This is a genomic window from Saprospira grandis DSM 2844 (assembly GCF_000275825.1).
Taxonomy (GTDB): domain Bacteria; phylum Bacteroidota; class Bacteroidia; order Chitinophagales; family Saprospiraceae; genus Saprospira; species Saprospira grandis_A.
In genome coordinates, this window is sequence record NZ_JH719942.1 from 3,912,948 (window position 1) to 3,956,137 (window position 43,190).

Genomic DNA, 43,190 nt, shown 5'->3' on the forward strand with positions numbered 1-43,190 from the left:
TTTTGGGGCCTGCCGCCTTCGGCGGCCGGGCCCTTGCCGGGCTCGCAGGTCTGCTCGGCCCTGCGCCAGCAAGCTGGCTGGGTCTGGCCTGCGGCCACCCTTTCAGGCCCCTAGGCCGGCGGGCCTTCGGCCCTTTTACTGTAGGTTGAAACCTACAGCCATACAACAACCCCATTCTACATCTATAGTGCAGAGAGGATTAAAATCCTCTCCCGCTTTGAACAAGGGTTATTTTTTCTTCCGTAGTTTGATTTTGTTTTTTTCTCCCCCATAAATTTCATCAGCAAACAAGGGCTTTAGCCCGCCAGTTTGCCCAGTCTACAAGCATGGGCTTCAGCCTATGGGCCCAAAACCGCCCAACCGCCGAAGAAAACAGCCAAAAGAAAAAGACTGTTGAGCGGCCACAACAAGCCCTTTAGGGCGCAGTTCGACGACCAAGGGGAGTAACCGTAGCGCCGCAAGGCGAAGCCGCAGCGGAGGCCCCAAAAAAAACGCCTACTCCTTATAGCAGGAATAGGCATTTTGTATAGAAAGCTGAGGCTAGCGCTTAGTGTCCTCCACCTGTGGGGGCGGCATGGCTAGCGGTATCAATAAGGTAAGGTTCTACGAAGGGGTGCATGATCAAGAAAACGATGGCTCCGGCAAAGAAACCCAAAAGGGCCAACCAGGCAATTTTCTTCATATACCACATAAAGTCGATTTTTTCCATACCCATAGCGGCCACACCAGCGGCAGAACCAATGATGAGCATAGATCCTCCGGTACCGGCAGAATAGGCCAAGAAATGCCAGAGTTTGTGGTCCATCACATACTCTTCGGTAGAGTACATCCCCATAGCGGCGGCCACCAAAGGCACATTATCAATTAGGGCAGAACCGAGGCCCAAAATAGCCACTACAAGGTCCAAACCAACTACACCGGGTAGGTATTCTTTTTCAGAAGGGAAGACGCCGTTCATGGCTTCGGCCAAATCCTTAAGTACATTGAGGGACTCTAGAGAGGCTACGGCCATCAAGATACCGAGGAAGAAAAGGATACTAGACATCTCGATACGAGAAAGGGCGTGGTGAGCAGAGTATTTCTACTTATCTTCAAATTCTTCATCGGGGTGAAGGTACTCTGAGATCAACCAAACAATCCCCAAAGAAAGCATCATGCCCACATAGGGAGGAAGATGCGTTACCGTTTTGAAAATAGGGACGAAAACCAGACCGGCCAAACCAGCAATAAGCATAGTGTCGGCCCCTTTGATTTTTGGGTTTTTCTCTCCCGCATGATTGTCAGAAGTATCGGCAGGGGTGATGTTTCCTTTCATATAAGGCATAGCCGCCATCACGGCTGTAGGAATAATTGCACAGGCAATAGAAGGGAGCAAAAGTGCCAAGACCAAACCAGAAACCGAAATACGGTCACCAATCCAGAGCATAGTGGTGGTTACATCTCCAATTGGCGACCAAGCACCGCCCGCATTGGCAGCAATAACGCCCAAACTGATGAAATAAATGCGCTCTTCTTTAACGGGCACCAATTTGCGAAGCAAAGACACCACTACAATCGTACAAGCGAGGTTGTCTAGGGTTGCAGAAAGGAAAAAGGCCAAAGGCATCACCATCCAAAGCATCGTCGATTTTTTGGTCGTCTTGATGCGATCGGTAATCGCTCCAAAACCACCATGCAAGTCAATTAGCTCTACAATTGTCATGGCGCCGATCAGGAAGATGAGAATTTCGGCAGTTTTACCAATATGATGAAGCAGAATATTATCGAGGGCCGCTTCATGTCCATGATGATCAAAAACCTCGAGATGGCCCAAAGAAACGAAAGCCCAACAGAGGGCCGCCATAATAAGAGCAGGTACCGTTTTATCTAGCTTGAGCGGATGCTCAAACACAATGGCCACATAACCAATGATAAAACTTAAGATAACGGAAAAGAGCATAATTTAATTTATTAGGAATAGTAAGTGAAAATGCATTCGTATCCGCTAAAAATAGTGATTTTGATTTGATTGGGGCATTGGGGGCCAAGTTTTTTTTGGCAATATAATTTAATGCCCACACAAAAGTTTGTTTGTCAGTTGTTTAGAGCGGGTCTAAAAGCTAAAGCCCTCTTAAGGTTTCCTTAAGAGAGCCGGTTCTGACAGCTTAGTCCGCCGCCGATTATTTCTTTTCAATGGCCTCAAAGGAAGCCAAAATCCCTTTGATCAGGGCCGAGCTAAAGCCCGAATGCTCCATTTCATTGAGGCCCACAATGGTGCAGCCTCTGGGCGTAGTGACCTTATCAATTTCTTCTTCCGGGTGTTTGCCGCCTTGCAAAAGGAGCTCGGCTGCCCCCTTGGTGGTTTGGGTAACAATCTTTTTGGCCGTTTGGGCATCAAAGCCCAGCTGAATGCCGCCCTGCACCATGGCGCGAATAAAACGAAGCACATAGGCAACTCCACAAGCCCCCAAAATAGTGGCGGCTTCCATCAGTTCTTCTTCTATCCAAATCGCTACGCCAATGGCTTCAAAAATGCGGCCCACCGATTTTTGCTGCTGCAAACTACAGTTTTTTTGGGCCAAACAACTAAGCGATTCGCTCACATCGGCTGCCGTATTGGGCATGGCCCGCACTAGCGGCTGCTCTTCGGGCAGATGTTGGCCCAAACGCTCCAAACTTAGGCCGGTGGCCAAAGAAACCACCATCTGCTGCGGCCCTAAGTTGGGGGCAATTTCGGCCAATACCTTGGGCATAACATAGGGCTTTAGGCCCAAAATGATAATATCAGCCCCCCGAATGGCCTCCAAATTATCCGAAAAGGTCTGTACGCCTAGCTCAGCCAAGGGCTGTAGGGCCCAAAGCGAACGCCGACTGGCCCGAATCTGCTGGGGCGCCTGCCCACTGGCCAATAATCCCTTAATAATGGCACTGCCCAAGTTTCCACAACCCACTAAAGCAATTGTTTGCATAATGAAAATTTAAATGTATGCTGATCCAGTAAAATAAAGTCCTTTACCTTATATATGATGTTTTTTTGGGGCTTGCCCGCCCTGCGGCCGGGCCGGGCTGTGTCGCAGCTCGCAGGTCTGCTCGGCCCTTCGCTTTTTTCGCTTTGCTCAAAAAGCTCGGTCTGGCCTTCGGCCACTGCTATCCATCCCTAAGCCTGCGGCCCTTCGGGCCTGCAAAACGCAGCCGGCTAGCTTTTGGCCCAATATCCGAAGCTAGTTAATTTATGCCAAGGCTTGGCATAAAAAGCAGAAAAACCGAAAATCAATTTTTTTGTTGTAAATTGGCGAAACAGACATTTCTCCGAGAGCAACGCTCTCTTCAAACTATTGGACCAAAAGGACAGCCCAAAATTGGTCCCCAAAATCTCTTTATTTAATTTATGGATTACATGAACAGCTCAGCCAATGAGGCCTTGGCTCTTATTCAGGAGTCTGCCCGCAACTTTGCCGAAAAACATATTCGCCCCGACATGATGGATTGGGATGAACGCCAGTATTTTCCCAAAGACCTTTTCCAGAAAATGGGAGAACAAGGGTTTATGGGCGTTTTGGTGCCCGAAGAATATGGCGGAACAGGCCTAGGCTACCAAGAGTATATTACCGTGATCGAGGAAGTATCTCAGGTCTGTAGCTCTATCGGCTTGTCTTTGGCAGCCCACAACTCTTTAGGAACCAACCATATTTTGATGTTTGGCAATGAGGAGCAAAAGAAAAAGTATTTACCCAAGTTGGCCAGTGGCGAACATGTTGCTTTTTGGGGACTTACCGAGGCCAATACGGGCTCTGATGCTATGCGTATGCAATGTACAGCAGAAAAAGATGGCGATTATTATATCATTAACGGGACCAAAAACTGGATTACTCACGGCATCAGTGGCGATGTTGGGGTGGTGCTTGTCCGTACAGGCGACCTACTCGATAGCCGCGGCATTAGTGCTTTTGTTATTGAGCGCAATATGCAAGGCTTTTCTGCTGGTAAGAAGGAGAATAAGCTTGGTATGCGCGCCTCTGAAACTGCCGAATTGGTCTTTGAAAATTGCCGAGTACACAAGAGTCAGTTGCTAGGCAATGAGGGCGAAGGCTTTATCCAAGCCATGAAAATTCTAGATGGTGGCCGCATTTCTATTGCTGCCCTTTCTCTAGGTATTGCTAAAGGCGCTTATAAGGCGGCCCTAAAGTACTCTAAAGAAAGAGAGCAGTTTGGCAAAGCCATTTCTAAGTTCCAGGCCATTGCCTTCAAACTTGCCGATATGGCCACAGAAATTGAAGCCGCCGAATTGCTTACGCGCAAGGCGGGTTATCTTAAAGATAATCATTTGCCTGTGACCAAAATCTCGGCTATGGCTAAATATATGGCCTCTGAGGTTTGTGTAAAAGTAGCCACCGATAGTATTCAGGTACATGGCGGTTATGGCTATACTAAAGACTTCCCCGTAGAGAAGTTTTTCCGAGATTCTAAACTCTGTACTATTGGAGAAGGCACCTCTGAAATTCAGAAGTTAGTTATTTCTCGCTCTTTACTAAAAGACTAGTCTACTATATAAGCTGCTCTTTTATGGGCCAAGAAAGGAGACCGATTTATCGGTCTCCTTTTTTTTGCCTGCCGAAGCCGAATGCCCAGCCCAAGCTCTGCGGTGGAGCCGGCTGAGGGATAGATAGCAGTGGCCCGAAGGGCCAGACCCAGCTTTTTGAGCAAAGCGAAAAAAGCGCAGGGCCGAGCAGGCTTGCGAGCTGCGACATAGCCCGACCCGCCCGCAGGGCGGGGCAGCCCCAAAAAAATAAAAAAATAAGCGACCTTAAACCCTTGGCGAGAGCTTGCGTCTGAGGTACAAATCTTATCCTCAAAAAATGAATTTTATGAAAAACCTACTGATGTTAATTGGCTTTGGATTGATTGCTTTGAATGTTCAGGCACAAGACCAAAAAGAAAAAAAAGAGCGTTTGTCTCCAGAAGAGCGTTTTGAAAAAGTAGATGCCAACCAAGATGGGCAGATTTCTCAGGCAGAGGCCAAAGGTCGCCTCAAGAAGAATTTTGACAAAATTGATAGCGACCAAAATGGCTTTATTACTCTAGAAGAACTAAAGAATAAACCTAAGGGGAAGGGCAAAGGCAAAGGCAAGCGTTTTGAGAAGCTAGATGCTGACCAAGACGGGCAGATTTCTGAGGCGGAAGCCAAAGGCCCCATCAAAAAGAATTTTGCAACAATTGACAGCAACCAAGACGGCTTCATTAGCAAAGAGGAGTTGAAGGCGGCTCCAAAATCGGCCAAAAGAAAAGCACGGAAAAAAAATAAAAACTAGAATAGGGTAAAAAGGGATTTTTGTTTTCTATTTAGATCAAGAGGAGCTTCGGCGCCTCTTTTTTTATGTCTGTGCGACAGATAGTAGGAGGGGGGGGAAAGAGAAAGATAAAAAGGCGCAAAGGGAAAACGTTCCCTTTGCGCCTAAGTTGTTGGTTATAAGTAATTTATTGCTCGATAGCTTTGAGTCCAGGCAATTCATTTCCTTGCAAATACTCTAGGGTAGCGCCGCCGCCAGTAGACAGATGGCTCACGGCATGGGCTTTACCCAATTTTTTGAGTGCGGCCACGGAATCTCCGCCACCGACCAAAGAAAATGCGCCTTTTTGAGTTGCTTCTACAACAGCTTGGCCGAGCTTTTTGGTCCCTTCGGCAAAGGCGGCAAACTCAAAAACGCCCATGGGGCCATTCCATAAGATGGAGGCGGCCTGTTGAATTTCGGAGATAAAGGCGGTTTGGGCCTTTGGTCCAATATCTAGGCCCATCCAACCAGTGGGAATATTTTTATTATCGGCCAATTTTTTTTCTGCCGTAGCCGAAAACTCATTAGCGATATAAGAATCTTCGGGGAGAAGTACTTTAATGCCCTTTTGGGCTGCTTTTTCTAGGAATTTTTTGGCCAAATCTAGCTTGTCGTCTTCTACCAAAGAAGCGCCAATTTCTGCGCCTTGTGCTTTGAGCAGGGTATAGGCCATACCGCCACCAATGAGTAGAACATCTACCTTTTCCACTAATTTTTCGAGCAGTAAAATTTTATCAGAGACTTTGGCGCCGCCAACGATGGCCAGATAGGGGCGTTTGGGTTCATGCAATAACTTATTGGCCTGTTCTACTTCTTTTTGCATCAGCAGGCCGATGGCTTTGGCTTGGGGCAGAAAGAAATCGGCCACAACAGCGGTAGAGGCATGGGCGCGGTGGGCGGTACCAAAGGCATCATTGATATAAACATCGGCTAGGGCGGCCAATTCTGCGGCAAAGGCTTTATCGCCTTTTTTTTCTTCTTTATAGAAGCGAGTATTTTCTAGGAGTAGAATTTGGCCATTTTGTAAATTGGCGGCGGCGGCTTGCACCTCTGGGCCAATACAATCTTGCTGGAAAAAAACGGTTTGGTCTAAAAGTTCGGATAGGCGTTGGGCGATAGGGGCCAAAGAAAAACGTTGTCGATCGATATTGCCATTGGGCAGGCGTTTTTTATCTGGTCGGCCCAAATGCGAGCAAAGAATCAGGCGGCCCCCTTTTTTTATCAAATACTTGATGGTGGGTAGGGCGGCTAAAATTCTAGAGTCGTCGCTAATATTTTGCTCGCCATCTAGGGGACAATTAAGGTCTAGGCGAACTAAAATGCGTTTATTGGATAAAGAAAGGTCGCTAAGCTTCAAAGCAAAAAGATTTTGGTCAAAAAAAAGGCGGCCTTTAAGGCCGCCACAATATTAAGATTTTTTGGCTAAAAAGAGAGCAGTTTCGGCCAATCGGTTGGCATAGCCTGATTCATTATCGTACCAAGCCACTAGGCGAACTAGGGGACCTTGTTGGTTGGTCAGTGGGGCATCGAAGATGCAAGAGTGGGGATTGCCAACAATATCGGAAGAGACCAAAGGGGCTTCGCTATAGGCCAGAATGCCTTTAAAGTCGCCTTGGGCGGCGGCTTTATAGACGGCATTGATTTCCTCGATACTAGCGTTACTTTTGGGCAAAATGGTGAGGTCGATCAGAGAGCCGGTGGGTACGGGTACTCGCATAGCGGCGGCAGAAATTTTTCCTTTTAGCTCGGGCAAAACCAATTGGACCGCATTGGCGGCGCCGGTGCTGGTGGGCACAATATTGAGGGCGGCGGCACGGGCGCGGCGGAGGTCGGAGTGGGGCGCATCCTGTAGATTTTGGTCTGCGGTATAGGCGTGGACCGTTTCCATGATGGCATGTTCGATGCCCCAGCTATCATTAAATATTTTGAGGATAGGGGCTAGGCAATTGGTGGTACAAGAGGCATTAGAGTAAACTAGTTGGTTGCTAATGACTTCATTTTGGTTGATTCCTTGTACGATAGTGGGAATGCCTTCACTTTTGGCGGGAGCGGAGAGCAGGACCTTTTTGGCTCCGGCTTGTATATGTTGTAGGGCTTTCTCTCGGGTTCTGAAGATGCCGGTACATTCTAGGACCATATCGATCTCTAGGGATGTCCAGGGGAGGGCCTTGGGGTTGCGTTCGGCTAGAATTTGGATCTTCTGCCCATTGATGAGGAGCTGGTCCTCTTCCAACTGAACTGTACCTTGATACGTTCCTTGGCTAGAATCATATTGGAAAAGGTGAGCTAGGCTGCTGGCTGGGGCGAGATCATTGATAGCTACAATTTGAATTTCAGGCATTTGGAGTAGGCGGCGGCAGGCTAGGCGGCCAATGCGGCCAAAGCCATTGATGGCTAAGCGTATTTTGTTCATATTGATTTTTACTTTGTTGTGAGCAAATTTTCTGCATCTTGCATTGAAGCAAGAAAGATAAGTTAGAAAAAAAGTTTAGCTAGAGAAAGTTTTTTTGCGGAATATTTTATTGGTCCAGTTGAGAAGGCGGCGCAGCCGCCGCCGGGGAGCGCAGCGACCGGCTGAGGGATGGATAGCAGTGGCCGCAGGCCAGACCCAGTTTTTGAGCGTAGCGAAAAAACGCAGGGCCGAGCGAGCAGCGAGCTGCGACACAGCCCGACCCGCCCAAAGGGCGGGGCAGCCCCAAAAAAAGCGGATAAAATGGGACTAAATTTATAGACAGTAGTATTTAAAGAACTTCTTTATTAGCTTTGCGGACTTGGAGCGAATGCGTTCAATTAAAACTAGAAGAAACATCCATGATGGAAGAAAACAACTTGGCGGCGGCCAAAAAGCAGGAGTTAGCGTTTAGCCTTTTGGAGGTTATTGGTAGTCTTTGGCGTTGGAAAAAGGGGCTAATTATTTTTGTCATTTCGGCTATGGTCTTAACGGCTGTGGTCAGTTTGATGATTCCGAATTATTATAAGGCGCAGGTCACGATTATGCCGGCCAATGAGGAGAAAGATTTGTTTGGTTCTCAGACGAAGAACAATGGTTTGTATGGGGATGAGGATGCGGTGGATCGTTCGATTATTTTTGCCAATTCCTCGCCTTTGGTGGCTTTTATGGTGGATAGTTTTAAGTTGGCGGAGCGTTATGCGATTAATGCGGCTACGCCTAAGGGGGAGTATAAGGTGGCCCAGCGTTTTCGGAAATTGTATCAGGTGAAAAAGAATGAATTTTCGGGGATTGAGATCAGTTTGGAGGATCGGGATGCGGCCAAGGCGGCGGAGATGCTTGGGGCGGTTTTGGCCAAATTGGAGGCGATACACAAGCGGGCGACGGGGCCGAGCAAGCGGCAGTTGTTGGGGACCTATGAGCAGGCCTTGAAGGATAAGCGGGAAGAGCTGCGTCGGATTTCGGATAGCTTGTATATATTGCGTGCGCGATATAAGATTTATGATGTGAAGCGGCAGGGCGAACTTTTGGCTTCTGCCTTGGTAAAAACGCAGGCCAAATTGGCTGAGGGCGAGGCGAAAATGCAGGCCTTTAAGTTGGTGGGGCGTAAAGACTCGGTGGCGGTTATTTCGGCGCAGATTGCGGGTTATCGAGAGCAGCTCAAGCAATTGAATGAGGAATCGGATACCATACAATCGGCCATTAACCTAAAGGCCTATAATGAGGGGCGGGAGCGAATTTTGGCCTATGAAAACGAAGTTGAAAACCTAACCGATGACATTGGGGAGATTCGTTCGGAGTTTGCCAAATTTAAGGCGCAGGCGGCTAGTCAGGCCAGCTCTATTATTGTTTTGGAGGAGGTAGAGGTTCCTAAAGTGAAGTCTTATCCTCGTCGCTCTTTATTTGTATTGGGGGCGGGCGTTTTGGCCCTAATTATTGGGGTGATGGCTGTTTTGGTCTTAGAACTCAACCGAAAAATTGACTGGAAAGAAGTGCTCAATGCCTAAATTTAGCTTAGATTTTACGATTCATCCGCGTTTGCAGCCCATTAAGCAGCAGCTTTTTTGGGCCTTGGCGGCTTTAAGTCTGCTCGCTATCTTGGCCAGTTTACTTTTGGAGGAGCTGGTCTTTTTGGCCCTGCCCTTTGGGGTTTTGTTGGCCTATCAGGCCTTGGTAGATTATCGGGTCATTTACTATTTGTTGTTTACCACTTTGCCGCTTTCTACGGAGGTGTTTTTTAGTGATAGCTTGGCTACCGATTTACCCACCGAGCCGCTGATTGTGGGGGTGCTTTTACTTTATATTCTCTTGGTTTTGACCAAGCCCAAAACGATTTCGGGGGCTTTTTGGCTGCATCCGCTTAGCCTGCTGCTCATTTTGCATTTTGCCTGGACCGCCTTTAGCTGTTTGCTCTCTGATAGCTTTACAATTTCGCTAAAGTTTACCCTCGCCAAGCTGTGGTATATTGGTTGTTTTTATTTTATGACCGGGCATTTGATTCGCAAAGAGAAGCAGTTGCATCATTTGTGGTGGTGGGTGATAGTTCCCTTGGCTTTTGCTAGCTTTAAGGTGGTGGCGCATCATGCTTTGCTCGATTTTGGCTTTAAGGAGATTAACCGAGCGACCAGCCCGTTTTTCCGAAACCATGTAAACTATGCGGCGGTGCTGACCTTCTTTTTGCCCATTCTCTACTTTTTTGGGCGCAACCTGAAAAAATGGTCTTGGGGGCAGCTCTTTATTGGGGCCTCTTTTTGCCTCTTCTTTTTTGGTATGCTAACGGCCTACACCCGGGCGGCCTATGTTTCTTTGGTCCTTGCTGTTGTGGCCTATTTTATTATCCAGTTCAAATTGATGCGTTGGGCGCTTTTGGGGGCGAGTTTGGCCGTGCTTTTGGCTTTTGGCTACCTCATTAAGGACAATAATTTTATGGAATTGGCTCCTTCAGAACGGACCATCTCGCATAAAGAATTTGGCGATATTGTAGCCGCTACTTACAAACTAGAAGATGTATCGACTTCGGAGCGCTATTACCGTTGGGTAGCCGGTGCAAGGATGTCGACAGAGGCCCCTTGGGTCGGTTTTGGCCCAGGTACTTTTTATACTTACTACAAGCAATATAGCCTCAATCGGTTTCAGACCTATGTGTCGGATAATCCCGAACGCTCAGGGATTCACAACTACTTTTTGATGTTGTTGGTGGAACAGGGCTATTTGGGTATGTTGCTCTTCATTTTTTTCTTATTCTATGGCCTTATTTTAGGCGAAAAGGTCTATCATCAAAGTCAAGATGCTCGACAAAAGCGAGCGACTATGGGCCTAATGATGATGCTCGTGATTATCTCGGCCTTTTTGCTGATGAACGACCTCATTGAAACGGATAAGGTGGGTAGCTTTTTCTTTTTTGCCATGGCCATTTTGGTCAATTTTGACCTCCGTAACCGCCGGCTGCTAAATTCCCCCAAAGATGTCTCTCAATAGTTTTTTACGCTCTTTCAAACTAACTTATCAGCTGAGTAATATCCTGAACCGCTCTAAGTTGGAGTATTTGCGCCCCTTATACAAAAAGTACGGCATCAAAAAGGCACCATATGCCCCTATTTCCTATGCCGATTTTAAGGATTTACCACAGGATGATCTCCCTTTTTGGGACCGCCATTCTTTGGCCCAAGCAGCCGATGAAAATGCCGATTTTCAGGCTTTTTCGCCCCTGATTCGGGAGGGTGTTCGCTCTTGGTCCGAAAAAGGCTATGCCATTATTCCAGGCTATTTTGCCCAAGAGGCCGAGGCTGTCAATCAGGAAATTGAGCAGTTATTGGCCCAGAAAAAAATTGCTTTTCGCTATGGCAACAAGCTGATGTTTGTCTGGAAAAAATCGCCTTTGATTGCCAGTTTGGGCCAAAAGCCAGAGCTTATCCGCCTGCTTTCTTTTTTGTTGGGCCGGCCTGTAGAGCTCTTCCAATCGATCAACTTTTTGCAGGGCAGCGAGCAGCGGGCGCATTCCGATTTGATCCATATGACCACTCATCCGCTGCATAACCTGATTGCTGTTTGGATTGCCCTAGAAGATATTAAAATTCCGCAAGGGGCTCTATTTTACTACCCCGGCAGCCATAAATTGCCCTTTGTCTCTAAGCTTGATTTTGAGCATGGGGGCAGCGCTTTTCGCCTCGGCAAAAATGCCTACAAAGCCTATGAGGATAAAATTGAGGCCCAAATCAGTGCAAAACAACTGAAAAAAGAATATTTTGAGGCAAAAAAGGGGGACATCCTAATTTGGCATGCCAATTTATTGCATGGGGGCAGCCCCATTGCCTCGGCCGAGCTTAGCCGCAAAAGCATGGTTTTTCATTATTACGCAAAAGACGTCATTCGCTATCATGAAATTAGTGAGCGACCAAGTTTAATGCAGTAATTTTGGGGCCTCCCGCCTTTGGCGGGCGCTACGTTTCGGGGCTCGCAGGTCTGCTCGGCCCTTCGCCGCTTTCAGCGGCTCGGTCTGGCCTTTGGCCCCCCCTGCACATCGCTAGGCCAAAAAAGCGGGCCAAGGCCCGGAGCGCAGGCGGCCAAGCCGCCTGCCCAGAAAAACTAGATTTTGGCCCAAAATCTGAAGCAGCAGCCCTTTTTCCATGAGTTCATAAAAAGAAGTAAATGTATCAAGCACTTATTGCCCAAGAAAAGAAATTAGCCGTTATTGGTTTAGGTTATGTGGGCTTGCCCATCGCCTTGGCCTTTGCCAAAAAACTATCGGTTATTGGTTTTGACATCAATGCCGAAAGAGTGGCCCAAATGCAGCAGCAGCAAGACCCCTCTAAGGAGTTGGATGCCCAAGCTTTTGAAGGAGCCGATATTGTCTTTAGCCATGAGCTAGAGGATTTGCGCCAAGCCCATTTTTATGTGGTGGCCGTGCCTACTCCTATTGATAGCCATCGTAGCCCCAATCTTCATCCTTTGCTCTCGGCCTCCAAAACGGTGGGCCAAGTATTAAAGAAAGGAGACTACGTCGTTTTTGAGTCTACCGTTTATCCTGGTTGCACCGAAGAAGATTGTATCCCTATCCTAGAAGCCAAATCGGGCCTAAAGGCGGGCCTAGATTTTAAAGTGGGCTATTCGCCCGAGCGCATTAACCCCGGAGACAAGGAGCGCACCATCGAGAAGATTATTAAGGTGGTTTCTGGAAATGATGAAGAGGCCCTAGAAAATATTGCCCAAACCTATGAGCTCATTATTGAGGCAGGGGTGCATCGGGCCAGCAGCATCAAGGTAGCCGAGGCCGCCAAGGTTATTGAAAACACCCAGCGCGACCTCAACATTGCTTTGATGAATGAGTTGTCTATCATTTTTGATAAAATGGATATCAATACCTATGAGGTTTTGAAAGCCGCGGGGACCAAATGGAACTTCCTCAATTTTTATCCGGGCCTAGTGGGCGGCCACTGTATTGGGGTAGACCCTTATTACTTGACCTATAAAGCGCAGCAGCTCAATTATAACCCCCAAGTAATTTTGAGTGGCCGCCGCATCAATGATAATATGGCCGAATATGTGGCCAAAAAGGCCTTGCAATTTATTTTGCAGACCGATACGCATCCCAAATCGGCCAAGGTGTTGGTGAAGGGCATTACTTTTAAGGAAAATGTAGCGGATATTCGCAACTCTAAAGTAGCGGATTTGATTTTGGCCCTAAAAGATTATGCCTTGCAAGTAGAGGTGGTTGACCCCTATGCCGCAGCCGATGAGGTGGCCCATGAATACGGCATCGAATTGGCCCAAGAGGTCGGAACAGACTACGATGTTGTCATTGTGGCTGTAGCCCATGAGGAATACAAGCAGCTAGATGCCGTTTATTTTCGTTCTATAAGCAAAGGGGGCGCGCCTATTTTGGACCTCAAAAACCTATATGCGAATTGGGCTGAAGATTTGCCTGTTCGCTGGACACTTTAGGCTAATTAGGACCATAAAGTTGGATAGAAAACCCATAGAAGAGTGCTTCTTTTATGGGTTTTCTTTATTTTGGACCTAGATCTATTTCGTTTCAAATTTCGTATTAGAAAAGGGCTATCAGGCTCTACAGGGCGCGAAGCGCCCGCAGGCTGAGGGATGGAAAGCAGTGGCCCGAAGGGCCAGACCCAGGCGGCGAAGCCGCCGCAGGGCCGAGCAGACCTGCGAGCTGCGACACAGCCCGACCCGACCAAAGGGAGGGGCAGCCCCCAAAAAAACATAGAAAACATAAGCTTATGCGACAGGTATACCTATTTATATTTCTTTTGACGGTGCTTTTGCCTTTGCAGGCTCAGGTTGATTTGGGGGCAGACCAGCCGCTTTGTCCTGCTAGTAGTTTGACCTTAGATGCGGGCAATTCGGGCAGTAGTTATTTGTGGAATACCGGAGCGACAACGCAGAGCATTGTCGTGAATAACCCGGGCATTTATTGGGTGGATGTAGATGCGGGTTCGGGTCCTGTTCGAGATAGCATAGAGCTTTTGGCCGTGGCGCCTTTGTCGGGACCAACATATTTGCAAGATACTACAGCTTGTGTGGGGAGTCCATTATTATTTTTGGGAGATCCTTTGGCGGCCTATCAGTTTTGGTCTAGCCCTTTAGGAGGAATTTTGGGCGAGGGAGATAGTTTGTCTATGCCCTTACAGCAAGAGGACAGTTTGTATTGGAATGCCTATGCGAGCAGTTTGCAATATAGCCGAGGGGAGCAGCAAAGAGGAACTACTTCACAGGCGGGATTTTATGCAACAGGCAGTTATCGGGGGATCCGTTTTGATGCCAAGGAGGCCTTTGTTTTGCAATCGGTAGAAGTAGAATTTAATGGAAGTTATACGGGCCAAGTTAGCTTATTGGATGCTTCTGGGCAGAGTTTGGCTAGCTATGCGATACAGACCGTTGGGGCTGGCGTATTTGTTTTGCCCTTAAACTTTTCGGTACCGCAGGCCAATGGCTTAGAGTTGCGCTTGACGGGTAGTGGAGGGCAGCCCTATATGGAATATCCCTACTCGAATTGGGGGAATCATGATTATGAAGAATTAAGTTTATTGGCGGGAACGCCCTACTCGACCGTTTATAGTTGTTTTTATAATTGGCAGATAGAGCGTTTTGCTTGTTTGGAGCAGCAAGGGGTTGTTTTGGGTAGTTTGTATACGCCTAGTACCAACTTTCCGGAAGATACCCTAAGTTGTGGCAGTTCTGTTTTCTTGGATGCGACGAATGCAGGGCCAACAATTTATAACTGGAGCAATGGAGCGACTACGGCTAGTATTTTAGTGGGGAGTACACAGCAAGTTAGTTTGAGTATGACCGATAGCAGCGGAAGCTGTAGTTTTACGGATAGTATTTATGTAGAGGTGTTGCAACCACAGGGGATATTTACCAACTTTACAGATAGTACGGCTTGTTTGGGCCAGCCTCTACTCTTGGAAGCTTATAATGCTGCTAATACTACCTTTTGGCGTAGGCAGGCTGATGATAGTCTATTGGCCTTGGGCAGTAGTTATAGCTTGACCGTAAGCGGGGCCGATAGTGTTTATGCACAAAGTTTTGGTGGCTATGAAATCTTGAGTCGGGGAGAAGCGCAGCGAGGAACGACTTCACAGGCCAACTTTTACAACCTAGGCAACTATCGGGGCATTGTCTTTAATGCCTTGACTGATTTTTATTTGGAGTCGGTAGAACTAGACTTTAATGCGGGTTTTCAGGGCGAGCTACAATTGCGCTCGTCTTCGGGGCAGGTTTTGGCCAGTCATCCTTTTAGTGCAGCCAATGCGGGTAGTTATACTATTTTGCTCAATTTTACGGTGCCTGCGGGCAATGGGCTAGAATTGCGTTTAGTAGGGGCAGGGGGACAGCTCTATATGGAATTCCCTTATAGCAATTGGTCCAATTTACAGTATCCAGAACTAGAATTTGTAACAGGAACTCCTTATGGGACTGTTTATGCAGGCTTTTACAACTGGAAAATTCGGGACTTCAAATGTGAAGAGCGGGCTTTGGTTCATTGGGACGCGGCTTATACACCCATAGTTGATTTTCCGACAGATACCATTAGCTGTGGGGCCGATGTTTTATTGGATGCGAGCAATGCGGGGCCAACAATTTACAGCTGGAGCGATGGCAGCCAACAACCGCAGCTTTTGGTTAGTAATAGTGGTCCTTATGCCATTGACTTAGTAGATAGCACCGGCGCTTGTGCTAGCCGAGACAGTATCTATGTCAATATTGTTGCTCCTTTGGGGGCCAGCAGCTCTATAAACGACAGCAGCATTTGTGTGGGGCAAGAAATAAGCTTTTTGGCTCAATCAGCAGGCAGCCATCGTTTTTGGAGAGACTTTAACGGACAGCTTTTAGCCACTACAGATAGTCTATCTTTGCTGGTACAACAAACAGATAGCTTTTACTTGCAAGCTTTTGGCGCTTATACGTTGAACACTAGAGGTGAAACACAAAGAAATACAACTACGCAGGCGGGTTATTATAATGTGGGCAATTATCGGGGGCTTCGTTTTAATGCCTTGACCGACTTCTACTTAGAGTCTGTAGAAATAGATCTTAATGCTCCTTTTAGTGGTAGCGTACAGCTACTAGATGCCTCGGGGCAAATTTTGGCTACAGCCACCGTTAATGCCACAGCTGCGGGAACCCTAGAACAACCCCTTAACTTTGTGGTTCCAGCGGCCAATGATTTAGAGTTGCGTTTAGTGGGAACTGGCGGGCAGGTCTTTGTCGAATTCCCCTACTCTAATTGGTCTAGTTTGCAGTATGCCGACTTGGAAATACAAGGAGGAACTCCTTTTTCTACAGTTTATAACTGCTTCTATAATTGGCAGCTTAGAGACTACTTCTGTGAAGAACGGGATACAGTAAATATTGAAGCCTTAGCCACCCCAACTTTTGATTTTCCTCAAGATAGTTTGGTTTGTGGACAGCAAATTACCTTAGATATGAGCTACCTTTCTGCGGCTAGCTATAACTGGAGTAATGGTAGCAATTCGCCAACTATTCAGCTCACACAATCTCAAAATATAGAACTGTCAGCGACTATAGGAAGTTGTAGTTACCAAGATAGTATGCAGCTCTATATTGTAGATACCGTTGCTTTCCAATTGAATGATACGGTTTCTTGTGGTGGCGACTTAACCTTAGCCGCCGATGGAGATAGCTCGGGCATTTACCTTTGGTGGGATGCCGCTCAAGCTGGGCAGTTTTTGCATGAAGGACAAAACTATACTACAACTTTGTACGATAGTAGCCAGTTTTTTGTAGAAGCCTATGCCAAGTTTCCAGAGATGCTCATAGCAGGTTTTATACAGAATAATAATACCACCCAAGGCGATTATTTTATCTTGCCTTCTGACCGTAGAGGAATTCGTTTTGATGTGACTGAGGATGTTTACCTAGAAACAGTTGATTTTTATGCCAATGGTCTAGTTAATGGCCGAGTACTAATTTTGGACTCTAATGGTCAACATATTTATGAGCAGTTTTATAACTTCAATCATTTTGGCGCGCTTACCATTGATATAAACGTATTTTTGAGACAGGGGACCGGCTACCAAATCCTTTTTGAAAAATATACAGGTACAGGCGCACTTTATGCAGATTACCCTACTAGCTTTCCATTAGATTATGGCACTATTCAAATGCAAGAAGGTGTTCCTTTTGAACAGGTCTATTACTATTTCTATAACTGGAAACTGAGCGAACTGAGCTGCCCTGGCCAAAGACAAGCTATGAATGTAGATGTCCTTCCAACAATTAACACCAACTGGGGGAGAGACTCTACAGCCTGCGGAAATAGCCTAACCCTAGATCTTAGCTACCCTAATGCTAGTTATCTATGGTCTGACGGAAGTGTGACCCCAACAATTACACTTAGTCAAAGTGATACGGTTTGGGTCCAAGCACAAATAGGAAGCTGTACCACCGAAGATACCTTGATTATTTATCTAACCAACCCCCCTAGCTTTAATCAGTTGCCCAATGACACCACAGTCTGTGCCTCTGGAATCGATATTTTTGCAAGCAGTACAGGCTATACCCAAATTTGGTATGCCGATTCTATCGGACAGCAAATTTTGGGCTACGGTGATAGCTTGCACCTAACCGTTACAGATAGTCAAACAGTTTGGCTAGAGGGAGTAGACTTTATGCATTCTTCTCAATTTTATGGATGGCAAGAGTTCCCTACCCTAAATGGCTCTTATGAAGAAATTGGCAACTCCTTCTATCCCGAAAGAGGACTCTTCTTTGACGCCCAAGAACCCCTGCTGCTCGATCAGTTTTCCGTTTTTGCAGACTCTAGCGCAGAAGTCGAAATTGTACTGCTAGATCGTTTTGGCTATAGCCTGTATCGCCAAAATTATAATTTGCAGTTAGGAGAAAATATAATCAGCCCCCAATGGTTTGTACCTCAAGCTAATGGTTATCGACTAACTATCCGGATGATTTGGGGGAAAGGTATTTATACCATAAATAGTTTCTCTTACCCGCTAACTACCAATGCCTTAACTATTCAATCTGGATACCCACTAGCTTTAGGAACTTCTTACCCCGCCTTCTTCCGATGGGAAATTAGCCGCCTAGCTTGTGCCACTAACCGTATCCCCGTTCAAGTTAATGTGCCCGAAAAACCAATCATTAGCATGCCTTCTGATACCGCTATCTGTGGATCTGCCAATAACTTAGCACTTACTGCCACAACAACGAACCCCAATTATCAATACCAATGGAGTATGGGCGATACAAGCAATCAAGTTCAGCTTAACCAAGCCGGTAGCTATAGCGTTACCGTGACCAATATGGGCCTTTGCGAAAGCCGAAAAAGCTTTGACCTGCAGCTGCTTTCGCCCCCCTTGCCTTATTTTGCCAGCGATAGTAGTATCTGTAGCTCTAGAACACTAGATATGTTGGCTCCGCCCAACAATGGAATCCTACAATGGCAAAATAGTCAGTCGGTGGCCTTCTTAGGGGCTCCATATACCGCCTATATAGATAGTAGCCAAAGCTTTATTATCCAAAATCAAGCAAAAGCCTATACCAGATTAGGCGAACAAATGGCCCCCAATCCACAAAACCTTAACCAATATCAACCCTTTATCTTACCAAATACCTTTAATACTTTTCAAGCTGCTTTACTCGACTCTGTAGCCGTCTATGCCGCTACAGCCCCAACTACGGTCGAACTGCTCCTCCGTGATGCAAATAATCAGGAAATAGCCCGGAAAAGCTTTACTATTCAACAGGCACAAACTAAGGTGTTCCTAGCCGCAAATTTCTTTATTCCTGCCGGTAATGACTATCGCCTAGAATTAGTTGGCTTAAGTACCGACTTCTTGATCCAAGAAGATTTAAATTATCCTATTAGCTCTAGTGCCCATGTGGCAGAGTTGAACGGGACAACTTTACCCAGCCTAAGCTATAGCCCTTTCTTCGATTGGCATTTTGGCTATGGCATGACAAGCTGTGCCGCAAACCAAACCGATAGCTTTAGCGTAAATGTACGCCTGCCTTCTGTTTTAGCCGATAGCTTGTTTAGCTGCGATACCGCAGTACTCGATGCTAGCTTTGCTCAAGCCCAATCTTATCACTGGAATACCGGCGATACAACAGCAAGCATTATCGCCGATACAACAGGCCTTTATTATTTGAGTATGGATGCTGGAAATGGCTGCCAAACTAATGACTCTATCTTCTTTCAGCTACCAGAACCTCTCGAATTACCCGCCAATGGTCCTCTTTGTACCGATGAACTTAGTAGTAATTATAGTGACCATATGGCCCAAAGCTTTAGCTGGTCTACTGGCGATACAACGAGCCAGATTATTCCCCCAAGCCCCGGAAATTATAGCCTGAGTTTGATCGATAACTTTGGTTGCCAGCTCTCTGATTCTATCTTTATTAGCCAGTTGGCTAACCAACCCTATGTGAATTTAGGCTCTCTATTGCCTATCTGCGATAACCGCTTACTCGATGCAGGTTTTGGTAATCAAGGCTATAGCTATAGTTGGTCTACTGGCGATACCAGCCAAACCGTCCTCGCTAGTTCTGCCGGCGTCTATGAAGTCACGGTAACCGCCCCAACAGGCTGTAGCGGACAAGATTCGGTCATCTTATATCAAGATAGCCTGCCTACCGCCAACTTTAGCTATACGGTCAGCGGTACTTCAGTGAGCTTTAGCAATTTGTCGGTCAATCAAACAAGCCAAGTTTGGTATTTTGGCGATAGTACCGCCACCAGCTTTGGCAGCCCCTTCCATTTTTACCCAGATACAGGCTGCTATGAGGTTCGCCTCTATGCCTACAACGACTGCGGTTCGGATACAATTATTCAGGCTTTGCCTGTGGGGGTAGATCCCGCAACTTGCCAGCTCGGCACGGCAACGCTTCCCCTAGCCCAAGTTTATCAAGAACTGCAGCTTTTTCCCAATCCCTCTTCAGGACAGCTAAATGTGCAGCTCAAAGCCACTCCCTTATCAAATGGCGAACTCCGGATTTATAATTTATCTGGACAGTTGCTAAAACAGGCCAATTGGCCCGCAGGGCAACAGCAACAGCAGCTGACACTAGAAGATTGGCCCAATGGCCTTTACTTACTAGAGCTTCATCTGCAAGGCGAAAGCTGGCGAAAACGATTTGTCTTAAGACACTAAATGAAGAAAGCCTCCAACTATTTTAGCTGGGGGCTTTTTTATGCTTTTTTGGGGCCTGCCGCCTTCGGCGGCCGGGCCCTTGCCGGGCTCGCAGGTCTGCTCGGCCCTTCGCTTTTTTCGCTCTGCTCAAAAAACTCGGTCTGCCGCTTCGCGGCACCCTTTCAGGCCCCTAGGCCGACGGGCCTTCGGCCCTTTTTACTGTAGGTTGAAACCTACAGTAAGCATGGTATTGCTTCGCAATGACTTATGAATGAGGGCTAAAACCCCTCATGAATTTAACTTCTCGGCCATCCTTTGATAAGAATTTTAGGCTAGTCAAGGCATAGTCGTAGCGCTTACTGCTTTTTCTTTTTTGGCTTTTGTTGCAAAAAACTATCAAAAAAACGATCATAAATAGCTAGTTGCTGCCCATTTTTGCTACTCTCTTCGGTTTGTTGGAGTACATAGAGGTAGTTGCCGCCCAAAAATACGAGGACAAGAAAGAAAACCAGAAGTACATGTTCTCCAAAAATAAATAAAACAAATGGTCCACAAAAAATAAAGGTCTTAAAGGCCGCCCGTTTTACCCAACGCCAATAGCTTTTTTTTGGCGAGCTCCAATATAAGCCCAGCAAAAACTTGCCAAAAGTAGCTTTCATAGGGCTGGTCTCAAAGGCCCAATGATAGGCAAATACAATAGCCGTGAAAAAGGGAATCCAGTTGAGCTTTTGCCCCAAGCGATTGGTATTTAGGGCTTGGTTGTATTTTTCCGAAAAAGGGTCTAGATTAAGCTGTTGATAATAGAGCTCATATATTTCTTCTGAAAATAAATGAGCAAGGTAAATAGAGAGTACTAAACACAAAATAAGGTCTAAAAAACTAGCAACTACTCTTTTTTGTAGCTTGTCGCTCATTTCTTTGGATAAAGACATAGCTGTATTTATTAGGGTGGTAAAATGACTATTGGGCCAAAAAGAATTAGGGAGCCAAAAAGGCCAAAAGCAGGGCGGCCGCCTTCGGCTGAGGGATGGATAGCAGTGGCCCAAAGGGCCAGACCCAGCCGCCAAAGGCGGCGCAGGGCCGAGCAGACCTGCGAGCTGCGACACAGCCCGACCCGAGCGTAGCGAAGGGGCAGCCCCAAAAAAAACAGCTAGCTTTCTTGTTCCGGTAAATAAGTAAAATAGCTATTGCTCATTAGACCGTGTAGTAATTGGCCCCTAGGGTGTTCATAAATCATTTTGCTGCCAATGAGGAGAATGGCCAAGTAGATAGCGCCCGCAAAGAAAAAAAGGTCCTGATCATAAACATACATATATATCGGAATGTTGACGACGATCGCCTTGATGAATAAACGAATAGAAAACTGAATAAAAGATGGTTTTTTTCCCTTTGTAGTAACCAATATTAGCTCCCTTAGATGTTGCATAGGGCTGGCCGACCAGAGCGAAAAGGCCGTATAATGATAGGCCAAGGCCACGCCAAGTTGAACAATCCAGTAGTAGAGCCAGTAATCTTGAACCTGCAATTGTGATAGCTGTGGACTAATATCCGCTAGAATATTGACGCCCATGATGGAAAGAGTAACGATGATTATGCTATCTAGAATAAAAGCTAAAATTCGTATACTAAATTCAACCTTTTGCATAATTTGTTGGGGCTATAGTCCTCACTGGAGCTCAAGGAGGAAGTAAAGAATAAAATTTATCGCTTTTTTTTCTCTGGCAAATAGACAAAATGGCTATTGCTCAGCAATCCATGAAACATTTGGCCTTTAGGGTTTTCATAAATCATTTTGCTGCCAATGATGAGAATGGCTAGGTAAATTAGGCCAGAGAGCAGGAAATAATTGTAATTAGAAACAGTGAGGAAAAGCGGAACATTGATGATCAGGGCTTTGAGAAATAGGCGAAAAAGAAATACCCAAACCGATAACTTTTGCTCCTGAGCATTGACTAATTTTATGCGAGTTAGCCGCTGGGCGGGGCTAGCGCTCCAAACCGACCAAGAAACATAATGGTAGCTTAGAGCTAGGGCCAGTTGGATGATCCACCAGTAGAGCCAGTCCATTGAGGGGAGTAAGGCTTCTATCTGTTGGCCAAGAGTAATATAAGGATGCAGCCGGATTTGCCCTAAAATGCCAATAACAATAAATGAAAAGACAACAATGACAATGCTGTCTATGATAAATGCCGTAATTCGGGGGGTAAGTTCAACTTTTTTGTTCATCGAGATTTATTTTGACGTTCCTTAAGACGCTCCGCTTCAGTTTCTTCAGCCCAAAAGTCTTCTTCTAGTCGCTCTAGAGAAATTTTGGCTTTCTTTTCTTTTTTCGCTAGGGTCCAGCCCGACCAACTATCATGAAAAAGCTGGCCCAAAGACGTCTGCCGAGCTTCATTGTAAAAAATAAATAGCATCAGCATATAATAGACGCCTACACCCAGATAAAAGCCATCCTCCAAAAAAAAGACAAAACTCATAGGAATAAGCAGCAAAAACAGAATTTTACTCCAAATATGAATATGAATACTGCCCCAAGATAAGGGCTGTTCGGCTTTTTTGCCCACCGCCTGCCAATAGAGGCCCAAAAGGCGCTGCCCAAAAGTGGCCCGCCAACTAGAACGCAGACCCATATATTGGTAGGCCATACTAAAGGCAATGAAAAAGCCAAGCGCAAAGGTGAAATCACTGCCATCGGGGGTGCCGCCCCAAATTTCAAGCAGTTTGTCCATCATCTCAACAATAAAGGGCAGCTCTTTCATCCCAATGAGTAAACCGATAATGACGGCCAGATGAATACTCGTATCTATGCCAAGGGCCAGAATACGGCGGCCAAAATGAGGGGGCGGAGTTAAGGCTTTTTTTGCCATATTGGATTTGTTGAAATTAGTTTCTGTTTGGCCCATTTATCGGAATATAAGGGGTAGCTGAGAAATAATAGCTAACGAATAAAAAAGCATAGTAAGGGATAAGGATTAAGAAAAAGTCCTTTTCTATGCAAATTAGAAGAAGAGGTAAGTTAAGGAGAAAAAGCTTATACATTAGCCTTTTGAGTAGTTGTTTTTGATTGGGCTACTCCCAAACTAAACCCAAAACTACTTTGCCTAAAGTTCGCTTAAAAACAGATTGACAAATATAACTATAGGCAATGTAAAAGCTAAGATAGAGCCCCCAATAAAGGACCAAACTCGGAAGCTTTAGGGCCGCAAAAAAAGAAATAAGGCCCAACTCTCGACTAAAAAACAAGAGCAGGGCCATAAGGAAATGATCTAATAAAAAGGCAGAGCGTCTAGCAACAAGCATTTTTTGAACTATTTTCAGTATAACATTAAGACCTTAAAGCTTTACCCAAGGTTGTAAGTTAGCCACTTTTAACCCAAAAAAGAGCGATGAGACCCTCGCCCCATAGCTCTTAAAACCAAAACTTAATCTATGCTAAGACAAACGCTTAGATAACTGCGCATAACTATAGGCCTCTAAACCCAAATAAAAAGGAAAATAAAGGATGTAGTATAGCGAAAATAAATAAGGACCTATCTCCGGAATAACCAAAAACAAGGGAAAGGGAAGAAAAGATATCACCTTGGCCGCAAATAAACTCCACTTATACCCATGCGTAATCTTATTGCTCTGACTAAGCGCCTCCGAAGGCGACAACTCTTTGTCAAGCAAAATATACAAACTCATAGAGTAACTATAAGATAAAATAAGACCCGGAATAATCGCAAATACATAGGCCGGCCCCAAAATCATGTTGTACAAACCCGCCCAAAGAAAAAATTCACCCATGTTCTTCCGATAACGACCATCAAAAATAGCAAGCGGATTCACCGCCTTACCCTTGCTCATCTCTACCGGCAAAGAAAAAAGTGCAATAGTAGTCCCTACGTTTACATACGGAATCCAAATCGTAAGCATCCATAGTAAGGAAGCCCCCAACAAAGACAAAAAGTTTTTGAGGCCCCAAACAAAACCTTTGCTCAAGAGCTGCCCCATCCCCAACTCAACCACTACAGCCGATGACTGTACATTTGATACATCTTTCATGTCTAAAAATTTAAGTTTATTGAATAAGATGTAACAAGTATAAGTCTTAATTTTTATTAACGCAAGTTGTGAACGCATTTTTTTCATATATTTTTTAGGTTAATTGTGTTTTGGACCTTTTGAGATGGGCTTGCGTTTTCAAACTGACTTTATTTTTTTAGCTTTGCAACCCAATCTACTGGGTTCAAAAAAACAATCTTATGCGACTCTATTTTCCGCTATTTTTTATTTTCCTTTCCTTAGGGCATTCGCTTTGGGCCCAAAAGGAAGAGCAAGAGGGCAGTCTGCCCGCCGCCTTCCTGATCGATATCAATTATGCTTTTCATCTGCCCGAGGGCGATATGAAGGCCGATTATTATCAAAGCAATAGCGCCGGGGGACAACTGGCCTACCTCAGCTCCAAAAACTGGATTTTTGGCCTCTCCGGCCAGGTCATTTTTGCCGATCGAGTGAAAACCGATGTTCTGGCGCCCTTGCGCGAGGCCAATGGCCAACTGATTAGCCTTTATGGCGATATGGGCCTAACGCAACTAGGCCAAAGGGGCTTTATCTTTACCGGCCAAATCGGTAAGCTGATTTCACTCAATAAAAAAAACCGCCGCCACAATCTGGAGCTTCGCCTAGGCGCCGGCTATATGGAACATTGGGTGCGCATCCGCCTCATGAGCAGAGAGGAGGAACTGCCACAATTGCAGGGCGATTATCTTAATGGCTATGACCAACGCCGATCAGGCCTGAGCTTGCAGCAGTTTGTGGGCTACCGATACATGAGCCGCAACCGCATGCTCAATCTTTTTGTGGGCCTAGATTTCAATCAGGCCTTTACCACTAGCGTCCGAGGCTGGGATTACCACCTCCGCCAAGCCAATACAGAAACTCAGTTCGATATGCTCTATGGCTTGCGCGCAGGCTTCTGCATCCCCTTCTTTATCTATAATGAAAATACCCGTAGCGACGAACTGAAGTTCTATTAAGGGGGTTTGGGGCCTGCCGCCTGCGGCGGCCGGGCTGTGTCAGGGCTCGCAGGTCTGCTCGGCCCTGCAGGCTTTTTCGCTTCGCTTCAAAAGCCTTTGGTCTGCGGCTGCGCCGCCCCCTTTTCCATCCCTAGGCCTGCGGCCCTTCGGGCCTGTAGGATGGATATATATACCTGTAGGTTGAAACCTACAGCCATACAACAGCGGTATTGCTTTGCAAAAATTAACTTCTCGGCCATCCTTTGATAAAAATTTTAGGCTAGTCAAGGCATAGCTTTAGGCCCTCTCCCAAAACAAAAAATATACAATATCATGGCGCTTTTTTTCTACCGCCTAGCACTTTGGGCCTATCGACTAGCCCTACAACTGGCTAAACCTTTTGTGCCTAAGGCCAAACTATGGACCCAAGGCCGCCAAAATTGGCGAAAAAAATATGCAAAACAATTGGCCCAATTGCCCAAAAATAAAAAGCGCTATTGGTTTCATGCCGCTTCTTTAGGAGAGTTTGAACAAGGCCGCCCACTACTAGAAGCCCTCCGCGCCCAAGAACCCGAGGCCCTCATTTTACTCAGCTTTTTTTCGCCCTCAGGCTACGAAAAACAAAAAAATTATGCCCTAGCCAATTGGGTGGGCTACCTGCCCATGGATAACCCAAAAAATGCCGAAGATTTTATAGCCCTCTTGGCCCCAAATCAAGCATTTTTTGTGCGCTATGAGTTCTGGTATTTTTACCTCAAGGTTTTGGCCAAAAAAAATATCCCCGCCTACCTGGTCTCCGCCAATTTTTGGCCCGCCCTGCCATTTTTTAAGCCTTGGGGCGGCCTGTTTAGAAAAATGCTGGCCCAATATCAACAGATTTTTGTGCAAGATGAATATTCTAAAGAATTGCTGGCTAGCATCGGTTGTCCCGCTATCGTTACAGGCGATACCCGCCTAGATCGAGTGCTCAGGATTCGAGAAGAGGCCAAAAATTATCCCTCGGTCCAAGAATTTAAAGGCGAAAATAAACTTTGGGTGCTGGGCAGTAGCTGGCCCGCCGACGAGAAAATTTGTCTGCCCTTTTATCTGGACCATTTGCAGCCCAAAAACTGGAAACTGCTCATCGCTCCCCATGAAATAGGCGAGGAGCGTATCCAAAAATTACTCAATAGCTTGCCCAAAGACTTGGCTATCCGCTATTCTAGCCTGAGCGAAAAAGAATTGTCGGGCCAAGAAAAAATCTTAATCATTGATAATATTGGTATGCTCAGTAGCCTCTACCGCTATGCCAATATGGCCTATGTGGGCGGAGGCTTTGGCAAAGGGATTCATAATACACTAGAACCCGCAGTTTATCAAATTCCCCTTTTCTTTGGACCAAATCACAAAAAGTTTGTAGAAGCAACTGATTTAATTAACTTAGGCCTTGCGCAAGCTATCCGCAGCCAAGAAGAATTGGCCACCGCTTTTAATGGGATCAACTACCAACTGCTAGCCCAAAAAGCAGAGCAATATATTCAGGCACAGGCTGGCGCTAGTCAAAAAATTCTAGACTACCTCAAGCAATCAATAGAGTGAAGTGGAGCATTAAGTATATGCAAGCAGGGCTAGTACGCCTTTGGTGGGTCAATATATATCCGTTCTTTTACTGGTTTCGGCTCCCCTTGGCCGCAAGCAGTCTTTTTTTGGCCCTTTGTATTTTTACCGGGGTGCAGCTGGGCTGGTTTCGAGCCCCTTTTTCTAGCCTTTCTCCCCTGGCGGCAGTTCCCTCAAGTAGCTCCGTCGTAATTGAAATCAGCGATTGGGAAAATAGCCAAAACCGCTTGCAGGCGGCCCAATATGCCAAGGCCCTAAAAGCTATAGGCGCTAGCGAGCAGTGGGTAGATGAATTGGCCCTTTGGCAAAAAGAATTGGGCCGCCTCAAACGAGACAAACACCCCTTTGCCAAAAAACAAATCTTTACGGCTGTTCAGCTCAATGGAGCACAGTCACTTTCTTACCTCCATATTGCCGCCCAATTTCCCAAGGAGTTGCGGCCCACCCAACTAGCCGCCCAATTGAAGGTCCCAATTACCGATAAACACAGTTATCGAGGGAGCCAAATTTATCAATTGGAGCTGCCCGGCAAAAAACGCTTTAGCCTCTGCCAATACCGCTCTTTGCTCTTGTTTAGCCGAGAGTCGGCCCTGGTAGAGGCCGCCCTAGAACAACTGGGCAGCATTCGCTCTAGCCTGAGCTGGGAGCAAGATTTTCTGGCCCTACAAGATAATCGTAGCGATTCGGACCTCAGTTTTTATATCAATTTTCAAAATTTACCGCTTTTGGCCAATTTGCTTTCTGGCCAAAGTCTCCCTTTTGTCGAAAGCCTAGCCAATGATTTTAGCTGGCAGGGCTTCGATTGCCGCTTCCAAGAACAACATCTGGTGGGTAGCGGACAGCTTTATTTGGCCCAAAAAGATCCCTATTGGAACTATTTATTAAATGCGCCTAGCAATGAAAATAGCCAAATTGCCGCCTATTTGCCCGAACAACTAGCTTTTGCCCTGAGCATCAATATCTCGGCCTTTGGCGATTACTACCGCCAACAAAAAGAATTAGATCCCGATTTCTCCCGCTATATTTTGCCCTACCTAGGCCGAGAGCTGGCCTTTTTTATGCAAGAACCCGCCCAAGAAGAAGATTTACAAGCCGCTTATGCGGTGGCGATGGCCCTGCAAAATCCCTTGGAGGCCAAAGAGAAACTCAAAAAACTGGAAGGCGAAAAAGGCCTATTGGATAGTATGCAATACCAAGGGGCCGAAATTAGAAGATTGGCCACAAATGGCCTGCTAGCCCCTCTGTTCGGTGGCGAGTTCGCCCCCTTGCAAACCCCCTATTACCTCATTGCCGACAACTACCTGATTTTGGCCAATAGCCGCCGACAGCTAGAACGCTGGTGGGAGCAATACCAAAATAAAAAGATGCTGGTCCATAATCCCGTTTTTAAGGGCCAAGTAGAGCAGATGAAAAACCGCTCGACTCTCTATTTCTTGATCAATACACCCAATGCAGCCCTGCTATTCAAAAAGTTTTTGCGCAAAGATTGGCGAGATGCCTTCGATCAACGCTTTTTGGCCTTTCGCTCGCTCTACCCCATGGGCCTGCAGCTAACGGCGCATAAGGGCCATTTTCTCAGTACCTTTTCGGCTGCTACCCAAGCACTGCAAGAACAGGCCGGAGCCGAACTGCTCTGGCGAGCCGCCTTAGACAGCAGTTTGTTGATGCCACCCAGCCTTTTGCAAAACCCCAAAACTGGAAGCTATTTTATTGCCGCCCAAGATAAGGCCAAACGCCTATATCTCTTTAATAATGCAGGAGAGTTGCTCTGGAAAAAAGCCCTGGGCGAACAGCTATTGGGCCCGCCTCAATTGGTAGATTATTATAGCAACGGAAATTATCAGTTGGCGGCCAATACCAAAAGCAAGATTTATATTTGGGAAGAAGATGGCGAACTGCTCAAGGAGATTCCCTTGGTCATTCGAGCCCTAAATGCCATTATGTCCGTAGACTATGGCCGAGGATTGCGCTTTTTTGTCTCCGCCGCCGATAAAAATATTTATGGCTTCGATAAATTTGGTAAACCCCTAGAAGGCTGGAACCCCAATAGCAAAATGGGCGCCCTGCGCTTCCCCTTGCGCTATCTAGAAAAGGGCGAGAAGGATTATATTCTGGGCATGAGTGGCTCGGGCCAATTGTACTTTATGAAACGCAATGGCGACCGAAGAATGCCCACCAAAAGCTTTAAGGGCTATTATCTCGATAATTTTTATTTGGACCTAGAGCAGGAACGTATTGTGGCCGGAGCCAGCAACGGACAAATTGAAGTCTGCAATCTACAAGGCAAAAAGTTTGGCATTCCACCCCCAGAAAAAAATATGAAGGGCGTTCAATTTGCTTATGCCGATCTTTTGGGCGACCTTCGCCCCGATTTTCTGCGGCTGATGGGGCAGCAGCTCTATATTCATTATTATGATACGGCCCAAAGTCTGCAAGCAGCTCCTATATATGAATATGAAGCGCCTCAAACAGACATTTTTCCAATTCGTTTGTTGGCCCAAGAAAAAGCACTTTTGGGCAGTTATTCGGCAACAAAGGGCCAGATTTATCTAATTGATGCAACAGGGAAACTACAAAAGGGCTTTCCCCTTGCCGCCGATGGTCCCTTTGTGGTGGCCGATCTTTTTGATGACAATAATAATGTCTTGCTCTGTAGCCAAGGCAAGGAGCTCAAGGCCTATAAGTTGCGTTAGAAGATGGATTTGGGGCTTGCCCGCCCTGCGGGCGGGCCGGGCTGTGCGGCAGCTCGCTGCTCGCTCGGCCCAGCGCAAAAAAGCGAAGCTTTTTTGCTTGCTCTGGCCCTTTGGGCCACTGCCTACCATCCCTAAGCCGAGGGCCAGCCGCTTGGCCGGGCGGTCCTTGGCCCAGCGCTGCGGAGTGGGTGGCCGTAGGCCAGACCGAAGGCGAAACGAAGTGAAGCCTGAAGGGCCGAGCAGACTTGCGAGCCCCGCAGCATAGCGGCGGCCAGCAAAGCTGGCCGCGGGCCCCAAAAAAAAGAAAAAAAACGCTTGAAAAGCAAAATAAAATAGAACAAACAAAATGAAAGCATCAGGTCAAAATGTAAAGGTTTGGGACAAAGAATTTGCGCCCTTTATTTCTGCCCAGCAGATCGAGGAACGGATTGAGCAATTGGCAAGAAAAATAGAGCAGCAGTATGCCGAAACAGAACAGCCCATCGTTATTTTGGGCATCTTAAATGGCGCTTTCCGCTTTGCCTCCGATTTGGTCAAAGCCTTGAACATCCCCCTAGAAATTAGCTTTGTGAAGCTGCAATCTTATTCGGGAACCAGCTCTACGGGGCAGGTTACCGAAATGATTGGTTTGGACCTTGATTTGGCGGGCAGAGCCGTATTGATTGTAGAAGACATTGTTGATTCGGGCCGTACGCTCTACCATTTTTTGCCCAGCTTGAAGGCCAAAAACTGCCTGTCGGTGGGCCTTTGCAGCCTATTGGTCAAGCCAGATGCCATGCAATACAAACTGCCCATTGACTTTGCGGGTTTTGCCGTACCCAACGACTTTTTGCTCGGTTATGGCTTAGATTACGACAAGCGAGGCCGAGAATTAAATGATATTTATAAGGCGATAGATTAAGAAAAATGAGAATTGATATCCTTTCTGCGCAGCCCCAATTGATGGAGAGCCCTTTTGCGCATTCTATAATGAAACGGGCCCAAGAAAAGGGGCTTTTAGAGGTTGTTTTGCATGATTTGCACGACTTTTCTACCGATGAAAAATATCGCCGAATTGACGACTATCAATTTGGGGGTGGAGCGGGCATGGTCTTGACCATCGAGCCCATTCATCGGGCCATAGAGCAGTTGCGGGCCGAGCGGGAATACGAGCATATTATTTATATGACGCCCGATGGGCAAACCCTGAATCAAAAAACTTGTAACCATTTATCCTTGGCGGGTAATTTGATTATCATCTGTGGACATTACAAGGGCATTGACGAGCGGATACGCGAGCATTTTGTGACTCTAGAAATCTCTGTGGGGGATTATGTGCTTTCTGGTGGAGAATTGCCGGCTTGCATCTTGGTGGATGCCATTGGGCGTTTGTTGCCAGGCGTATTAGGCGATGAATCTTCGGCCCTCTTGGATTCTTTTCAGGATGGCATTTTGGCGCCCCCCGTATATACTCGCCCAGCCGATTATAATGGCTGGAAAGTGCCCGATATTTTGCTATCGGGCCATGAGCGAAAAATCAATGCTTGGCGAGATGAGCAAGCCTTGTTGCGGACCCAGCAGCGTCGGCCCGATTTATTGGAGGAATAGATCAGCTATGAAGTTTTTACTCAGTTTATTATTTGTTGGCTCGACTGTCCTCCTTTTTGGGCAGTCGAGACTATCTACGCCCATGGAGATCATGGCATTTATGGAGGCTTCGCCCACCCAATACCGAATCGATCAATTGTATGGGCCGCCGCCCAAGCGGGAGCGGCCTGTTTTGGCCAATGGGAACTATGTGGAGCTAGAAGACAATCGAGAGCATTTGCGAGATTATGCGGCCTTAGAAACGGAGACCCATAAGGCCCTAAAGACCAAAGCTTTGGCCCTGGCCAATCGGGAACGGCCCAAGTATAAAAAAATACGCAAGCTGTATCAGCAAATCTTAGATGATATTCCGCAGCATGCGCAGATTTTGTCCTATATGGGCGACAGCTATTATCGGCAAAAAAACTGGGAAAAAGCGCTCTTGTACTTTGACCAAGCTTTGGCCGCCAACCCTATTGATTATGTGGCCCAACGCCTAAAAGCAGAGGTTTTTTTACTGCAAAAAGATACGGCCAAGGCGGCCCAAGCCATCGCCAAGGCCCATCTATTGAATCGAAATAATAAGCTGCTCTTGCTTCGATTGAAAGAAATTTGGGCCTTAAATGGCCAAACTTATGAGTCGGCCTGGGGATTTGACCCCAAATGTTATCTAGAGCGAGAGGCCGATACCGTCAGCATTGTAGCCGATGGCGTTTGGTTGACCTATGGCATGTACAAGGCCGTTTGGTCCTATGAACCCGATTATCAGTACATCAAGTCCAGACAAGAGGTCTCTGATTTTCTCTTTCATGCGGAGTTAGAAGGGACGCTGGGCACCTTTTTGACCTATAGCGCCCTGCCCGAAAAGGGCCGAAGAATTGAGCCCGCACTAGAGGCTTTTGCCCAAGCCCTAGATGCCGATTTATTGGAAGAATACGTCTTTTATGAGGTCCTTTTGGTCGACCATCCCGCTTTGGCGGCCCACTTGACGGATGAATTTGCGGCCAAGCTTTTAGAATATATGCAAAAAGTTAGGAATCAGGACTTTGGGCGAGATTAAATTAACAGACCTATAACAAGGAAAGGGAACAATAAGCTGTTTAGAGTTGTATAAAAGGCTTAAGTTTAAAATAGAACAACCAAACTCCCTTTTCCTCTTATGGCAGCAAAACCGATTTCCATTGATTTACAAGCGATTTGGCGCAAGTATATTTGGCCTTATCGTTCTTTTTATTTGCTTGGCGGCTTCCTTATTTTGGGCCTCATTATCCTTTTTGGGACCCCGCTGGGGCTTTATCTTCGAGATATAGAGCAGCTGCGGCAAGACATACAGGCTTTTGGTCCTTGGGGCGCCGTCATTTATGTGGCGGTTTTTCTTTTGGCCAGTTTGCTCGGCCTGCCAGGCTCTGCTTTTATGTTGTTGGCCATGCTTTTATATGGTAGCTGGGAGGGGGCGGCCCTGACCTATTTTGCAGCCTGGTTATCGGCGATGGCTACTTTTTATTGGGCCAAATTATTGGGTGGAAAAAATGCACCCGAGGCCAAGGGCTGGCTCAAGAAATATGTCGAAAAGGTAGAGCAGCGCCCTTATTGGAGCCTCATTGTAATTAGAACTTTTATGCAATTATCGCCTTTTGTGGGCTATAGTTTGGCCTTTAGCCAAATGAAACCCAAGGACTATATTTTGGGAAATGCCCTGGCGCTTTTGGTCCCTATTAGCTATATGGCTTTGGCCTATGCCATTTTTGAGGCCGGCTATTTTTCCTAATGAGTATAAAGATTTGGGGCCCGCGGCCAGCTAGGCTTTGCCTAGCTGGCCGCCGCTATGCTGCGGGGCTCGCTGTTCGCTCGGCCCTTCGCTTTTTCGCTTTGCTCAAAAGCTCGGTCTGGCCTGCGGCCCCCCCTTCGCAGCGCTGGGCCGCTCAACGGTCTTTTTTCTTTTGGGCATTCTTCTTTGGCGGTTTTGGGCCCATGGGCTGAAGCCCTTCTTTGCTGTTTTAGGACAAGCACATAATTTATAAAATGCTAAATTTAATGAGAGTAAGCAGTATTGTCGCTTTGAGTACATTGTATTGCCTTTTCTTTGGTTGCAGTAGTTCTCCTTCAATCAAAGGAGTAGTGAAAAGGATGACCATCTGCCACGATTTTAGAAATTTACCGAATAGTGATTGCAATCTAGTATTTATTTTAATTGATATTGAGGCTGTAGATTTTCCTAAGGAGGAAATCATATTGTCCTATCCTTTTGGACAATCCAACTGTAGGGGTAGTGTTCTTCTAGCAGAAAATTTACGTATTAAGGTTAAAGATAAATTATACCCCCTCAGCTCATTAAAAGGGGGAGAGGCCGCTGAAGTGCTAACAAAAGCGGAGAATGTATTTTCGGTTGTGTTTATTGATAGTCTTATGTCGCCTCCACATTCATTAGAGGTTTTCTCTAATTACTATAAAACTGTTTTTGATGATGGATTTGAGGTTATCTTAGATAGAGGGCCGAGAAGAAAGCCAGACTATCTTTCAATAGTCTGTGAGAAAATACCTGATTTTCAATATCAAGTATTGAAAGACAGTATCGGATGGAAGGCTGTTTTTGAGCATTCTTCAGAATTCGATTACTCTCCCTTTGCTCCAGCAACTATAAAATAACGGCAATGAATAAATAGTAAGTTTTTAAGCCAGTATACAACAGTTGTTCTGCCTTTCTGCACAAGCGCCTTAAAATAATACCTATCATGGATATACTTAAAATAATATTTTTTGTTTTTAACCTACACTACAATGCTGCTTTTCCAGAAGATTATATTCCATTCCCAAAACCAGAAGCTGTTCCACAAACTGCCAGATGGCTTGGGGGATATGATGGTGGAATTTGGCTGAATATAGACTCAATAGTTCAGAAGAATAACAATATGTACATCTATGCTCAGGTTTATTCGGGGTATTATGGAGAAATCTTAGCATCAGGAAAGTTTAAATTATCTTGTGAAGACAGCCTATTCGACTTTGATGAACAAAATGTTGAAAGCGTACTTAATTTTTATCAAGAAGGAAAAATTTTTACTTTAGCTGTGAATCAGGATGGCTATTATTGTGCATTTATCTTGGAGGAAAATAATTAGCTTTAAGACTATTGTATCCCTCCTATATACAACTTTGATTTGGGGCGAAAAATCTCCTCGAAGACGAAAACTAAACTTATATACCTTTAAATACAGTTGATAATGTGGTCCGATAAGTTGAAACAGATAAATAAGAAATTAAGCAACCACCTATGGTTAGATGTAGAAGTTGCTTCAGTTATGGATGAAACATTGGTATTAAATCTAGGCGAAGATTTGACATATAGTCCTACATATAAGCTTAAATTGGAGGGGGTGAATTATTTTAACCTAGGTCGCTGCTGGACTTGGGAGCCTACTAAGCCATTTATTAAATCCGTTGACTTTTCTTTTATTGAGCAAGTTAATCGTCAATATGTACAGGAGAGTTTGACAGAAGAAGGAGTAACTTCATTATTTAAACTCTTCACAGAGGAGGATGCATTTTTCTTAGTTGTTGCAGCACAAATCAAATTGTTAGCTATTGATTAAGTTAAAAGTTATCAATTTTTATAATAAGTTGTTTTTGGGGCCTCCCGCCTTCGGCGGGCGCTACGTTTCGGGGCTCGCTGTTCGCTCGGCCCTTCGCTTTTTCGCTTTGCTCAAAAGCTCGGTCTGGCCTGCGGCCCCCCCTTCGCAGCGCTGGGCCGCTCAACGGTCTTTTTTCTTTTGGGCATTCTTCTTTGGCGGTTTTGGGCCCATGGGCTGAAGCCCATTTTTATTGCCTTTAGCATGGCCGCTTTGGTATATATATCCATCCTACAGGCGGCGAAGCCGCCGCAAAGGAGCGAAGCGACTTGGCCTAGGGGCCTGCAAGGGTGCCGCGTAGCGGCAGACCCAGCCAGCTTGCTGGCGCAGGGCCGAGCAGACCTGCGAGCCCTGCAAGGGCCCGGCCGCCGCAGGCGGCAGGCCCCAAAAAATCATTAGAAAATAGAGGAGATAAATAAGAAACCTTAGGCCAAGGCCTATAGGGTAGCCAAAAATAAGTTGCTTTGCAAAACAATATATTGCGGCGCTCTTCTTATCTTGTAGGACCAAAAATCAATCAGTTATGTCAAGAATAAATAATAGAACTGTCCTGATTACAGGAGCTGCTGCCGGAATTGGGAAGCTAATTGCAGAACGCTGCCTGCGCCAAAGAGCCTATAAAGTAATCCTTTGGGATATTAACGAGCAGAAGCTTTTAGAGACCCAAGAAGAGTTTAAAGCTAGAGGCCATGAGGTGGCCGTCCAGGTAGTCGATGTGGCCAATTTAGAAGATATTGAGGCCGCCGCCGCCGCTTGCAAAAAACAATGGGGAATGGTGGATATCCTCTTTAATAATGCCGGCATTGTGGTCGGTAAACGCTTTGAGGAACATAGCCACCGAGAAATTCGGAAAACGATCGATATCAATGTTTCGGCCCCAATGCATATTGCCCTGCAGTTTTTGCCCGATATGCAAGACCAAGGCGAGGGCCATATTGTTAATATTGCCTCGGCTGCTGGCCTGATCCCCAACCCAAATATGTCTGTATATGCAGGCAGTAAATGGGCCGTAGTGGGTTGGTCCGAATCTTTGCGCCTAGAACAAGAAGAGGCCAAAAATGGGGTAGTGGTGAGCACGATCCTGCCTAGCTATATCAATACAGGCATGTTTGATGGCGTGACCGCTCCCGCACTTACGCCCATTATGGAACCCGAATATATTGTAGATAAAATCATGAAGGCGGTTAAGGAAGATGATATCCTCGTGATGGAGCCCTTTATGACAAAGGCGATTCCCTTGCTCAAAGGCGTTTTGCCCACCCGCGCTTTTGATTTTATTGCAGGCCGCTTGTTTGGCGTTTATAAAACCATGAGTACCTTTAAAGGGAAGGCCCCCAAGGAGGCTGTTCCAGATAAAGATGAGTTGAAAGCAGAATAAAATAGAAAGGGCCAGCGATTTTCGCTGGCCTTTTTTTGTCAAGCTCTATTAAAAGTATTGCTGTTTGGCTAAAATCTCCCTGATGCATTGGTCCAAGGGCGCCCGCAAAAAGAAATGCCCATCAGCCACCCAATGAAACTGGGCCGAAGGAAGCTTTTGGGCAAACTGCTGCCCATAACGGCCAGGCGTAATCTCATCTTCCTGACCATAGAAGAGGTAGAGCGGCAGCTCTTTTTCTCGGATCAACTTCCGGAGTTTCCGCTTATAAACCGGAAAGTCATATAGTGAAATCCAGCAGTTGAACAAACGATGCCGACGATCAGCCTGCTCAATTTGTTGGCGAAAAAGGACGTATGTGGCCTTGTTGAGCAAATTGGCCCTTCTGGCCCAAGCAAAAATAGAGAGGATCCATCCCGGGGGCTCTAGACGAGCCGCCAGAAAGCGACGCAAAAAAAGGGGGAACAAAATAGGACTATCCGAAGGGCTAGGCTGTAGGCCCGCTGGCGCCAATAAAATCAAGGCCTCTAAATCAGGCAATAGCTCGGGCACTAGACTCAAGGCAATGCGCCCCCCCATACTATGCCCCGCCAAGCTAAACCGCTGAACGTTTTCTTGGGCCAAAATGAGCCGAATAATTTGTAGCAGCTCTTGGGCGCTAAAATGATCGCTCTCCCAATGCGTTTTTCCATGAAAAGGCAGGTCTAGGGCAAAAACCCGATAGCTTTCGCCCAAGCTTTTCAATTCCTCAAAGTACCCCCCATGATTGGCAAAGCCATGTAGGGCCAGAAGAACCTTGGGCCCACAACCAAAACAACCATAATGCAAGCGGTGCGGACCAAAATCAATTTGATGATAACTAGGAGACATTTGTTTTGGGCGTTTGAGGCTGCCAAAGACGAAGCAAAAGCGTTTCTAGCAAAAGAAAGAGCAAGGCGAGAATCAAAAAGTATTTCCAAAGAGAGGCCCCTTCTGTTTCTTCCAAAACTAAGCTGCCAAAGTCTTGGCCATAGTTTCCGTCAATGATACTGTAACGACCATCTGCACTGCTTTCCAACTCTTCTAAAGAATAGAATTCTAGGGCCGATTCTCGACGGTTGTAGTTGAAGGCAAATTGCTCCAATACTTCTTCTTTATTCAAATAGAGCTGATAGAACCCCGCCTCCTGCAATTGGTTGTTAAGACCCAAAAGTAGGCGATTGCCCAAACGACGCTGCTCCGGAATAAACTCCAGTTGCCCCGACCCCAACTTAAAGGCAGTTTCCTGCTGCTGCGCCTGCGCCTCAGATTCTAGATTCTGATCTTGGCCCACAATATAGGCAATCTGCTGCCGCTTGCCACTCTCTAAGGCCATCCGATAAAGCATAGGGACAAAGACTTCCCCATTCTTGCTCAGATCCGAACTCTCGCTATCCGCAGGGGCAGAACAGAGATACAAAAACCCATCTTTTACCTTGTATTTCCCCAAAAAACTACTGCCATCTCGGTAGCGCAATAGCTGCTGTTCTGCCGCTCGGGCCGATTTGCTCAAGGGAAAGTTGGCTTGACTAATCGGCAGCTTCATCCGATCACTCTCATTTTCATAGACATCGCTAAAAATAAAGTCTTGGTAGTTGATGCTCACCACTTTGCGCTCTTTTTGCTCCAAAGGTTGCAAGCGATTGGCCCCCAATTGCTGCAAAAAGTTGTTGTAGTCCTCTAGCTTTGCCGAGCGACTAGGCAAGATGAGCAGCTTGCCGCCTTCTTCTACATAGGTCTTGAGCTCGGCCTGTAGACCCGAAGATAATTTGCTGAGCTGACTGAGAATAATCAGGTCGTTTTGGGGCAATTTAGAGTAGTCTAACTGGCTAATAGCCTTTGATTTAACTTCAAAATAATCATCATCAGAAAAAGCTGCAGCAACAGCATTTAGCGGCTGATCCTCATAAAGTTCTAGCAATTCTAGCTTCTCCTTGACATAAAAAGAAAAACGATAGCTGTTGTCAAATTCAATCGGAAAATCAGTCAGCTGTAGCTCGGCCAAATACCAGCCCGTTTTGTTCAAGTTGAGGCTGATGGTATCATAAATTGCACTGTTGGCAGGCACATCTAGGCTCCCAATTGGCCGGTTTTCGCCATTGAGTTGTAGCGAAAGACGCAGTTTGTTCTGATCCGTTTGCCCATAGTTGCGAATCTTCACAAAAAGACGGTTATTTTGGTTCAATCCCTGAACGGGGGCCTCAAACCAAGCGCTATCAATGGCCACATTTTTTAGAGCCGCTGCCTCTAAGGGGACCAAACTCAATTGTAGCTGCGTATCGGCCTCTATTTTGGCCAAATCACTGCTGTTTTTCTGAAAATCAGAGATAATGAAGGCCTGCTTTTTCTTGTTCTCTCCTTTTTCTAGGGCTTGCTTTTGGCGGTTAAAAACCCGCTGCATATCCTGCACCTGATAAGATAATTGAATTTCCCGAATCCTTTGCAAAGCATCTTCCTTAGACAACAACCGCTGGTCGCGGCCCTCTAGGTCCATAGACAAAATCTGAATGCGGTCATTGGGCCCATAAGCAGCCACAATTTCCTCGGCTCTTCGACGAGCTTTTTCTAGCAAACGCAAATCTTCCGCCTCGGCAGACATGCTATAGGAGTTGTCAAAAAAGATACTCACATCATGGTTGCCCAATTCCGTTTTGCCGCCCGCTTTCTGCCAATAGGGCTGTGCAAAGGCAAAAACCAAAGCCGCTAGGGCCAGCATCCGAGCCATCAGAACCAACAAATTGCGCAGCCGCTGCCAAGAGTTGGTTTGCTCCTTAACCTCTTTCAAAAACCGAAGGTTGGTAAAATAAACCGTTTTGTACCTCCTAAAGTAAAAGAGATGAATAATAACAGGGATAATTAGGGCTAAAAGAGCCCATAAAAAGCTGGGATATAGAAAACTCATAGTCTATTTTAAGAAAACCTATTTTTATTTTTTTGGGGCTGTCCCGCCCTGCAGGCGGGTCGCTATGCTTTGGGGCTCGCAAGTCTGCTCGGCCCTTCAGCCGCCTTTGGCGGCTTCGGTCTGGCCTGCGGCCACCCCGCCGCAGCGCTCATCCTGCGGCCCTCCGGGCCTGCAAGACGCCATAGTTTGGACCATTGATTTAGCCCGGCGCTAAATATAAACAATCTTTAGGGCTAATGTTTTTTTTAGGGCCAAAAGCTTTGTTAAGCCCTTAGCGGAAACGGCCTAGCGCTGGGAAGCAGTGCCGCATCGCGGCAGAGCCAGGCGGCGCAGCCGCCGCAGGGCCGAGCAGACCTGCGAGCTGCAGACCATAGCGCCGACGACTAAAAGGAGGCGGAGGCCCCTAATAACCAAAACGCTCTTTAATCATCCAGTAGAGTAGGCCAATACTAGCGCTCAAGAGCAGGAGCAAGGCGGGCAAGCCCCCCAAATTAGAGAGCATTTTGATGCCTTCTATACCTGCTTGACTGACCATAATGTAGGCAGCGGCACCAATGCAAAGCCCCCAAATTATTTTAATGTAGAGCTTGGGCGATTCCCCCGCTTTTAGTCCATCCATACTAATGCTGCCCATGGCTTCGGTGTTCGAGTCGGCGGCAGTAACATAGGATAAAAAGACCGTAAAAATGAAAAGCAGGGCCATAAAGGGCATGAGCGGGGCGGCATATTGGGCCATCAGTTCATAGATGATGGATTCGGCTCCATGGGCCGCAAGGCTGCCCAGCAAATCTTGGCCAGTTTGCACCGCCCAAAGGGCCGAGCCGCCAAAAATGCTCATCCAGATAAGGGCAAAAATAGAGGGAAAAATCCAGTTGAAGAGCAGCATTTCTCTAAGGGTATAGCCCTTGGCAATTTTGCCCAAAAAGAGGGCCGTAATAGGCGCCCAAGCCATCCAATTGGCCCAGTAGAAAGTGGTCCAGCTATTGGCCCAATCCTCTTCTGGATGATAAATGTTGTAGAGGTTTTTTTCTATAAAATGACCAAAGTACTCGCCTAAACTACGCCCAATTAAGGGCAGCATTTTTTGGCCCGGCCCCAAAAGTAAAAAACTAAGCGCAATAAAAATAAAGGCCCAAATATTTACCGCCGATAAAAACTGAATACCTTTCTTGAGCCCCGTTGCCGCCGAAATAATAAAGGCCAAGACGGTCAGTATGCAAAGCAAAAGCAGCATATTGTTGTTGTTCGCCCAGCCCAATTGGCTGCTTAAGCCCCCCGCCAAAGTGAGCAAACCCGCCCCTAAAGAAGAAGCCATACCCGCCACTAAAGCAAATAAACAAAGGCTGTCTATAGTAGAGGATAAGCCCTTGAAGCTATGAAAGCCGCCTTCTTTTTTGGCTTTTAAGAAGGGAAACAAAAGGGCGGTTAAGCTATATTTTGCCCCATAATTATAGTGGGCCAAGGCAAAGAGTAGGGCCGGCAAACTATAAATGGCATAGGGCGTAAAACTCCAGTGCAAATAGAGGGTAGAAAGGGCAAATTGAGCGGCTGCTGGACTCTCGGCGGCCAATTTAGCCGCTGCCGGGGGACCCCCATAATGGTAGAGGGGCTCGGCGGTGCCCCAAAATAATATCCCCGTGGCAATGGTCGTACAGATGGTAATGCTAAACCATTTCCAGCGGCTGAGCAAGGGCTGGGCAGCAGCCCCACCAATGCGGATCTTCCCTAGTGGCGAAAGTAGCAGGACGAGCAGCAGGCAGAGCATCAAAAAGCTCGTGAGGCTAAACAAGGGACCAAAATTGGCCAGTAGGGCCGCATTTAGGGCTTTCATTTGGGCCAAAAAGGCTGTTGCTTGGCTCATACTATAGATGATGGCAAATAATAGCAGGCCAAAGCTTGGCCAAAAAACAGTCTTTCGAAGAGTTTGCATATCTTTGGAGCTCAAATTTTAATGATGAAGAGATATTTTCTAGAATTTGCCTATAACGGCAGTCGATTCCATGGTTTTCAGCGCCAGCCTCAGCAAATGAGCGTACAGCAAAAAATAGAAGAGGCCCTATCTACAATTTTACGACAAGATATCCAAATTGTGGGTTGTGGCCGCACCGATACCGGAGTGCATGCCCTACAGTATTTTGCCCATTTTGATGCCCAAGGAGAGCTGCCGCAGCGCATTCCCTTTCGCCTCAATAGTTTGCTCGGAGCCGATTTTGCCGTCTATCGTTTATTAGCCGTAGAAGCCGAGGCCCATGCCCGCTATGATGCCTGTTCTAGGGCCTATGTCTATCAGCTGAGTTTGCGGCCCGACCCCTTTCGGCAAGAAACGGCTTTCCATTTTCCTCGGGCACAGATGCTAGACCCCCAAAAAATGCAGGCCGCAGCGGCCTTGCTGCTCGATTATGAGGCCTTTTTCCCTTTTTGCAAAACCAATAGCGACGTGAAGCATTATGGCTGCCAATTGAGTCGGTCAGAATGGGATTTTAGCGAGCCCTATCTCTGGCGCTATGAGGTGCAGTCTAATCGTTTTCTTAGGGGCATGATTCGCCTGATTGTTGGGGCTTGCCTAAATGTGGGCCTAGGCAAATTGTCTCTGGCCGAGCTAAAAGGAGCTATGGACCAACAAAAAGCCCTGAAACGAGCCTATTCGGTCCCGCCTCAGGGGCTATTTCTCAAGGATATTCAATATCCATATATTCAGGAGGATGTGCCTAGTCTGTAGCTTGGCTGCGTAGGCGCTCTTCTACGGTATCGGTTACTGAGCGCAAAATAGAAAAGGCAGTTTCGGCCATTAGGTTGCGTTTGTTATCCAAAAGGGGATTCACTTCTGTTACTTCCATGCACTTCAGGCGGTCTTCCTGAGCAAATCGACAGAGGAGCTGCCGGGCTTCTGCTGGGGTGAGTCCATTGGGGACCGGAGTGCCGGTGCCCTCAGAAACCAAATCAGAGTCCATGCTATCTACATCAAAAGAGACATAAATCATATCGCAGTTTTGGAGGTAGTGCAGACTTTCCTCAGCAATGCGGAGTGCGCCTTTTTCCTGCACCTCAGGCACTTCAAAAACCTTAATTTTATGTTGGTCAACTAAGAAGTTTTCTTCTTTTTCGGTATCTCTCAGGCCAATAAAGACCAGGTCCTCAGGATATATTTTTGGCGAGACTTCGCCTACTCTTTTAAGCTGCTCCCAATAGACATTGAGCTCGGGTGATAGGTTGTTTCGGCGCATATCTAGGTTGTCAAAACCCAAAGAGGCGGCCAGGGGCATTCCGTGCACATTGCCAGATGGGGTAGTATAAGGGGTGTGCAAATCGGCATGTGCATCTACCCAGATGACCCCCAGTCGTTTGTCTGGATAAGTCTTGCGCAGGCCTGCAATAGAGGCCCCCGCCGAAGAGTGGTCGCCAGAAAGGATGGTAAGAAACTGGGTCCCTTCCCGAAGCAATTGCTCCATAGCATCGGCTACATAATTATAGACCTTGAGGATGCCCTTAATGTGTTTGGCATGTCGGGTGGTCGAGCTGGGCCGAAACAAGATTTCGTTTTCATTGGGCACCAAATGCAACGGATAGTGGGCAAAATAGGTATCATTCACTTTGAGAGAGGCCACTTTCATGGCGCCAATACCTAGGCTGGCCCCACGGGTCCCCGCACCCAATTCAGAGCGGATTTCTAAAATTTGAATATTTTCCATAGCTGTTGTTGTTGTTCTGTGAAGATGGCCAAGATAAAAAAGCATTGGAGAAAATAAAAATTATGATTCTATAGCTTTTGCTTCCATCTTATTAGGATTTGGGGCCCGCGGCCAGCAAAGCTGGCCGCCGCTATGCTGCGGGGCTCACAGGGCTGTTCGGCCCTTCAGGCTTCACTTCGTTTCGCCTTCGGTCTGGCCTGACGGCCACCCACTCCGCAGCGCTGGGCCGTTTGGCCTTCGGCCATGGCGGCAAAGCCGCCATCTTCAGCCTAAAGGCCGAAGGCCAAACGGCAAAGAAAAAGCGAACAAGGACTTTAGTCCGTCAGTTCGCTCAGTCAACAACCCTGGGCTTCAGCCCAGGGCAGTAAGAATAGAAGTTGTTAAACAAGCTTAAGGGTCTAGTGAGCGTATTTTCCCATGGGCTGAAGCCCAGGGTTGTGGGGCTATGCAAACTGGCGGGCTAAAGCCCTTGTTTGCTATAAATGATATGGGCCGATGGTTTTAACCGTCGGCTCATTTTATTGGGCTTAGTATGCCCTCTTTTGTTGCTGTAGGTTTCAACCTCCACGTATATATATCCATCCTCCAGCCCCGAACGCCCCCCGGCCTAGCGCTCCGGCCGGCTCGCCCCCACGCCAGACCGAGCCAGCTTGCTGGCGAAGGGCCGAGCAGACCTGCGAGCCCCAAAGCGTAGCGCCTGCCGCAGGCAGGAGGCCCCAAAACAGCAGCCTCAAAACATATTTTAAATCACTTATTCGTTCTAGCTCTTTTTTTTTGCGAACTTTGCGCCAAACACATATTAAAAATAGAGCATGATGGATTTGCGGCGCGCAAGCAAG

32 protein-coding genes and 1 pseudogene are annotated in these 43,190 nt (G+C 46.7%); 19 read left to right on the plus strand and 14 right to left on the minus strand.

What is annotated here, in order from left to right; genetic code table 11:
* Positions 1-547 precede the first annotated feature (547 nt).
* A pseudogene (gene nhaD / locus SAPGRDRAFT_RS23855) lies at positions 548-1,939 on the minus strand (sodium:proton antiporter NhaD).
* A 220-nt stretch (positions 1,940-2,159) separates the two neighbouring features.
* A complete protein-coding gene (gene proC, locus SAPGRDRAFT_RS17385) occupies positions 2,160-2,948 on the minus strand; it encodes a pyrroline-5-carboxylate reductase (protein WP_002660669.1) in 789 nt (262 codons plus the stop codon).
* Positions 2,949-3,376: 428 nt separating this feature from the next.
* On the opposite strand from proC, the gene SAPGRDRAFT_RS17390 reads away from it, so the two are divergent.
* The gene (locus tag SAPGRDRAFT_RS17390) at positions 3,377-4,519 is read left to right on the plus strand and encodes an acyl-CoA dehydrogenase family protein (protein WP_037350929.1); all 1,143 of its coding nucleotides are present in this window, start codon (positions 3,377-3,379) and stop codon (positions 4,517-4,519) included.
* Positions 4,520-4,844: 325 nt separating this feature from the next.
* On the plus strand, positions 4,845-5,288 hold the full coding sequence (locus SAPGRDRAFT_RS17400; protein ID WP_002660673.1) for an EF-hand domain-containing protein: 444 nt from the start codon (positions 4,845-4,847) through the stop codon (positions 5,286-5,288).
* A gap of 166 nt (positions 5,289-5,454) precedes the next feature.
* Here the strand turns inward: SAPGRDRAFT_RS17400 and SAPGRDRAFT_RS17405 are convergent, their stop codons facing one another.
* A complete protein-coding gene (locus tag SAPGRDRAFT_RS17405) occupies positions 5,455-6,666 on the minus strand; it encodes a phosphoglycerate kinase (protein ID WP_002660675.1) in 1,212 nt (403 codons plus the stop codon).
* 51 nt (positions 6,667-6,717) lie between these two features.
* Positions 6,718-7,722 carry a type I glyceraldehyde-3-phosphate dehydrogenase gene (gap, locus tag SAPGRDRAFT_RS17410; protein ID WP_002660677.1) on the minus strand — a complete coding sequence of 335 codons (1,005 nt, stop codon included), beginning with the start codon at positions 7,720-7,722 and terminating at the stop codon, positions 6,718-6,720.
* Positions 7,723-8,120: 398 nt separating this feature from the next.
* On the opposite strand from gap, the gene SAPGRDRAFT_RS17415 reads away from it, so the two are divergent.
* The 5 genes from SAPGRDRAFT_RS17415 to SAPGRDRAFT_RS17440 all read left to right on the plus strand — a co-directional run bounded on the left by SAPGRDRAFT_RS17415 (position 8,121) and on the right by SAPGRDRAFT_RS17440 (position 19,910).
* Positions 8,121-9,266, plus strand: coding sequence for a Wzz/FepE/Etk N-terminal domain-containing protein (locus SAPGRDRAFT_RS17415; RefSeq protein ID WP_002660679.1), 1,146 nt, complete (start codon positions 8,121-8,123; stop codon positions 9,264-9,266).
* Positions 9,259-10,737, plus strand: coding sequence for an O-antigen ligase family protein (locus SAPGRDRAFT_RS17420; RefSeq protein WP_002660680.1), 1,479 nt, complete (start codon positions 9,259-9,261; stop codon positions 10,735-10,737). Before SAPGRDRAFT_RS17415 ends, SAPGRDRAFT_RS17420 begins: the two co-directional genes overlap by 8 nt.
* Complete coding sequence (locus SAPGRDRAFT_RS17425) at positions 10,724-11,671, plus strand: phytanoyl-CoA dioxygenase family protein (protein ID WP_002660682.1); 948 nt, start codon at positions 10,724-10,726, stop codon at positions 11,669-11,671. The genes SAPGRDRAFT_RS17420 and SAPGRDRAFT_RS17425 overlap by 14 nt, the downstream gene beginning before the upstream one ends.
* Positions 11,672-11,907: 236 nt before the next feature.
* Positions 11,908-13,200, plus strand: a complete 1,293-nt coding sequence (locus SAPGRDRAFT_RS17435) for a nucleotide sugar dehydrogenase (RefSeq protein ID WP_002660684.1) — start codon at positions 11,908-11,910, stop codon at positions 13,198-13,200.
* A gap of 293 nt (positions 13,201-13,493) precedes the next feature.
* Positions 13,494-19,910, plus strand: coding sequence for a T9SS type A sorting domain-containing protein (locus SAPGRDRAFT_RS17440; protein ID WP_002660685.1), 6,417 nt, complete (start codon positions 13,494-13,496; stop codon positions 19,908-19,910).
* 335 nt (positions 19,911-20,245) lie between these two features.
* Here the strand turns inward: SAPGRDRAFT_RS17440 and SAPGRDRAFT_RS17450 are convergent, their stop codons facing one another.
* The 6 genes from SAPGRDRAFT_RS17450 to SAPGRDRAFT_RS17475 all read right to left on the minus strand — a co-directional run bounded on the left by SAPGRDRAFT_RS17450 (position 20,246) and on the right by SAPGRDRAFT_RS17475 (position 24,011).
* Complete coding sequence (locus tag SAPGRDRAFT_RS17450) at positions 20,246-20,821, minus strand: RDD family protein (RefSeq protein ID WP_002660687.1); 576 nt, start codon at positions 20,819-20,821, stop codon at positions 20,246-20,248.
* Positions 20,822-21,039: 218 nt separating this feature from the next.
* Positions 21,040-21,534, minus strand: a complete 495-nt coding sequence (locus SAPGRDRAFT_RS17455; RefSeq protein ID WP_002660689.1) for an RDD family protein — start codon at positions 21,532-21,534, stop codon at positions 21,040-21,042.
* Between the two features lie 56 nt (positions 21,535-21,590).
* Positions 21,591-22,115: an RDD family protein gene (locus SAPGRDRAFT_RS17460; protein WP_002660691.1), complete on the minus strand. Its 525-nt coding sequence runs from the start codon at positions 22,113-22,115 to the stop codon at positions 21,591-21,593.
* Positions 22,112-22,756 (minus strand): RDD family protein, encoded by a 645-nt coding sequence (locus SAPGRDRAFT_RS17465; protein ID WP_002660693.1) that lies wholly within the window; start codon positions 22,754-22,756, stop codon positions 22,112-22,114. The genes SAPGRDRAFT_RS17460 and SAPGRDRAFT_RS17465 overlap by 4 nt, the downstream gene beginning before the upstream one ends.
* Positions 22,757-22,958: 202 nt before the next feature.
* Positions 22,959-23,189 (minus strand): hypothetical protein, encoded by a 231-nt coding sequence (locus SAPGRDRAFT_RS17470; RefSeq protein WP_002660695.1) that lies wholly within the window; start codon positions 23,187-23,189, stop codon positions 22,959-22,961.
* Positions 23,190-23,321: 132 nt separating this feature from the next.
* Complete coding sequence (locus SAPGRDRAFT_RS17475; protein WP_002660696.1) at positions 23,322-24,011, minus strand: DUF975 family protein; 690 nt, start codon at positions 24,009-24,011, stop codon at positions 23,322-23,324.
* Positions 24,012-24,133: 122 nt separating this feature from the next.
* Between SAPGRDRAFT_RS17475 and SAPGRDRAFT_RS17480 the strand changes: the two genes are divergently transcribed.
* From SAPGRDRAFT_RS17480 to SAPGRDRAFT_RS17550, 11 genes are all read left to right on the plus strand, one after another.
* Complete coding sequence (locus SAPGRDRAFT_RS17480) at positions 24,134-24,907, plus strand: hypothetical protein (RefSeq protein WP_002660697.1); 774 nt, start codon at positions 24,134-24,136, stop codon at positions 24,905-24,907.
* A gap of 312 nt (positions 24,908-25,219) precedes the next feature.
* On the plus strand, positions 25,220-26,464 hold the full coding sequence (locus SAPGRDRAFT_RS17485) for a 3-deoxy-D-manno-octulosonic acid transferase (RefSeq protein WP_002660698.1): 1,245 nt from the start codon (positions 25,220-25,222) through the stop codon (positions 26,462-26,464).
* Positions 26,461-29,175, plus strand: coding sequence for a DUF3352 domain-containing protein (locus SAPGRDRAFT_RS17490; RefSeq protein ID WP_253271363.1), 2,715 nt, complete (start codon positions 26,461-26,463; stop codon positions 29,173-29,175). Before SAPGRDRAFT_RS17485 ends, SAPGRDRAFT_RS17490 begins: the two co-directional genes overlap by 4 nt.
* 346 nt (positions 29,176-29,521) lie before the next feature.
* Entirely contained in the window at positions 29,522-30,076 is a 555-nt protein-coding gene (hpt, locus tag SAPGRDRAFT_RS17500) for a hypoxanthine phosphoribosyltransferase (RefSeq protein ID WP_002660700.1), read from the plus strand.
* 5 nt (positions 30,077-30,081) lie between these two features.
* A complete protein-coding gene (gene trmD / locus SAPGRDRAFT_RS17505) occupies positions 30,082-30,762 on the plus strand; it encodes a tRNA (guanosine(37)-N1)-methyltransferase TrmD (protein WP_002660701.1) in 681 nt (226 codons plus the stop codon).
* 7 nt (positions 30,763-30,769) lie between these two features.
* The gene (locus SAPGRDRAFT_RS17510; RefSeq protein WP_002660702.1) at positions 30,770-31,801 is read left to right on the plus strand and encodes a tetratricopeptide repeat protein; all 1,032 of its coding nucleotides are present in this window, start codon (positions 30,770-30,772) and stop codon (positions 31,799-31,801) included.
* 99 nt (positions 31,802-31,900) lie between these two features.
* Entirely contained in the window at positions 31,901-32,509 is a 609-nt protein-coding gene (locus tag SAPGRDRAFT_RS17515; RefSeq protein ID WP_002660703.1) for a TVP38/TMEM64 family protein, read from the plus strand.
* 266 nt (positions 32,510-32,775) lie between these two features.
* Entirely contained in the window at positions 32,776-33,387 is a 612-nt protein-coding gene (locus tag SAPGRDRAFT_RS17525) for a hypothetical protein (RefSeq protein WP_002660704.1), read from the plus strand.
* 86 nt (positions 33,388-33,473) lie between these two features.
* Positions 33,474-33,860 (plus strand): hypothetical protein, encoded by a 387-nt coding sequence (locus SAPGRDRAFT_RS17530; protein ID WP_002660705.1) that lies wholly within the window; start codon positions 33,474-33,476, stop codon positions 33,858-33,860.
* Positions 33,861-33,962: 102 nt separating this feature from the next.
* A complete protein-coding gene (locus tag SAPGRDRAFT_RS17535; RefSeq protein ID WP_002660706.1) occupies positions 33,963-34,331 on the plus strand; it encodes a hypothetical protein in 369 nt (122 codons plus the stop codon).
* A gap of 559 nt (positions 34,332-34,890) precedes the next feature.
* A complete protein-coding gene (locus SAPGRDRAFT_RS17550; RefSeq protein WP_002660707.1) occupies positions 34,891-35,745 on the plus strand; it encodes an SDR family NAD(P)-dependent oxidoreductase in 855 nt (284 codons plus the stop codon).
* 48 nt (positions 35,746-35,793) lie between these two features.
* On the opposite strand, the gene SAPGRDRAFT_RS17555 is transcribed toward SAPGRDRAFT_RS17550, so the two are convergent.
* The 3 genes from SAPGRDRAFT_RS17555 to SAPGRDRAFT_RS17565 all read right to left on the minus strand — a co-directional run bounded on the left by SAPGRDRAFT_RS17555 (position 35,794) and on the right by SAPGRDRAFT_RS17565 (position 40,592).
* The gene (locus SAPGRDRAFT_RS17555) at positions 35,794-36,612 is read right to left on the minus strand and encodes an alpha/beta fold hydrolase (RefSeq protein WP_002660708.1); all 819 of its coding nucleotides are present in this window, start codon (positions 36,610-36,612) and stop codon (positions 35,794-35,796) included.
* Positions 36,602-38,662, minus strand: a complete 2,061-nt coding sequence (locus SAPGRDRAFT_RS17560) for a BatA domain-containing protein (RefSeq protein WP_002660710.1) — start codon at positions 38,660-38,662, stop codon at positions 36,602-36,604. The genes SAPGRDRAFT_RS17555 and SAPGRDRAFT_RS17560 overlap by 11 nt, the downstream gene beginning before the upstream one ends.
* 403 nt (positions 38,663-39,065) lie before the next feature.
* On the minus strand, positions 39,066-40,592 hold the full coding sequence (locus tag SAPGRDRAFT_RS17565) for a BCCT family transporter (protein WP_002660712.1): 1,527 nt from the start codon (positions 40,590-40,592) through the stop codon (positions 39,066-39,068).
* 21 nt (positions 40,593-40,613) lie between these two features.
* Here SAPGRDRAFT_RS17565 and SAPGRDRAFT_RS17570 point away from each other — a divergent pair, with 21 nt between their 5' ends.
* Complete coding sequence (locus tag SAPGRDRAFT_RS17570) at positions 40,614-41,381, plus strand: tRNA pseudouridine synthase A (protein ID WP_002660713.1); 768 nt, start codon at positions 40,614-40,616, stop codon at positions 41,379-41,381.
* On the opposite strand, the gene SAPGRDRAFT_RS17575 is transcribed toward SAPGRDRAFT_RS17570, so the two are convergent.
* Positions 41,371-42,351: an arginase gene (locus SAPGRDRAFT_RS17575; protein ID WP_002660715.1), complete on the minus strand. Its 981-nt coding sequence runs from the start codon at positions 42,349-42,351 to the stop codon at positions 41,371-41,373. The two genes, SAPGRDRAFT_RS17570 and SAPGRDRAFT_RS17575, sit on opposite strands and share 11 nt — an antisense overlap.
* Positions 42,352-43,190: the final 839 nt, after the last annotated feature.

Coding starts and splice junctions, on each gene's coding strand:
- proC (WP_002660669.1), bottom strand. CDS start 2,948: ATGCAAACAATTGCTTTAGTGGGTTGTGGAAACTTGGGCAGTGCCATT.
- SAPGRDRAFT_RS17530 (WP_002660705.1), top strand. CDS start 33,474: ATGGATATACTTAAAATAATATTTTTTGTTTTTAACCTACACTACAAT.
- SAPGRDRAFT_RS17420 (WP_002660680.1), top strand. CDS start 9,259: ATGCCTAAATTTAGCTTAGATTTTACGATTCATCCGCGTTTGCAGCCC.
- SAPGRDRAFT_RS17525 (WP_002660704.1), top strand. CDS start 32,776: ATGAGAGTAAGCAGTATTGTCGCTTTGAGTACATTGTATTGCCTTTTC.
- gap (WP_002660677.1), bottom strand. CDS start 7,722: ATGAACAAAATACGCTTAGCCATCAATGGCTTTGGCCGCATTGGCCGC.
- SAPGRDRAFT_RS17535 (WP_002660706.1), top strand. CDS start 33,963: ATGTGGTCCGATAAGTTGAAACAGATAAATAAGAAATTAAGCAACCAC.
- hpt (WP_002660700.1), top strand. CDS start 29,522: ATGAAAGCATCAGGTCAAAATGTAAAGGTTTGGGACAAAGAATTTGCG.
- SAPGRDRAFT_RS17480 (WP_002660697.1), top strand. CDS start 24,134: ATGCGACTCTATTTTCCGCTATTTTTTATTTTCCTTTCCTTAGGGCAT.
- SAPGRDRAFT_RS17415 (WP_002660679.1), top strand. CDS start 8,121: ATGATGGAAGAAAACAACTTGGCGGCGGCCAAAAAGCAGGAGTTAGCG.
- SAPGRDRAFT_RS17510 (WP_002660702.1), top strand. CDS start 30,770: ATGAAGTTTTTACTCAGTTTATTATTTGTTGGCTCGACTGTCCTCCTT.
- SAPGRDRAFT_RS17465 (WP_002660693.1), bottom strand. CDS start 22,756: ATGGCAAAAAAAGCCTTAACTCCGCCCCCTCATTTTGGCCGCCGTATT.
- SAPGRDRAFT_RS17455 (WP_002660689.1), bottom strand. CDS start 21,534: ATGCAAAAGGTTGAATTTAGTATACGAATTTTAGCTTTTATTCTAGAT.
- SAPGRDRAFT_RS17555 (WP_002660708.1), bottom strand. CDS start 36,612: ATGTCTCCTAGTTATCATCAAATTGATTTTGGTCCGCACCGCTTGCAT.
- SAPGRDRAFT_RS17485 (WP_002660698.1), top strand. CDS start 25,220: ATGGCGCTTTTTTTCTACCGCCTAGCACTTTGGGCCTATCGACTAGCC.
- SAPGRDRAFT_RS17515 (WP_002660703.1), top strand. CDS start 31,901: ATGGCAGCAAAACCGATTTCCATTGATTTACAAGCGATTTGGCGCAAG.
- SAPGRDRAFT_RS17570 (WP_002660713.1), top strand. CDS start 40,614: ATGATGAAGAGATATTTTCTAGAATTTGCCTATAACGGCAGTCGATTC.
- SAPGRDRAFT_RS17460 (WP_002660691.1), bottom strand. CDS start 22,115: ATGAACAAAAAAGTTGAACTTACCCCCCGAATTACGGCATTTATCATA.
- SAPGRDRAFT_RS17575 (WP_002660715.1), bottom strand. CDS start 42,351: ATGGAAAATATTCAAATTTTAGAAATCCGCTCTGAATTGGGTGCGGGG.
- SAPGRDRAFT_RS17440 (WP_002660685.1), top strand. CDS start 13,494: ATGCGACAGGTATACCTATTTATATTTCTTTTGACGGTGCTTTTGCCT.
- trmD (WP_002660701.1), top strand. CDS start 30,082: ATGAGAATTGATATCCTTTCTGCGCAGCCCCAATTGATGGAGAGCCCT.
- SAPGRDRAFT_RS17560 (WP_002660710.1), bottom strand. CDS start 38,662: ATGAGTTTTCTATATCCCAGCTTTTTATGGGCTCTTTTAGCCCTAATT.
- SAPGRDRAFT_RS17425 (WP_002660682.1), top strand. CDS start 10,724: ATGTCTCTCAATAGTTTTTTACGCTCTTTCAAACTAACTTATCAGCTG.
- SAPGRDRAFT_RS17470 (WP_002660695.1), bottom strand. CDS start 23,189: ATGCTTGTTGCTAGACGCTCTGCCTTTTTATTAGATCATTTCCTTATG.
- SAPGRDRAFT_RS17475 (WP_002660696.1), bottom strand. CDS start 24,011: ATGCGTTCACAACTTGCGTTAATAAAAATTAAGACTTATACTTGTTAC.
- SAPGRDRAFT_RS17450 (WP_002660687.1), bottom strand. CDS start 20,821: ATGTCTTTATCCAAAGAAATGAGCGACAAGCTACAAAAAAGAGTAGTT.
- SAPGRDRAFT_RS17435 (WP_002660684.1), top strand. CDS start 11,908: ATGTATCAAGCACTTATTGCCCAAGAAAAGAAATTAGCCGTTATTGGT.
- SAPGRDRAFT_RS17565 (WP_002660712.1), bottom strand. CDS start 40,592: ATGCAAACTCTTCGAAAGACTGTTTTTTGGCCAAGCTTTGGCCTGCTA.
- SAPGRDRAFT_RS17400 (WP_002660673.1), top strand. CDS start 4,845: ATGAAAAACCTACTGATGTTAATTGGCTTTGGATTGATTGCTTTGAAT.
- SAPGRDRAFT_RS17390 (WP_037350929.1), top strand. CDS start 3,377: ATGAACAGCTCAGCCAATGAGGCCTTGGCTCTTATTCAGGAGTCTGCC.
- SAPGRDRAFT_RS17550 (WP_002660707.1), top strand. CDS start 34,891: ATGTCAAGAATAAATAATAGAACTGTCCTGATTACAGGAGCTGCTGCC.